The following is a 57319-nucleotide window of genomic DNA, read 5'->3' on the forward strand; positions in this document are numbered from 1 at the left end:
TCCCACAGATCCAACGCGTTCTGAAGATCAACGAGCTCGACGTCATCACCAACGACGTCGTCGAAGCCGCCCGCAGCACCCTCGTCATCGGCACCACCTGACCCGACACGGACCACAGCGAAAACGACGACACAAACCGAAGCTGCCCACATCCCTCTCGTGTCGCTCGCAGTCGTCGCCGTCGTGTCGTTGCTGACTGCGTTGCTCGGAGTCTGGACACGGGTCGGATCGATCATTTCCCGTGAATGCCGTCATCGGTTGCCGACCACAATGGACGATTTCGGGCAGTCGGCACGAGATCTTGGCACCGTACTTCGCGGACTGCACACCGAACCGATCGCTGGCCCGGAGCAGGCCACGACGCTCCGTTGAAGACTCTGCGGAAGCACGTGATGGATGGCAAGAGCGGTCCCATGCCCGCCGAGTAGGATGGCGCCATGTCCCTCCCGAACGATCCCTTCCCGCCCGCCGGCGACCCCTGGGCCGAGCCGTCCCGCCCCGCCGGGGGCACCGCGACCATCGAGCGCGAGGAGCAGCGCGAGGAACTCGAGCCGGGCGACCGCGAACGGTTCTCCCACTACGTCCGCAAGGAGAAGATCATGGAGTCCGCCCTCTCGGGCGAACCCGTGATCGCCCTCTGCGGCAAGGTCTGGACCCCCGGCCGGGACCCGCAGCGCTTCCCCGTGTGCCCGCAGTGCAAGGAGATCTACGAGGGCATGCGCCCCGGCGGCGACGACGAGGGCCCCGACAACTGATGCGCGGGCGTTCCTGATGCGCCCGTACCCCGCGTGACCACTCGCGCCGACGCCGGCGCGGTCCGCTCCGGCTCCCCGCTCGCGTCCCCCCACCGGGCCCTGACGCTCGGGCTGCTCGCCATCGTCGCCTGCTTCGCGTTCGAGGCGATGGCGGTGACGACGGCGATGCCGGTCGTCTCCGCCGATCTCGGTGGCACCGCCGCCTACGGGCTCGCCTTCTCCATCTATCTCACCGCCTCGCTGGCGGCGACGGTCCTGGCCGGATCCTGGTGCGACCGCGCCGGGCCCCGCCCGGCCATGCTCACCGGACTGGTCCTGATGACGGTGGGCCTGCTCGCCTGCACGTTCGCGGGGGCCTTCGCCGTCCTGATCGCGGGGCGTGCGGTCTCCGGCGCGGGCGGTGGACTGATGATCGTGGCCGTGTACGTGCTGATCGGGGTGTGCCTGCCCGAATCGCTGCAGCCCCAGCTCTTCGGCTGGATGTCGGCCGCCTGGGTGCTGCCGTCCCTCGTGGGTCCGCTGGCCGCGGGCCTGCTCGCCCAGTTCGCCTCGTGGCGGTGGGTGTTCGCCGGCGTCGTGCCCGTGGTCCTCGTCGCGGTGCTGATGATCCGGCGTCGGCTCGGCGGTGCCGCGCCGCCGGTGCAGCCCGAGCTGACCGGTGCGGCCGCCCGACGGCGATTGATCGCCGGTCTCGCCCTCGCCGGTGCCGTGCTGATCGCCCAGACGACCGTCCAGCAGGTGGGCGAGCGCCCCGGTGGGCCGGGCTCGGTCCTGTCGACGGTCGTCGTCGTGCTCGCCGTCGTCGCGGCGGCCCTCACACTGCGGCGGCTGATGCCCGCCGGGTTCTTCCGGTTCGGGGCGGGGCTGCCCGCGGTGCTCGGCGCCCGGCTCGGCCTGTCCGTCGCGTTCATCGGTGCCGAGTCGTTCCTGCCGCTGATGCTCACCACCGTGCACGGCGCGCCGCCGGCGGTCGCCGGGCTGTCCCTGACCACGGGGTCGATCGGCTGGACCCTGGGCGCCTTCTGGCAGGCCCGCACGCGGATGCCGTCACACCGCCTGGTGGCCCTCGCGGCGGCCCTGCTGACCGCGGCGTTGACGGTGCTGGCCGTGGTGTCGACCGGGCCCGGGGGTGCGTGGGCGGCTATGATCGTCTGGTCGGTCGCCGGCTTCGGCATGGGCGTGGGAACCTCCGTCGCGGGGGTCCTGACCCTGCGGTACTCGACCGACGCCGATCGCGGCGTCAACGCCTCCTCGATGCAGTTGGCCGACCAGCTCGGCGGCGTGCTCGGCACCGCGGGAGCGGGCACGATCTTCGGCATCGCCGTTGCACGGGCCACCGACGGCAACGTCGTCTACGTGCTGATGTGGGCCGCCCTCGCCGTGTTCGCGCTCCTCGCCGTCGCGGCGGGGCTGCGGACCGGCCACCAGCACTGAGAAAGGACCTAGCCGCGCGCGGATCGCACCGCGCGGCACGATGATGAACGAATCGCTCTTCGAAGCCCAGGCCGATGCGGGAGCCTCACTGCCGCCCGCGTACCCCGATCGCGCCGCGTGGGGAACCGCGCAGAAGCTGCGCGCGTGGCAGGCCGAGGCGCTCGAGCAGTACTTCGCGCTCAACCCCCGGGACTTCCTCGCCGTCGCCACCCCCGGTGCCGGCAAGACGACGTTCGCGCTCCGGTTGGCCGCGGAACTGCTGGCCCGGCGCACCGTCCGCCGCATCGCCGTCGTCGCCCCCACCGAGCACCTGAAACGGCAGTGGGCCGACGCCGCCGCCCGGATCGGCATCGCCCTGGACCCGAACTTCAAGAACGCCGACGGCCGGCACGGGGACCACTTCGTCGGCGTCGCCCTGACCTATGCGCAGGTCGCGAGCAAGCCGATGCTGCACCGGGCGCGCACCGAGGCCGCCAACACGCTCGTCATCCTCGACGAGGTCCACCACGGCGGTGACGCGCTGTCGTGGGGCGACGCCCTGCGCGAGGCGTTCGACCCGGCCACCCGGCGGCTGTCCCTGACCGGCACCCCGTTCCGCTCGGACACCGCCCAGATCCCCTTCGTCGATTACGTCGAGGACGCCGACGGGATCCGCCGCTCCCGGTCGGACTACGCCTACGGCTACGGCCCGGCGCTGAAGGACCACGTCGTCCGGCCGGTGATCTTCATGGCCTACGCGGGACAGATGCGCTGGCGCACCGCCGAGGGGGAGGAGATGGCCGCCAACCTCGGCGAGGGGGCCACCAAGGACATCACCGCCCACGCGTGGCGGACCGCACTGGACCCCGAGGGCGAGTGGATCCCGTCGGTGCTGGCCGCCGCGGACCGCCGGCTGACCGAGGTGCGGCACACCGTGCCCGACGCCGGTGCGCTCGTCATCGCCACCGACCACACGGACGCCAAGGCCTACGCCGCGATCCTCAAGCGAGTGACGGGCGAGCCGGCGACCGTCGTGCTCTCCGACGACAAGACCGCCTCGCGCAAGATCGAGGAGTTCACGACGTCGGACCGCCGCTGGATGGTGGCGGTGCGGATGGTGTCCGAGGGGGTGGACGTACCGCGGCTGGCGGTCGGCGTGTACGCGACGTCGACGTCGACGCCGCTGTTCTTCGCCCAGGCGGTGGGCCGCTTCGTGCGCGCCCGCAAGCGCGGCGAGACGGCGTCGGTGTTCCTGCCGTCGGTGCCGGCCCTGACGGACCTGGCGAACCAGATGGAACTCGAGCGGGACCACGCCCTCGACAAACCGGTCAGCAGCATCGAGGTCGAGTCCGAGGAGATGCTCGACGACGCGGAGCTCGCGGCCGCCAACCGGGAGGACCGCGCGTCGGACTCCCTGACGAAGGCGACGTTCGAGGCTCTCGAGTCCCAGGCGTCCTTCGACCGGGTGTTGTTCGACGGCAGCGAGTTCGGCACCGGCGGCGAGCTCGGGGGCGAGCACGAGCAGGACTTCCTCGGCATCCCGGGCCTGCTCGACGCCGACCAGATCGGCGAGCTGCTGCGCCAGCGCCAGGCCGACGAGGTGCGGCGGCAGAAATCGACGCGGCCGACCCCGACCGGCCCGTCCGTGCCCGACCACCGGATGCTCAAGGACCTGCGCAACCAACTGGCGAAGAACGTCTCGGCGTGGTCGGCCCGGTCCGGCACCCCGCACGGCGTCATCCACGCCGAGCTGCGGCGGCTGTGCGGAGGACCGCCCGTCGCGCAGGCGGACGAGGCCCAGCTCAAGACCCGGCTGGCGAAGCTGCAGAACTGGTTCATCGGCCGGACGTAGGCTCCCGGCCATCTGCGCCCCTGGCGTGCATGATGGTGCCTATGCATGCCGACGTCGTCATCATCGGAGCCGGGCTCGCCGGGCTGACCGCCTGTCACGAGCTGGTCACCGCCGGCCGTCGGGTCGTCGTGGTGGAGCAGGAGAACGCGAACAACCTCGGCGGCCAGGCCCACTGGTCCTTCGGCGGCCTGTTCCTCGTCGACAGCCCGATGCAGCGTCGGCTGGGCGTGCGGGATTCCGCCGAGCTGGCCTGGCAGGACTGGTCCGGCAGCGCCGGCTGGGACCGGCTCGACGGGGAGCATCCCGAAGACCACTGGGGCAGGCGCTGGGCGCGGGCCTACGTCGAGTTCGCCGCGGGGGAGAAACTGGACTGGCTGCGCTCGGTCGGCGTCTCCTTCACCCCGGTGGTCGGCTGGGCCGAGCGGGGCGACGGCCGGGCCGCCGGTCACGGCAACTCGGTGCCGCGATTCCATGTCCCGTGGGGAACCGGCACGGGCGTCAGCGGCCCGTTCGCGCAACGGGCGCGGCAGGCGGCCGACGACGGCGCCGTCCGGCTGCTGTTCCGGCACCGGCTGGACGAGTTGGTCGTCACCGGCGGCGTGGTGACCGGGGTGCGCGGCACGGTCCTGGCCGACGACGATGCCGCACGCGGCGTCTCCTCCAATCGTGACCCGGCCGGGGACTTCAGCATCACCGCGGACGCCGTCGTCGTCGCCTCCGGCGGGATCGGCGCGGACCACGAGGCGATCCGCCGCTGGTGGCCCCAACGGCTCGGCACGCCGCCCGCCCACCTGATCACGGGCGTGCCGGCCCACGTCGACGGCCGGATGCTGGAGGCCACCGCCCGGGCCGGCGGCCGGCTGGTGAACCGGGACCGGATGTGGCACTACACCGAGGGCATCGCCAACTGGAACCCGGTGTGGCCCGCGCACGGCATCCGGATCCTGCCCGGCCCGTCACCCCTGTGGTTCGACGCGCTCGGCCGTCGGCTGGCGTTCCCCGCACTGCCCGGCTACGACACCCTGGCCACGCTGCGGCACCTGCGCACGACGCCCGACCTGGTCGAGCACGACCACTCCTGGTTCGTCCTCACCCAGAAGATGATCGAGAAGGAGTTCGCCCTCTCCGGTTCCGAGCAGAACCCCGACCTGACGAACCGCGACCTGAAGCTGCTGGTGCGGACCCGGCTCGGCCGCGGCGCCCCGGGCCCGGTCGAGGCGTTCAAGCAGCACGGGGCGGACTTCGTCGTCGCCGACACCCTGGACGAGCTGGTGGCGGGGATGAACGGTCTGACCGGGCGGCCGCTGCTGGACGTCGCGGGGCTGCGCCGTCAGATCGTCGAGCGGGACATGCAGCTGGCGAATCCGTTCGCCAAGGACGCGCAGGTCGTCGGCATCCGTAACGCCCGCCGCTTCCGCGGGGACCGGCTGATGCGGGTGGCCTCCCCGCACCGGGTGCTGGATCCGGCGGCCGGGCCGCTGATCGCCGTCCGACTGCACGTGCTCACCCGCAAGACGCTCGGTGGGCTGCAGACCGACCTGGACGGGCGGGTGCTCGACGACGCCGCCGTCCCGATCCCGGGCCTGTACGCGGCGGGGGAGGCGGCCGGTTTCGGCGGTGGCGGGCTGCACGGCTACAACGCGCTGGAGGGCACGTTCCTCGGGGGCTGCCTGTTCACCGGGCGCACGGTCGGGCGGGCCCTGGCCCGTTAGCGTCGCGACCAGGGCGCCAGCTCTCCTCCCCCCTCGCCCCCTCCCCCCTCGACTGCCCCTCGGTCAGCGACTTTCCGTCGACTGGTCAGTAGATGGCGGTTCTGCGGCCGATCCGCGATCAGAACCGACATCAATTGACCACTCGGCGAAAGGGGTGCGCGAAAGGGGTGCGCGAAAGGGGTGCGGGAAAGGGGAAGGCGGAGAACGCTCAGCTGCTGGGGACCGGCGGGCCGACGACGAGCAGGGCAGTGAACACGGCGAGCACGACGACGACGCCGACGACGGCGGTCAGGGCCGGCCGGCGCAGGGTGAGGCCGAGCAGGCGCTCGAGCGCGGTTCGGGGCGCATCACCGCCCGGGCGCAGCCGCCAGGCGTCGGCCAGCAGCCCCCGGCGCTCCGCGGAGCGCTCGAACGGCAGGGTGGCGTACGGCACCACGGCCGAGACCAGGCCGAGCGCCGTCCGGCCCGCCGACCAACGGCCGTCAACGGCGACGTAGACGGTGGCCGCCACGTAGGACAGGAACGCCAGGCCGTGCAGGCCTCCGCCGATCCGCACCCCGAGGTCGGTGGTGCCGGTGACGTACTTGAGCACCATGCCGATCAGCAGCAGCGTCCACGTGACGGCTTCGATCAGGGCCAGGCGGCGGAAGAGGGTGCGGGGGCTCACGAGGGCACTCCTGAGGGTCGGGGGTGTGTCGCCTCGATTGTCTCAGGAACTGGACGGCTTTCCGGAATGCTGGCCGGCCAGCCAGGCCGCGAAGGTGCGCCGGTCGATCCGGGCACCGGGAGGCGGCAGCAGGCCACCGGTGCGCAGCGCCCGCATGGGCATCGGCACGGTCGCGACCGCCGGGGTGCCCCGGATCTCGGCCAGCCGGCGGGCCATGGTGCCGGTGTCGAGTACCTCGGGACCGGCGACGTCCACGGTGCGCGCCGCGTGCGTCGGGCCCTCGTCCACCACGTCGGCGATGGCCTCGGCGACGGCGTCGGCCGCGACCGGGCGCACCCGCATCACCGGCACCACTGCCAGGTGCCCGAAGCGGAGCCGGTGCAGCAACTGGTCGGCGAACTCGAACCACTGGGTCGAGCGCAGGCTGGTGAAACCCGCGGCCGCCGGTCGATCGAGCAGCCGACCGCGGTAGACGTCGTCCTGGGCGGCCTTGCCGGCGTAGTAGCCGAGCGCCGACCGCAGGGCCGGCTCGGTGACGTTGACGACGGACAGGCACACGACGTGTCCGACGCCCGCGGCCCGGGCCTCGTCCGCGACCCGGGCCGCGGTCCCGGAGAAGAACGCCGTCGCGGCGGCGCGTCGGCCCGTCTTCACGTCCAGGCAGTCGACGACGGTCCCGGCGCCGGCGAAGGCCGCGGCCAGTCCCACGCCGGTCGTCGCGTCCACCCCGGTGGACCGGCTCACCCGCAGCACGTCGTGGCCGCGACCGGCGAGCGTGTCCGCGGCGCGGGCGCCGAGCAGCCCCGACCCGCCGAGCACGACCACACGCCGGCCGCTCACCGGGTGCTCATGACGGGCTCATGACGGGGTGCCGCTGTCGGTGATCGTGACCCCGGCATCCGCCAGCTCGGCCAGGGCGCGCTCCGTCGCGTCGGGCGCCACCCCGGCGGTGAGGTCGGTCAGCACGGTGACGGCGAACCCGGCCCGGGCGCCGTCGAGCGCGGTGGCCCGCACGCAGTGATCGGTGGCGATGCCGACGACGTCGATCGCCTCGATCCCGTGGTCGGTCAGCCACCGGGCGAGGTCCCGCGGCCGGCCCGCTGCCGAGGACGCTGCCGAGGACGCTGCCCCGGCGTCGCCCGTCCCGCACGCGTGCGCCTCGAACCCGGAGTAGCCGTCGGCGTACTCGCCCTTGTGGAACAGCTCGTCGATGCCGGTGGTGTCCAGTCCGGGGTGCAGTTCCGCGCCCGGCGTGCCCGCGACGCAGTGCACCGGCCAGCTGGTGACGAAGTCGGGGTGATCCGAGAAGTGCGGGCCCGGGTCGATGTGCCAGTCCTGGGTGGCGGCGACGACGTCGTACGCGGCCCGGTGCTCGCGCAGGTAGCGGGTGATGCCCTCCGCGACGGCGGCGCCACCGGCGACCGCGAGCGCGCCGCCCTCGCAGAAGTCGTTCTGCACGTCCACGACGACCAGCGCTCGGCCGGTGCCCGGCCTCGTGACGCCGCTCGTGACGCCGCTCGTGACGCCGCTCGTGACCCCGCTCATGACCCCGCTCCCCCCGCTCCCGCCGACCCGGGTGCTCCGGCCGACCCGGGTGCTCCGGGGGACTCGACGACGGTCGGGATCACCGGTTCACCGCGGGACAGGGACTGCACGGCCCGGGGCAACTCGGCGCGGGCCGCGGCGTGGTGCCGGGCCGCTCGGGCCACGCCGTCGGGCCCGGTCCAACCCGGAGCCAGCTCGCCGTCGACGATGAAGTCGCGCGTCAGCGGGCGGTCGTCACCGTCGTTCTCCGGGCGGCCTCCGATCCGCACGACCTCCGCCGTGGCGATGCCGTCCGCGTCCCGGCGGCGCAGACCCCATTTGTCCCCGCCGACGGACGCCTTGTCCTTCGACGCCTTCGCCACGTTCACCCAGCGGCCGTCCTCGTCCTGCCGGGCCACCAGCTTGTACACCAGGGACGCGGTCGGCGCGCCGGAGCCGATCACCAGCTGGGTGCCCACCCCGTAGGAGTCGACCGGGGCGGCGGCCAGGCCGGCGATGGCGAACTCGTCCAGGTCGGACGTCACCGTGATCCGGGTGTCCCGGTTGCCGAGCGAGTCCAGCAGGTCCCGGACCTCGCGCGCCTGCACCGCCAGGTCCCCCGAGTCCAGGCGCACCGCACCCAGCCGGTCGCCGGCGATTCCGATCGCGGTGCGCACCGCGGCCTCGACGTCGTAGGTGTCGACCAGCAGGGTCGTGTCCAGACCCAACGACTCCAGCTGGGCGGCGAACGCCTGTTCCTCGTCGTCGTGCAGCAGGGTGAAGGAGTGCGCCGCCGTGCCGATGGTGGTCAGGCCCCACCGGCGGCCGGCCTCCAGGTTGGAGGTGCCGGCGAAACCGGCGATGACGGCGGCGCGGGCGGCGGCGACGGCGGCGTCCTCCTGGATCCGCCGGGCGCCCATCTCCAGGCACGGGCGGTCCCCGGCCGCCAGGGTCATCCGGGACGCCGCCGAGGCGATCGCGCTGTCGTAGTTCAGCACGGAGAGCACGTACGTCTCCAGCAGGCACGCCTCGGCGAACGTACCCTCCACGGTGAGGATCGGCGAGTTCGGGAAGTACATCTCCCCCTCGGCGTAACCACGCACCGAGCCGGTGAACCGGTAGTCGGCGAGATAGTCGAGGGTCTGCGCGTTGACCACCCGCGTGGACTCCAGGAAGGCCAGCTGGTCCGGATCGAACCGGAAATCCGCGATCCCCTCGAGCAGCCGGCCGGTGCCGGCCACCACGCCGTACCGCCGCCCGTTCGGCAGTCGGCGGGCGAACACCTCGAACACCGAACGACGGTGCGCGGCCCCCGAGTGCAGGGCCGCCTGCAGCATGGTCAGCTCGTAGTGATCGGTGAACAGCGCGGTACTCGGCCGGCGCGCGAATGTCGGATCGCTCACGGGGTCCAGCGTAGGTCACCCCACCGACGGAACGGCCGGGCCCGCGGGAGGAGGCCGGCGCCGCCGGGCCTACCATGGTGGAATGTCCATCGCCGCCCCGACCGAGCAGACCGCCCCGCTCTCGTCGCCGGCGGAACGGGCCGAAGGGGACGCCCGCACCGAAGCCGACGTGCCCTGGGTGCTGATCGTCTGGAACGACCCGGTCAACCTGATGAGCTACGTCAGCTGGGTGTTCCGCAGCTACTTCGGCTACTCCGAGGCCAGGGCGAACACCCTCATGCTCGAGGTGCACCAGCAGGGCCGCTCGGTGGTCGCGACCGGCAGCCGGGAGAAGATCGAGCAGGACACGACCGCCATGCACGGGTACGGCTTGTGGGCCACCTATCGACGGGCGGACCAGAGCTGATGGCGCACGGATTCCGGTCCACCCGCCGCGGCATCACCGGCTTCCTGGAGGACGCCGAGCGGGAACTGCTCGGCAAGCTGTTCCGTGACGTCGCCTCGATGCTCGAACCCCGAACCACGCCCGACGACGACCCGCTCGCCGCCCTGGTCGGCATCGACGCCGAGGCCACCGTGCCGGAGGACACCGCCGTGCGGCGGCTGCTGCCCGACGGCGTCGACGGCGACGACGAGGCGGCGCTGGAGTTCCGCCGGCTGACCGAGCGGGGCCTGCGCGAGCAGAAGACCGCCGGCCTGCGTGCCGCGGAACTGCTGATCGAGGCCGAACCGATCCAGCTGGACACCGACCAGGCGGCCATTCTCTCGAAGGCGATCAACGACGTCCGGCTCGTGCTGGCGGACCGGCTGAACCTCGTCACCGACGAGGACGCGAACCGTCTGCACGACATCACCGACTGGGCGGAGGCGACCGACCTGGAGAGCTACCTCGCGCTCGTCTACAACTTCCTGACCTGGCTGCAGGACACGCTGATGCAGGCGCTGCTGCGCTCGCTGGACCGGTGAGCGGCCGGTGCCGGCGGCGGAACCGGTGTGAGCAAGCAGACGGGTCGTGAAGTTCTGGCGGCGCACAGGGAACGGCTAGTCTTCGTTCAATGAAACGTGCCGTCCCCCGCTCGACGTCGAGCGATGACGTCGAGGCGGCGCGCGCCCGCAGCTTCGCCCCGATCGGGATCTTCGACTCCGGCGTCGGCGGCCTGACCGTCGCGCGCGCCGTGATCGACCAGCTGCCGCACGAGTCCATCCTCTACGTCGGGGACACCGCTCGCGCCCCGTACGGCCCCCTGCCGATCGCCGAGGTGCGTGCCAACGCGCTCGGGGTGATGGACGAACTGGTCGACGCCGGGGTGAAGCTGCTGGTCATTGCGTGCAACTCCGCCTCGGCCGCCGTCCTGCGCGACGCGCGCGAGCGCTACACCGCCGCGCGCGGCATCCCCGTGATCGAGGTCATCCAACCCGCGGTCCGCCGTGCGGTGGCCTCCACCCGCAACGGGCGGATCGGCGTCATCGGCACCGCGGCGACCGTCGGCTCCCGCGCCTACGAGGACACGTTTGCCGCCGCGCCGCACCTGCAGATCACCTCGGCCTCGTGCCCCGCGTTGGTCGACTACGTCGAGGCGGGCGTCACCAGCGGTCCCGAGCTGCTCGCGACGGCGGGGGAGTACCTGGCCCCGCTCAAGGACGCCGGCGTGGACACGCTGGTGCTCGGCTGCACCCACTACCCGCTGTTGACCGGCGTCATCTCCTACCAGATGGGCGACGGCGTCACCCTCGTCTCCAGCGCGGAGGAGACCGCCAAGGACGTCTACCGGGCCCTCATCGACCACGACCTGGCCCGCCCGGCCGGTGGTCCGGTGCCGCAGCACCAGTTCCTGGCCACCGGGGATCCCGCCCAGTTCGAGGCACTCGCCCGCCGCTTCCTCGGTCCCGAGGTGCGCGACGTCGAGCACGCGGAGCACGTCGCCGCCCGGTACCCGACCGGCACCCTGGCCCGGATCACCCCGGAGATGATCGCCGCCGCGCGGGAATCCCTGGCGAGCCGGGCGGCCGAGATGACGGTTCCCACCCGGGTGGCCGCGCGGTCGACGGATCAGCTCATCCACCGCACCCGGATCGGTGCCGGTGGCGGCGGGGGAGCCCGGTGAGCGTGCGCGTCACGGTGGTCGGCTGCGCCGGTTCGTTCCCGCGGCCCGACTCCCCGGCGTCGTGCTATCTGCTGTCCGCTCAGGACGTGGACGGCCGGACCTGGAACGTCGTGATGGACCTGGGCAGCGGCTCGCTCGGGGCGCTGCAGCGGTACATCGACCCGGATCAGCTGGACGCCGTGATCATCTCCCACGCCCACGCCGACCACTACCTCGACCTGGTGGGCCTGCACGTGGCCCTGCGCTGGAACCCGGCCGGGTGGAGCGGGCGCCCGGTCCCGGTCTACGCCGCCGGGCTGCTGGCGGACCGGCTCGCGTTGATCGCCGAGCTGCCCGCGGACCCGGGGATGCACCGCGAGTTCGCGTTCCACACGTGGGCGGCCCGCCGGCCGGAGCGCATCGGTCCGTTCACGGTCACCCCGTACTCCGTGGATCACCCGGTGGAGGAGGCGTACGCGCTGCGGATCAGCGGGCCGGGCGACGACGGGACCGAGGCGGTGGTGGCCTACTCCGGCGACACGGACGCTTGCCCGGAACTGGACGAGGCCGCTCGGGCTGCCTGCCTCTACCTGTGCGAGGCCGCCTACCACGAGGGTCGGGACGACGCCGTCCGCGGCGTGCACCTGACCGGGCTGCGGGCCGGTGAGTCGGCCCGCGCCGCCGGCGTCCACCGCCTGGCGCTGACGCACCTGCCGGTGTGGAACGATCCCGCCCGCAGCTGCGCCGAGGCCCGCGAGGCGTTCGCCGGCCCGGTGCAGACGGTGGCCGCCGGGGACGTCTTCGTCCTGCACGGCGACGGCCGCGTCGACGCCGGGTGAGGCGGGGTGGCGGCCACTACGCTGGAGACCATGACTGACGCCTCCGCCGTCCCCTCGTCCGCAGCCGCCCTGGGGGTGGTCCGGTCCGACGGCCGGGCGCCCGACGAACTGCGACCCATCAGCATCACCCGGGACTGGTCCAACCAGGCGGAAGGCTCGGCCCTGATCGAGTTCGGCAACACCCGGGTGCTGTGCACCGCCTCCCTGACCGGGGGCGTGCCCCGCTGGCTCAAGGGCGAGGGGCGCGGCTGGGTGACCGCCGAGTACGCGATGCTGCCCCGTGCCACCAACACCCGGTCCGACCGGGAGTCGGTCAAGGGCCGGATCGGCGGCCGCACCCATGAGATCTCCCGGCTGATCGGCCGCTCCCTGCGGTCCATCATCGACCTGGGGGAACTCGGCGAGAACACCATCGTCCTGGACTGCGACGTCCTGCAGGCCGACGGCGGCACCCGCACGGCCGCCGTCACCGGCGCCTACGTCGCCCTCGCCGACGCCGTGACGTGGGCCCGCAACCAGAAACTGATCAAGTCGACCGCCCGGCCCCTGCGGGACACCGTCTCCGCGGTCAGCGTCGGCATCATCGACGGGGTGCCCATGCTGGACCTGCCCTACGTGGAGGACGTCCGCGCCGAGACCGACATGAACGTCGTCGTCACCGGTTCGGGACAGTTCGTCGAGGTGCAGGGCACCGCCGAGGGCGCCCCCTTCAACCGCGCGGAGTTGGACGCCCTGCTCGACCTGGCCCTCGCCGGCACCGCCGAACTGGCCGCCGTCCAGCGCGCCACCCTGGGCCAGGGATGACCGGCACCGCCGCCCGGCTCGTCCTCGCCACCCACAACCGGGGCAAGCTGGTCGAGCTGCGGGAGCTGCTGCGGGGTGTGGTGCCGGGGCTCGACGTGGACACGCAGGTGATCGACGCCGGAGCGGCGGGAGCCCCGGACGTGCGGGAGACGGGCGTGACGTTCGCCGAGAACGCCCTGCTCAAGGCCCGCGCCGTCGCCGCGGCCACGGGTCTGCCGGCCGTCGCCGACGACTCCGGCCTCGCGGTCGACGTGCTGGGGGGAGCCCCCGGCATCTTCTCCGCCCGGTGGGCCGGACGGCACGGCGACGACGAGGCGAACCTGCGGCTGCTGCTCGCCCAGCTGGCCGACATCGACGAACCGCACCGTGCGGCGGGATTCATCTGCGCGGCCGCCCTGGTGCTGCCGGGAGCGGACGCCGAGCCCGTCGTCGTGCACGGCGAACTGCGGGGCACCCTGCTGCGCGAGCCGCGCGGCGGTCACGGGTTCGGCTACGACCCGGTGCTGCAGCCGGACGGGTACCCCGACAGCTGCGCCGAACTCGAACCGGCCCGCAAGAACGCGATCAGTCACCGGGGGCAGGCGATGCGGGCCCTGGTTCCGCACGTCACCCGCGTCCTGGCCGGGTGAGAGGCGGGCGTCAGTCGGTGCGATTGGCCTCGCGGGCGCCGTCGGCTCCGGGGGCGCGATCGGCCGTGCGGGGCTTCTTCCGGGCCTTGAGCAGCTCGACGGCGATCGGGATCACCGAGATCGCGACGATGACGACGAAGATGACGTCGATGTTCTGGCCCACCCAGCTGAACTGGCCAAGCCAGAAGCCCAGCAGCGTCACGCCGACGCCCCAGAGCAGCGCCCCGATCACGTTGAACGCGATGAAGACGTGGTAGGGCATCTTCGCAACCCCGGCAATGACGGGCGTGAAGGTCCGCACGATCGGCACGAAGCGGGCGAGGATCACCGCGCGCCCGCCGAACCGCTCGAAGAACTCGTGGGCACGGTCGACGTACTCCTGCCGGAAGATCCGAGAGTCGGGTCGGCGGAACACGGCCGGTCCCGTGCGGTGCCCGATGTAGTAACCGAGTTGGTCGCCGGCGAACGCGGCCACGAACACGGACAGGCCGAGCACCCACACCGGGACCCCGATGGTGCCGGTCGCGGTCAGCAGACCGGCCGTGAACAACAAGGAGTCGCCCGGCAGGAAGAACCCGATCAGCAACCCGGTCTCGGCGAACACGAAGGCGCAGACGAGCAGGACGATCCACGGGGCGAGCGCCGGGTCGCGCAGGAAGACGTTGGGGTCCAGCCAGGCCGGGAGGATGCCGGCCACGGGGCGGACGGCGGAGGCGGAGAGCGCGGTCAGGTCCAGCGCGGGCAGCGAGATCACCGGTCAAGACTACGGGGTGGTTCCTGAGGGGATCCTGAGCCGCGGGAAGCGTGCCGTCGGGCTTGCCGACGGCGTTGCGTCGGCCCCCGCGGGTACCGGGCGGTAGCGTGGCGGCGTGGGAATCGCGTTCACGGCCATCGACTTCGAGACAGCCAACGGCCATCGCGGCTCCCCGTGCGCCGTCGGCCTGGTCAAGGTCCGTGACGGCCAGGTGGTCGACCAGACCGCCTGGCTGATGCGGCCCCCGCCCGCCGCCGACCACTTCGAACCCGCCAACATCGCGATCCACGGCATCACCGCCGCCGACGTCGCCGGGGAACAGACCACCGCGGAGGCACTCGGGCGGATCGAACGGTTCGTCGACGGCGACCTGATGGTGGCCCACAACGCGGCCTTCGACCTCGGCGTCTACACCGAGGCCGCCCGGTCCTGTCGGGTCACCGTGGCTCCCGCCCGGTCGGCCTGCACGGTCCGGCTCGCGCGGCGCACCTACCGGCTCCCGTCCTACTCGTTGCCCTTCGTCGCGGCCGAGGCAGGCGTTCCGCTGCTCCGGCACCACGACCCCCTCGAGGACGCCCGGGCGTGCGCCGGCATCATGATCGATGTGGCTCGCCGGCACGCCGTCGACGACCTGACCACGCTCTTCTCCCGCCTGGCCCTGCCGGCGACCGCCTGGGGGAACCAGGGCGTCGGTTCCGAGCGCGGTACCGGTCCGCAGCAGCTCGCCCTGTTCACCGTCGTGGACGGGCGGTTCCGCCGGCACGACGCCGACGAATGGCCGGCCCGCGGGCGGGACGCCGTCGCCGTGGGGGAGGGCCTGCGCCTGACCGGCTGAGCGGCGGCTCGGCGGTCAGCGGCGCCGCCGCTCAGCGGCCGCCGGCCAGCGCGTGGAGGAACTCGTCGACCGCCCGGTCGACGACGTCGCGCTCCACCAGCGCGCCGATCCAGGCCGGGTCGAGGGCCGCCGTGCCGCGCAGGGTACCGATGAGGTTGCCGGTGATGGCGGCGGTCGAGTCGCTGTCGCCGTCGTGGTTGGTGGCGCGCACGAGCGCCCGCCGCAGGTGGACCTGTGGGTCGTCGTCGGCGTCGACCAGCGCGCAGTACACCGCGATCGCCAGGGCCTCCTCTGCGACCCAGCCGCCGCCGAACCGGTCGGACAGCCGCGGCGGGTCCAGGGGCACGTCGACGTCGCGGTCCGCTGCGGCGGCGTCGACCGCTGCCGTCAACGCCCGATGGGTCTCCACCGCGTTCTCTGCGCCCTCGGCGAGGGCCGTCATCGTCTCGCGGACCGCCACGGCCAGGTCCGCCCCGCGTACGACCCGACCGATGATCCCGGTCAGGGCGCCGGCGGCGACGCCCGCCGTGGGGTGGCCGTGCGTCAACGCGGAGCCGCGGGCCGCCAGGCGCACCAAGTCGGGGACCGCCACGTGCGGGACGAGGCCGAACGGCGCGGACCGCATCACCGTCCCGCATCCCTTCGCGTCCGGGTTCACCGGCCGTTCCGCGGTGCCCATCGCCCCGGAGCCCAGTCCGCTCAGGCAGGCGTTGCCGGGCGCGCGCCGGTGCCGCATCAGCGGCTCGGACTCCAGCCACGTCGCCGGCGGCTGCGGGGCCGCGGCGGGCAGCGGCTCTCCCTGCGTGCGGAACCAGCGCAGGTAGGCCAACCACAGGCACGCCGACTCGTCGGCGGCCGAACCCTCGTTGGCCCAGCGCAGCGCCTCGCTCAGCCCCTCCAGGGTGAACAGTGTCATCTGCGTGTCGTCCGAGATCACGGGCTCGGCGACGTCCGTGAGCGTCGTCAGACCGGCCGGCCCGTAGCGGCGGACGATCTGCGGCCAGTGGTCGAACTCGACGGCGTAACCGAGGGCGTCACCGACGGCGCCGGCGAGGAGGCAGCCGCGTACCCGGTCGGCGTGCTCGGGTGCACGCCGCGCGGTGTTTTCTCCGCCGTCTTCTCCGCCGTCGGGGGCGGGCTGTGGGGTGGTCGGGGACGCGGTGTGAAGATCCCCACGCGGGGACGACATCGATGCAGGCACACTCGAACGATAGTCTCGACGGGTAATCGCGTGGTTCCCGGCGCGACGACGCCGGGCCGCGACCGACGACGAAATCGAGGACCGCATGGCCGCCGATCCTGGCCGCACCCCCCAGCCCGCCGACCCCCGGAGCGAGGCAGACCCGAACGCGGGGGCCACGAGCACCACCGTCCCCCACGCCGCCACGACGGGCGGTCGCCGCGCGTCGGGCGCCGCTGCGGGCGTCGGCGACCTCGCCGCACCCGTGCCCGTGGCCGCGACCAAGGAGGGCATGGCCACCGAGATCCTCGGCCCGGGTGCCGGGCCGTGGGCGCGTGCCGGTGCGGAGGCCATCGGAACCTTCCTGCTGGTCTTCGGCGGCCTCGGCGCCGTGCTGTCCGGCCTGCTGGTCCAGACGGGCGGTGTCCCCGCGCCCGTCGCGCTGGGCCTGGCCATGACCGTGGGCGTCCTCGCCTTCGGGCACATCAGCGGCGGCCACTTCAACCCGGCGCTCACCCTCGGTGCGGCGATCGCCGGCCGCACCCGCTGGGCCCACACGCCGTCCTACCTGCTGGGCCAGCTGGTCGGCGGTCTCGCCGCGTCCGGGCTGCTGTACCTGGTGCTGCGGGTGCACCCGCAGCTCGGCGGCACCCTGCCTCAGGTGTTCACGGCCCTGTCCAACGGCTACGACAGCCGATCACCGGCTCAGTTCCCGCTCACGAGCGTGCTGCTCGCCGAGATCGTCGCCTCCGCCCTGTTCGTGGCGGTCGTCCTCGGGGCCACCGCCCGCCGGGCCAACAACCTGCTGGCCGCCCTCGCCGCCGGCTTCGGGCTGACGGTCGTCCTGGCTGCGATCGCCCCGATCTCCAACGGCGGCATCAATCCGATCCGGGCCACCGGGTCGGCGATCTTCGCCGAGGGGTGGGCGGTGCAGCAGCTCTGGGCCTTCTGGGTGGCGCCGCTGCTCGGCGGTCTGCTCGCCGGTCTCGTGTTCCGCAGCTTCCTCTCCGTCACCCCGCGAGACGGGGAAGGCGAGGACGCGGAGGACACGAACGCGGAGGACACGGACGCTCCCGTCACTGCGGCCTCCGCCGAGCGCCCGCGCAACGCGCCCGCACCGCCGAAGCCCGGAACCGGTCGGACGGATCCCGGTGCCGAGTCGGCGCACGACCGTGAGGTCCGGAACTTCTTCGACCACCGCGACGGAGGCTCCTGACCCGTCGTCGAGCGGTCACCGGCGGGGCCCGTCGCAGTGCTCGTCCGGGGGTCGCGGCGGGGCACCCCGGTTCTGTCGGTGTGCCGTTCTAGCGTGAAGGTATGAAGATTCTGCACACCTCCGACTGGCACCTGGGCCGCTCCTTCCACGGTGTCGGGATGCTGGCCGAGCAACGGCGTTTCGTCGATCAGCTCGTCGGGATCGTGCGGTCCGAGGGAGTCCGTGCGGTCCTGATCAGTGGGGACGTCTACGATCGTGCGCTGCCGTCGGTGGAGGTGGTCCAGCTCTTCTCGGACGCGCTCGACCGGCTCACCGCGGCCGGGGCGGAGGTGATTCTCTCCTCCGGCAATCACGATTCACCGATCCGGCTGGGCTTCGCCGACCGGGTGCTCTCCCGCGGTGGCGTGCACGTGCGCACCGGTCTGGATGCTTTGACCGATCCGGTGCGATTGACCGAGCCCGGCGGGGCGGACATCGCCGTCTACGCCGTGCCCTACCTCGAGCCTCGACTGGTCGCGGACCGGCTCGGCGTCGACCGGCCCGGCCACCCCGCCGTCATGACGGCGGCCCTGCGCCTGGTCCGGGACCACCTGGCCGCCCTGTCCGCAGCGGCCGGAAGCACCCCACCCGTGCGGTCGGTCCTGATGTGCCACGCGTTCGTCGCCGGGGCCGAGGAGTCCGACAGTGAACGAGAACTCGCCAGCGGCGGCCTCGGCCAGATCCCGGTGCCCGTGTTCGAGGGTTTCGACTACGTCGCTCTCGGTCACCTGCACGGCCGGCAGCGGCTGCGCGAGAACGTCCGGTACAGCGGCTCGCCGTTGCCGTACTCCTTCTCGGAGGCGCGGCAGGCCAAAGGCGGATGGCTCCTCGACGTCGGACCGGACGGGCTGCGCGCGGTCGACCCGGTGACCGTACCGACCGCCCGCGCGCTCGCGACCCTGCGCGGCCCGCTGGACGAGCTGCTCGCCGACCCGGCCCACGCCGGCGCCGAGGACGCCTGGTGCCAGGTCACGCTGACCGATCCGCAGCGGCCCATGATGGCGATGGATCGGCTCCGCGAGCGCTTCCCTCACACGCTGGTGCTGCAGTTCGACCCGCAGGGCGCCGCACCGCGGGAGCGAACCACCTACAGTTCGCGGGTGGCCACCGCCGTCGACGACCTCGAGGTCAGCGCCGGATTCCTCGACCACGTGCGTTCCCGGCCGCCGTCGGCACAGGAACGTGCCGCGCTCGCCGCCGCGCTGGACGCCGTCTCGATCGCGGAGGCGGCCCGATGAGGATCCACCGGCTCGACGTCGAGGCCTTCGGGCCGTTCGCGACCGCCCAGCACATCGACATGGACGCCCTGTCCGAGCAGGGGCTGTTCCTGCTCAACGGGCCGACCGGCGCGGGCAAGACCAGTGTGCTCGACGCCATCTGCTTCGCCCTGTACGGGTCGGTCCCGGGCGAACGGCAGAACGCCCGGAACCTGCGCAGTGACCACGCCGCACCCGACGCCGCGCCATCGGTCAGCCTCGACTTCACCGCTCGCGGCCGACGCCTGCGGGTGACGCGGGCGCCCGCCTGGGAGCGACCCGCGCGCCGCGGTGCGGCCCGGATGGTGCCCGAGAACGCGAAGGTCAGCCTGGAGGTGTTCGAGGACGGCACCTGGGCGCCGCGGAGCACCCGGGCGGACGAGGTCGGAGCCGAGATCCTGGACACCCTGGGCATGTCGAAGGACCAGTTCACACGGGTGGTGATGCTGCCGCAGGGCGAATTCGCGCGGTTCCTCCAGGCCCGTCCGTCGGAGCGGGAGGACCTGCTGGAGAAGCTGTTCGGCACGGACCGGTACGGGAATCTCGAGCAGCGGCTGGCGCAGGACGCCGCGGACGCCGAGGCCCGCGTGGGGGAGGACGAGACCCGGCTCGAACTGCTGGTCCGGCAGGGCTGGGACCTGTGGGCAGACCTGCCGCTCCCGCTACCGGTCGATCACGGCGCCTCCCGTGGTGATCCGCAGGCGGATCTGGACGACGAGGCGGATCTGGACGACGAGGCGGAGCAGGCCGGCATCGAGGATCCTGACGAGGACGGCGTCGAGGGCTCGGACGGCACTGCCGGCGAGGGGGTCTGCGGCGGTGCCGAGGAGAGTCGCTCGTTGACCGATCTGCGCGACGCGGTCCGCACCTACCGGGCCACCGCCGTCGACGCGCTGGAGCTCCGGCGGCAGGAACTCGCCGATGTCGAACACACGGGCGCCGAAGCAGCCGAACGATTCGACCGGCACCGCCGACTCGCCGACGCGCGCCGGGACCGGGCCGCGGTGGAGGCCCAGCACCAGGACGCCGCCGCGCGCCGGGCCCGGCTCGACGACCACCACCGTGCCACCGCTGTCAGCGGCCAGTTGGATGCGCTGGACCGGGCCGACCGGCAGTTGGCCACCACCGGCGCCGCCGAGGCCGACGCGGCCCGGACCGCCCGAGCCGCCGAGGATCTGGTCGAGGATCTGGGTGCTCCCGGCGCGGGCGCGAGCGAGAAGGTGGCCGGGTCGTCGACCACGGCGGCGCTGCTGTCCCGGGTCGAGGCCGCCCTGACGTCCGGGCGGTCCGACGCCGCCGTGCTCGAGGCGCGTCTGCCGCTGGAGCAGGATCTCGCCGCCGTCCAGGCCACCGGGCACGCCCTCGGGGTCGACGCGGACCGGCTGCGTGCGGAGGCCGCCGACCAGGAACGCGCCGCGACGACCGCCGAGGCCCGGCTGACCGAGCTGGCCGCGCAGCAGGAATCGACGCGGGCGGTGGCCGTGCAGCATGCCGCCCGCACCGCCGCCGTCGAGCGAGCCGCCGCCGTCCTGGAGGCCGCGACCCGTCTGGTCGCCGAGCGCCGCGCGGCCGAATCCGCCGAGCGGGACGCCCTGTCCGCTCGGTCGACCGCGCAGGACGCGCGCCAGGCGTGGCTGGACATCGTCGAACGACGCCTCGACCACGCCGCCGCCGAGTTGGCCGGCCGGCTCGCCGCCGGCGAGCAGTGCCCGGTCTGCGGGTCGCTGGAGCATCCCGCACCCGCCGGCGCGGGCCAGACCGACGTGCCCACCGAAGCGGACCAGCAGGCCGCTCGGGACCGGCTGGACTCCGTGGAGGCGGCCGCCGGCCGGGCCCAGTCCGTCGCCGCGGACGTCGCCCGCCGGATCGCCGCTCTCGACGCGGTGGCCGGCGGCACGGACGTGCCCGGCGCGACCGACGCGTACGAGACCGCCCGGCTCGCCGCGGCGGAGTCCACCACGGCGCGCGACGACGCGAACCGGGTGGACGGCGAGCTGGCCCGGCTGCGGATCGGCGCGGAGTCCGCCCGCCAGGCGGCCGAGCGCGCCCGCGCCGAGCTGGGCGCGGTGACCGCCCGGATCGAGGAGTGCTGGGCCCGCACCGAGCAGCTGGACGCCCAGCTGGTGGCCGCGCGTGCCGGCTACCCGACGCTGGCCGACCGGCTCACCGATCTGACCGCCCGATGCGATCGGCTGGCCCGGTGGCGGGAGGCCCTGGCCGCGCGGGCGACCGCCGAACGGACCCGCACGGACGCGGCCACCGCCCTGGCGGAGGCACTGCACGAGCACGGCCTCGCGAGCGAGGCCACGGCCCGCGTGGCGCTGCTGGGCGACGACGAGGCAGCGGCGCTGCGCACGGCGATCGCCGCCCACCAGCGCCGGAAGGACCGCACCGACGAGGCATTCGCCAGCGCCTCGGTCACTGCGGCACTGGCTGACGAGGCCGCCGGCGTCGCCACCCCGTCGCCGCGGGACCTGGCGCGCGTCGAGGAGAGGATCGGAGCCGCCCGTGCTGGCGTGGCCGACGCCGAGGTGCGGCAGCGGCTGCTGGACCGCGGGCTGAGCCGGTTATCCACGCTCGTCGATCAGGAGCGGGAGTTGCTCGCCGCCGTCGGTCCCGAGCGGGAGCGGGCACGGATGCTGCGCTCCCTCGCAGACACCGCTCGCGGCCTGGGGGAGAACGCTCTGCGGATGACGTTGACCTCCTACGTCCTCGCGGCCCGGCTCGAACAGGTGGCCGCCGCCGCGAGCGAACGGCTGCTGACGATGAGCAGCGGCCGGTACACCCTGAACCACAGCGACGCACGGGTCAAGGGCAACGCCAAGTCGGGGTTGTCCCTGGTGGTACAGGACGGGTGGACGGGCATCAGCCGGGAGACGAGCACCCTCTCGGGCGGAGAGGCGTTCATGGCCTCCCTCGCCCTCGCCCTCGGGCTGGCCGACGTCGTCCAGCAGGAGGCGGGCGGCCTGGACATCGACACCCTGTTCGTCGACGAGGGGTTCGGTTCGCTCGACGAGGCATCGCTCGACGACGTGATGGAGGCGCTGGAGGGGTTGCGGGACCGGGGCCGGGTGGTCGGCGTCGTGAGTCACGTGGCCGATCTCAAGCACCGGATCCCCGTCCAGCTGGACGTGGTCAAGCAGCGCACCGGGTCCCGGGTCGCCGTCCGCGTCGCCGCACCCGCCGCCTGACGGGCCGGATCGGAACCGTCAGGTCAGGTGGCGCTGGATGTGCGCGGCCGCCCGGGTGAGGCGGGCGCCGATGGCCGCCGTGTCGTCCCGGCGGCCGAGATGGACGACGGCGACGGCGGCGGGGGTCAGCCCCGGACGGAGGATCGGCGCCGCCACGGATCCGACCCCGGGGATCACCTCGTCGAAACTGACGGCGTAGCCGCGCTCGCGGGCCAGCCGCGCCTCCGGCCGGTAGGGCGAGGAGGGGTCGATGGTGCGCCACTGTTCCTCGCTGATGGCCGACTGGATCGCGATGCTCGGGGCGCCGGCCGCGAACGACTGCCGCGTGCCCGGGCGCTGCGCCAGCGTGGCCCCGTGCGTGTTGGGCTCCACGGTCACCAGCGTGACGCAGTCCACCTGGTCCCACACCGCGATGAACGCGGTCAGCCCCAGGTCACCGGACAGCTCGGTCAGCACCGGCAGCGCGGCCGACTGCAAGGAACGCGCGACCGACCGGGCCAGTACCGCCAGACCGGGGCCCGAGAGGACCTTCCCGGCGTCGTCGCGCACCACCAGCGCATGCTCCTCCAGGGTGCGCAGGATCCGGTACGCGATGGAACGGTGCACCCCCAGCGCGGCGGCGATCTCGCCGATCGACAACGGCGCCTCGGCGTCGGCGAGCACCTCGAGCATCCGTACCCCGCGCGACAGGGTCTGAGCGTGCGAACTCCCCGCCCTGGTGCTGGAGCGCGTCGTCGTGACCGGTCCGTCCGCCTCGGTGGCCGCCTCGTCCCCGTGCCCGGCTGGGCTCATCCGCTCCGTCTCCTCCGCTGGCGACCGGCCCGGCGAGCCCGGACCGGAACGTTCGATCATAACGACGTGATCGAACCCCGCGATCAACGCCCGGATTCGCGGCCGGACCCGAGGCAGGCCAACACCTCCGCGTCCGTGCACTGTGGGAATTCCCGGTAGTACGCGCCGACGGCGTGAAAGTCCGCCGGGGCGTGCAGGACGACGACGGCGTCGGCGGCGGCACGAAGCCGATCCAGGGCGTCCGGCGAGGCGACCGGGGCCGTGATCACCACGCGGTCGGCACCGGCGGCCCGGACCGCGTCGATCGCGGCCAGCATCGTCGCGCCCGTGGCGATGCCGTCGTCGCACAGCACGACCGGCCGACCCGCCACCGGACCGGAGGTCCTAAGGAACAGGGACTCCTGCCGGTTCAGCGCCGTGGTCTCGGCGGCGACGACCTGATCCAGCCGGCTCCCCGGGATCCCGGAACCGAGCAACCGGTCGACCAGGACGGGGTCGGTGGTGCGAGCACGACGGCCCGCGCAGGCGGCCAGCGCCCCGAAGGCGACCTCGGGGTGGCCGGGAACCCCGAGTTTCCGGGTCGCCACCGCGCCGACGGGCAGGTCCAGGTCGGCGGCCGCCACCGCCGCCACCGGAACACCGCCGCGACACAGACCCAGGACCACGGTGGTGGGCGTGACCGTCGCCGGCCCCCTCGAGTCCGCCAGCGCAGCGGCCACCCGGTGGCCGGCGTCGGCTCGATCGGCCAACTCGAACCCGGCCGGCCGGTGGAACGCCTCCATGCCTCCAGTATCCGCCGGGACGGCCACGATGTGGTTTCGATCACGTTCCATGCGCTACGCTGAGCCCACTGACTGACCGTTCAGTCACTATCTCGCATCTCAGGAGACGCCGCGCACCACCGTTCGGTGCCGCGGCCGGGCACAACGGAGTAGCCATGACCACAGTCAACAGCAGCAGCGCCCCGGCGCACCGCACGGGGGGCACCGCGGAGGAGCGCCGCGTGCTCGGAGCCACCCTCGTGGGCACCACGATCGAGTGGTACGACTTCTTCATCTACGCCCAGGCGACCGCGGTGGTGCTCACCCCGCTGTTCCTGGCCCCGCTGAACAGCACCAACCCGGCGCTCGCGCAGATCGTCGCCTTCGCGACCATCGGCATCTCCTTCCTGTTCCGGCCGCTCGGCGCCATCGTCGCCGGGCACCTGGGCGACAAGCTCGGTCGCAAGCAGATGCTCGTCTTCACCCTCGTCATGATGGGCGCGGCGACGGCGTTGATCGGCGTGCTGCCGACCTACGGCCAGATCGGTGTCGCGGCGCCGATCCTGCTCATCCTGCTGCGCATCCTGCAGGGCTTCTCGGCCGGTGGCGAGTGGGGTGGTGCGGCGCTGATGAGCGTCGAACACGCACCGGTGCACAAGCGCGGCCTGTTCGGGGCCTACCCGCAGATCGGGGTGCCGATCGGCATGATCCTCGCCACCGGGGTGCTGTGGGTGCTCACCACGACCATGGGCCCGGCGTTCGGTCAATGGGGTTGGCGGTTGCCGTTCCTGTTCTCCCTCGTCCTGATCGCCGTCGGCTACTTCGTGCGCCGCTCGGTGGAGGAGAGCCCGGTGTTCAAGGAGATGGCCTTGCGCCGCAAGGAGTCCTCGGCGCCCCTCGGCCAGCTGTTCCGGCACCACACCAAGGAGGTCGTCCTCACCGCGTTGATCTTCCTGGCCAACAACGCGGCCGGCTACCTGCTGATCGCGTTCTTCATCTCCTACGGCGGATCGGTGCTGAAACTGCCCCGACCCGACCTGCTGCTGGTGACGACGCTCGGCGCCTTCGGCTGGCTGATCTTCACCTTCGTCGGCGGCGCCCTCTCGGACCGGCTCGGCCGGATCCGCACGTTCCAGATCGGCTACGCCGGCCTGATCATCTGGGCCGTGCCGATGTGGTACCTGATCGACAGCAAAAACCTCTTCCTGTTCTTCGTCGCGGTGTTCGTCCTCACCATCACCCTGGGCCTCTCGTACGGGCCGCAGGCCGCCCTCTACGCCGAGATGTTCCCGGCCAAGGTGCGTTACTCCGGCGTGTCCATCGGGTACGCGCTCGGCTCCATCCTCGGTGGTGCGTTCGCCCCGACCATCGCCCAGGCCCTGCTGGCGTCGTACAAGTCGTCGATCCCGATCGGCATCTACATCGTCGTCGCGGCCGTCATCTCGCTCGTCGCCGTCTCCTTGGTCAAGGATCCGCGCGGGGTGGACCTGCACGTCAGGGAGGTGCACGAGGAGTACCTCGCCGAACACCCGGAGATCCGGCGGGATCTCGGCGTCGCCGGGGAGGCCGACACCGCGCGGTGACGTCCCATTCCCGGCCGGTCGCTGCACTAGCGTGGTCAGCAGGCTGACGACTGGAGCACGGGACGGGAGAGCGACACCGATGGACACCGACCCCGCGACCACCTCGACGGAGTCGACGGGGGCTGATCCGGGCCGTTGGCGCATCCTCGCCGTGTTGCTGGTGGCCATCTTCATGTCACTGGTCAGCGTCAGCAGCGTCAACGTCGCCCTGCCCTCGATCCAGTCCGGCCTCGGTGCTACCGCCTCCCAGTTGCAGTGGGTGCTCTCCGGCTATGCGCTCACGTTCGGGGTGGTGCTGGTGGCGGCCGGCCGCGCGGGGGACATCCTCGGTCGGGGACCGCTGTTCATCACCGGTGTCGTCGTCTTCACGCTGGCGTCGATCTGGTCCGGTCTCGCCGCCGACCCGACGATGCTCGTCATCGCCCGGTTCATCCAGGGCATCGGTTCCGGCCTGCTCAACCCGCAGGGCGTGGGCATGATCCAGCAGTACTTCCGGGGAGCCGAGCGTGGGCGAGCGTTCGGCGCGTTCGGCAGCGCGGTGGGGGTGTCCGTCGGCGTCGGCCCGTTGCTCGGAGGTCTGCTGATCCAGTTCGGCGGACCGCAGGAGGGCTGGCGGTGGATCTTCTTCATCAACGTGCCGGTCGGCATCCTCGCCATCGTCCTCGCGCTCCTCTGGTTCCCACGGCCGCTCGTCGTCCGTTCCCCGGGCCGAACGCTCGGTGGTCTCATCCGGGCCCTCGACCCGGTCGGCGCCCTGCTGCTCGGGGTGGCGATCTTCGCCGTCCTGTTGCCCTTCATGGAGGCCCGCGCCGAGGTGTCGGGGTGGCTGTGGGCACTGGTGCCGGTCGGCGTCATCCTCGCGGCCGCCTGGATCGCGTGGGAACGGAACTACCGGCGGCGAGGCAACAGCTCGATGGTGGACCTGGGCATCTTCCGCACGAGCAGCTTCTCTCGGGGCGCGGGTCTGATCGCGTTGTACTTCCTGGGAGTGACGAGCGTGTGGGTGCTGGTCGCCCTGTTCTTCCAGGAGGGCCTCGGGCACACGCCGCTGGAGAGCGGGTTGATCGGCCTACCGAACGCCGCGGCCTCCGCGCTGTCCGCCACCTGGGCCGGTCGCCGGGTGATGCGGCTGGGCCGCCGCCTCGTCCTGGGTGGAATGGCCAGCGTGCTGCTCGGCCTGGGGCTGAGCGTCGCGGTGATCGAACTGCACGGGCGTGGCCTGGTCAGCGAGTGGTGGCTGCTGCTGACGTTGATGTTCGTCGGTCTGGGGCAGGGGGCCGTGGTCAGCCCGAATCAGACGCTCACGCTCGCCGAGGTTCCCCTGGAGTATGCCGGCAGTGCGGGCGGCGTCATGCAGACCGGCCAGCGGGTGGGGACCTCCGTCGGGATCGCGGTGATCACGGCGGTGGCGTTCACCGTGCTCGATGCCGGCGGCTGGGCGAACGCGATCTCGATCGGCTTCGGCCTGGTCGCGCTGGTCCTGCTCCTCGCCCTGACGGTCGGCCTGGTGGATGAGCGCGCCCGTCGGCGGTCCGACCGGGGCGGCGGTCGGACCGAGGCGACGGCGGGCGGGTGACGTGCATTGAGGGCGGCTGCTGCGTGCGGCTCACCGTTTCGCCAGGAGGGCCTCCAGCCGGGCGAGTTGGCGCCGCAGGTCGTCGATGTCCGCCTTCGTGGCCGACTGCTCCTCCGGCTTCAGGCTCAGCACGAGGTGACCGCCGGCATCCAGTTCGCCCGCGGCGATCTCGCTGACGTCATCACCGTTCTGGGTCCGCACCGCGTGGTCGAGTTCGCTGCGCCGGATGCCCAGCCGGCGCATCGCCGCGTCGATGATCCGGCCGTCCCGGATCACCGTGGTGGACGAACCCTCGAGCAACCGGGTCAGCCGCGGATGCCGTCCGGCGGTATCAGCGATCAGGCGGTTGATCAGCGTGTTGAGCGCCACCAGTGTGATCGCGCCGACGACGCCGCCCACCAGACTGGTGTCCGGCCCGATGATGGCGTTCTGCACGACGTTGGAGAGCAGGAACAACACCACGAAATCGAACGTGTTCAGCGCCGCCATGCCGCGTTTGCCGGTCGCCCGGAACAACACGATGATGACCACGTACACCAGCACCGTGCGCAGGATCTTCTCCAGCAAGGGGATCTGCTCCACCAGCATCGACTGCCACACGGGGTCCTCCTCGGCTCGGACGGTCGGAGCAACCCTAACGCGGTCGGCTCAGCACGCCGGCCAGCCCCTCGCTGCCCCGGGCCAGCAGGGTCACGTCCGAGCCGACCGAGACGAACGCCATCCCGCCCTGCGCGTAGCCTCGCGCCCGCGCGGGATCGAACGCGTTCACGCCCACCGGTTTGCCGGCTTCCGTCCCGGCCCGACGACACCGCTCGACGGCGGCGAGGACGTCCGGGTGCTCCTGCTGGCCGAGCACCCCCAAGGAACCGGACAGGTCGGCCGGCCCGAGGAAGATCGCGTCCACGCCGTCCACGGCGAGGATCTCCTCGACGTTCGCCACCGCCGTGCCGGTCTCGATCTGCACGGTCAGGCTCACGGTGCCGGAGGCCCGAGTCAGGTAGTCGGGGATCCGGCCCCACCGGGAGGAGCGGCCGAGCGCCGCGCCGACGCCCCGGACACCGTCGACCTCGGAACCGGGATACCGCACGGCGGCCACGGCCGCGGCGGCCGACGCGGCGTCGTCGACCATCGGCACGAGCAGGTTCTGCGCCCCGGCGTCGAGGTACTGCTTGATCTGCACCGGGTCGTTCCAGGGCACCCGCACGACCGTGACCACGTCGTACCCGGCGGCGGCCTGCAGCTGGGCGAGGGTCGAGGTCAGCGTGTTCGGACCGTGCTCGACGTCGATGAGTAGCCAGTCCACGCCCGACCCGGCGCAGATCTCGGCGACCAGGGCGCTGCCCGAGCACACCCACATCCCCACCAACGGCCGCTCGGCCGCGGCCAGTGCGGCGGCCAGCGTCGGCTTCGGTTCCTCTACACGAATCGGCATGTCACGGTCCCCAGCTCTCGGTAATCGGCGAACACGGTATCCCCCTGGTACACCCACAGCGGTCGGGTGAACGAGCCGGCCAGGATCAGCTGCCCGGCTCGCAGCCGCTGCCCGTGGGCGGCCAGCTTGGTCGCGAGCCAGGCGACGCCCGACGCCGGGTGGCCCAGCACGCCGGCGGCGACGCCCGTTTCCTCGATGCCGGCGTTGCGGTACAGCAGGGCCGAGACCCAGCGCAGATCGACGTCGTCGACCTTGACCGGCCGGCCGCCGATCACCATGGCGCCCATGGCGGCGTTGTCGGCGATGGTGTCCACGATGGTGCGCCCGGACATCTCGACCCGGGAGTCGAGGATCTCCAGCGCGGGCACCACGTACTCGGTGGCGGCAAGTACGTCGAAGATCGTCACGGGCGGCGCCGCGGGGTCCTCGCTGCCGAGGTCGGAACTGCCCAGGTCGCGGCCCAGCCGGAACGCCAGCTCCACCTCGACCCGGGGGTGCGTGTAGCGGTCCCACGGGATCTCGACGCCGCCCTCCAGCACCATGTCGTCGTGGATGACGCCGTAGTCGGGTTCGGTGATGCCCGTGGCCTCCTGCATCGCCTTCGAGGTCAGCCCGATCTTCCGGCCCACCACCGTCCGGCCGGCAGCCTGCAGGCGGGAGGACCACAGCTGCTGGACGGCGTAGGAGTCCTCGACCGTCATGCCGGGGTAGCGGGGGTGCAGGAGTGGCACGGGCGTGCGGGTCCGGCCGGCTTCGACCAGTTCGTCGGCGATCGCGCCGATCGTCGCCTCGTCGAGCATCAGAGCTGGTTCCCCAGCTTGAACCCCTGGGGGGCCTCCCCGCGCCGGGCACCGCCCGCGTCGTCGGCCCGGGTCCAGGAGAAACCGTCGGCGCCGATGGTCACGGCCATCTCGGAGGGTTCCTCGCGGTCGACCACGGGCTTCGGGTTCCCGTCGAGGTCCAGGACGAGGGAGGCCTCGGTGTACCAGGAGGGCACGACGGGGTTGCCCCACCAGTCGCGGCGCTGGTTGTCGTGCACGTCCCAGCGCACCACCGGGTTGTCCGGGTCGCCCGTGTAGTAGTCCTGCGTGTAGATCTCCACGCGGTGCCCGTCGGGGTCGAGGATGTAGAGGTAGAACGCGTTCGAGACGCCGTGCCGGCCGGGTCCCCGCTCGATCCGGTCCGACATCCGCAGCGCACCCATCGTGTCGCAGATGGAGATGATGTTGTGCTTCTCGTGGGTGGCGAACGCGATGTGGTGCATCCGGGGGCCGTTGCCGCCGGTCATCGCGGTGTCGTGGACGGTGGGCTTGCGCCGCATCCACGCGGCGTACTCCACGCCGTCGGAGTCCGAGATGTCCTCGGTGATCCGGAAACCGAGGTCCTCCAGGTACCGGCAGGCCCGCGGCACGTCCGGGGTCACCTGGTTGAAGTGGTCCAGCCGGACGAGGGCTCCGGGGCCGTACAGGTCGTAGCGCCAGGCGAGGCGCTCCACGTGCTCGACCTCGAAGAAGAACTCGTAGGGGAAGCCCAGCGGGTCCTCGACGCGCACGCTGTCCCCGACGCCCCGGACGAACCCGTCCTTGCGGCGTTCGGTGCGGCAACCGAGCTCGGCGTACCAGGCCTCGGCCCGGTCGACGTCCTCGGGGGTGCGGACCCGGTAGGAGAAGGCGGCGACGGCCGCGACCGGGCCCTGCCGCAGCACCAGGTTGTGGTGGATGAACTCCTCCATGGTGCGCAGGTAGATCGCGTTCTCGTCCTCCTCGGTCACGATCAGGCCGAGCAGGTCCACGTAGAAGGCGCGGGAGGCGGCCAGGTCGGTGACGACGAGCTCCATGGACGCGCAGCGCAGGATGTCGGGGGCGGGCGCCGATGGCGTCGGGACGGGGTTGGCGACGGCGGGCCGGACGACGTCGGCCGGGTCGAGGACTCGGGGGCCGGTGCCCGCGGGATCGGTACTCTTCGGGTTCGGGGTGGAGGGCGACATCGGGGGGTTCTCCTCGTCGAGAGCTGTCGGGTGCGGGAGTGTGCCGGTCAGGCGTCCGGCGCGGCGGCGGCGTCCTCGGCCTTGCCGAAGACCGGGTTGTGCACCTCGCCCAGGTTGATGTGGACGGCCTGCTGTTCGGTGTAGAAGTCGATCGAGCGGTAGCCGCCCTCGTGGCCCAGGCCGGAGGCCTTGACGCCGCCGAACGGGGTGCGCAGGTCGCGGACGTTGTTGGAGTTCAGCCACACCATGCCGGCCTCGACGTCCTGCGCGACATTGTGGGCACGCTTGAGGTCGTTGGTCCAGATGTAGGCGGCCAGGCCGTACGTCGTGTTGTTGGCCAGGGCGAGCGCCTGCTCGTCCGTGTCGAACGGGGTGATGGCGACGACCGGGCCGAAGATCTCCTCCTGGAAGATCCGGGCGTCCGGGGGGACGTCGGCGAACACCGTGGGGGCGACGAAGTTGCCGTCCGGGAAGCCCTCCGGCCGACCACCGCCGGCGGTCAGTCGCGCCTCCGTCTTCCCGATCTCGATGTAGGAGAGGACCTTCTCGACGTGCTCGGGGTGCACCAGCGCGCCGACCTCGGTGGACTTCTCGTGCGGGTAGCCGACCTTGACGCGTTTCGCCTGGGCCGAGTAGCGCTCGACGAACTCGTCGTAGATGCTCCGCTGGACCAGGATGCGGGACCCGGCGGTGCAGCGCTCGCCGTTGAGGGAGAAGACGCCGAAGATGGTCGCGTCGATGGCGGCGTCCAGGTCGGCGTCGGCGAACACGACGGCGGGGGACTTGCCGCCGAGTTCCATGGACAGGCCCTTCAGCCAGGGAGCGGCGTTAGCGAAGATGATCTGGCCGGTGCGGGACTCGCCGGTGAACGAGATCAGCGGCACGTCCGGGTGCTTGACCAGGGAGTCTCCCGCGTAGCCCTCCTCGCCGAAGCCGTGCACGATGTTGAACACGCCCGTCGGCAGGCCGGCCTCCTCGAAGATGCCGGGCCACAGAGACGCCGAGAGCGGGGTGAACTCGGCCGGCTTGAGCACCACGGTGTTGCCGGTCGCCAGGGCCGGGCCGAGCTTCCAGGACTCCAGCATGAACGGGGTGTTCCACGGCGTGATCAGGCCGGCGACGCCGATCGGCTTGCGGTTGACGTAGTTGGCCTGCCGGCCCGGGACCTTGAAGGCGTCGTCGTGCTGGGCCACGATCAGGTCGGCGAAGAAGCGGAAGTTCTCCGCGGCGCGGCGGGCCTGGCCGAGGGCCTGGGTGATGGGCAGTCCCGTGTCGAAGCACTCCATCTCGGCCAGTTCCTGACCGCGGGACTCGACGATGTCGGCGATGCGGTTGAGCACGCGGGAACGCTCGCGGGGGAGCATGCCCGGCCACGGCCCGTGCAGGAACGCCTCCCTGGCGGCGGCGACGGCCGCGTCGACGTCGGCGACCTTGCCGGACGCGGCCGTCAGGTACGGCTGGTTGGTGACCGGGTCGAGGACGTCGAAGGTGTCGCCGTCGATCGAGTCGACGTGCGCACCGCCGATGTAGTGCTGCAGGCGGTCGGGCAGGTTGTCGGGCACGACATGGGGACTCACGGTGTGCTCCTTCGCGAGGGTTCGGATCGGACGTCGGTGCTGGTTAGGTAGAGGTCAGGTGCTGGTCAGGTGCCCGCGTGGGCGAGATAGGCCTCCAGGGTCGCCAACCGGTGGCGGCGGGCCAGGCGTTCGATCTCGACGACGTCGTCGCCGGCCGCCAGGGCGTCCAGCAGCGCATCGTGCTCGGCCACGGACCGGGCGGCGCGGCCGGGCACGTAGGCGAACGTGGAGGAGCGCAGGGCGCCGAGCCGGTTCCAGCCGCGCTGCACGAGGTCGAGCACGTGGGGGTTGGGGCAGTTCTCGAACAGGATGGCGTGGAAGGCCAGGTTCAGCTCGGTGAACGTGCGGGGGTCGAAGTCGGCGAGCCGGACCCGCATCTGTCCGTTCACGTCCCGGGCCCGCGCCAGGTCGGCCGGCGCCAGCAGGGGCGCGCACAAGGCGGTCGCATACCCCTCGACCAGGGCGAGCGTCTGCATCGTGTACAGGTATTCGGTCGGGTCGATGCCGGTGACGGTCGCCCCGACGTTGCGCTCGAACGTGATCAGCCGCTCCGACTCGAGCCGGCGGATCGCCTCCCGGACGGGCACGACGCTCATGTTCAGCTCGTCGGCCAGCCGGGAGAGCACGAGCCGGTAGCCGGGCCCGTAACTGCCCGAGCGGATCCGCTCCAGCACGTACCGGTAGGCGGTCTCGGACTTGCTCGACGTCTCCGCGCCGGTCGCCACGCTGCTCTTCTCCGTGGTGGCCACGACGATCACAGCTTCCGTGGATTCTCGGCGGCCCACACGTCGTACTGCGTCCGCCACGCGGCGTTGAGCGGGAAGAGCCCGTCGACGGGGTGCCCGGCCTCGACCTGCGCGTAGATGAACGTCTCCTCGTGCTCCTGCTGCAGGCACGCCTCGACCAGGTCCTCGGCCAGCGCCGGCGGGATGACGAGGATGCCGTCGGCGTCGGCGACGATGATGTCGCCGGGCACCACGGTGGTGCCGCCGCAGGCGACGGCGACGTCCGTGTCCCAGGGCACGTGGCGGCGGCCGAGTACCGCGGGGTGGGCAGTGGCGTAGAAGGTCGGCATGTCCAGTTCGGCGACGACGGCGGCGTCCCGGACCCCGCCGTCGGTGATGATGGCCGCGGCCCCGGCCACCTGGGCGCGCAGGGCGAGGATGTCGCCGAGGGTGCCGGCGCCCTTCTCGCCGCGTGCCTCCATGACGAGGACGTCGCCGTCGTGCAGGTCGTCGACGATCCGTTTCTGCGCGTTGTACCCGTCGCCGTGCTGCGTGAAGAGGTCCTCGCGGCCCGGCACGTAGCGCAGGGTGCGGGCGGTGCCGACGACCTTGGCGCCGTCCCGGGTGCAGCGCAGGCCGTCGATGGAGACGTTGTTCAGGCCCCGCTTGCGCAGCTGGGAGCTCAGGGTCGCGGTGGCGACGGCCTCGAGTCTGCGCCGCAGGTCGGGGGAGAGGGCGGGTGCGTTCGCCTCCGGCTGCTGCTGCTGCCTCGGTGCCAGGCCGGCGGCTTCCGCACTTCCCCAAGCCTCGATCCGCTGCTCGTCGGTGACTGTCGGCGTCGAGCCGTAGGCGGGGTTCGCCGCGACGGTGCCGGCGGTCACGACGCTGAGCAGCCGGCCGGTGGCGTGGGCGCCGTCCAGGGTGGACACCTCGACCTCGACGCGGTCACCGGGCTGGGCGACGGACGAGCCGGCGGGTGTGCCGGTGAGGATGACGTCACCGGCCTCGAGGGTGAGCCACTGGGAGAGGTCGGCGATCAACCGGCCGAAGCCGAAGAGCAGCGTCTCGGTGGTGTCGTCCTGGGCGATCTGCCCGTTGACCCAGGTCCGCACGCGCAGGCCGGCCGGGTCGATGCCGGCGGCGGGGATCAGCGCGGGACCCAGCGGCGTGAAGCCGGCACCCCCCTTGTTGCGCACGTTGGAGCCCTTGTCCGGGGTGCGCATGTCGTACAGGCCCCAGTCGTTCGCGGCGGTGACGGCCGCGACGGCGGCCCAGCCCTGCTCGGGGGTGACCCGGTGGACGGGCTCGCCGAGGACGAGAGCCACCTCGCCCTCGAACGCGAGCAACTCCGTGCCGGCGGGACGCTCGACGGTGGCACCGCTGAGCGCCAGCGAGGAGGCGGGCTTGAGGAAGTACGAGGGCTGGTCGGGAGTCCGACCCCGCTGGGCGCAGCGGCTCGGATAGTTCAGATGGACGGCGATGACGGTCCCGACGCGTTCGAGCGTGTGGCGGTCGAGAGGCTGCGAGTCGAGGGTCTCGGGGGTGCCGCGCATCCGCTGCTCCTGGTTCGGGTGAGAGACGGGCGCTGATCCGTTCCGGGAACACAGCCGAACCGGATCAGCGACGAAATCGTATACGATCAGTCTCGCCGTGTCCGGGTCACTCTGTCAACCCCCTTCGGAGATTCGCATCAGCGGGACGAGGGCGTCAGCCGAGGAAAGCGAGGGCGGCGTCCTTGAACTGGCGGCTGGTCACGGTGCTCAGGTGGTCGCGACCGGGGATCCGGAGCAGCTCGGGGGCGCCGCCGCGGTCCTGGAGCAGCCGGACCAACTCGTCCATGCCCGCGGCCACCTCGTCGTTCTCCCCGGCGGCGAGCAGCACGGGCTGGTGCGGCACCATGGTCTCCGGGTGGTACGGCTCCTGCTGGGCGGCGTGGATGAAGGTGAGCACCGCGTCCATGGGGTTGCCGGCCGCCTGGGCCATGGCCAGGAACATCCGGGTCTCGTCGTGGGCGATGCCCGCGCCCGACTCGAGGTGGGCCCGCGCGCTCGCCAGGTCGACGGCGACGAACCGGTCGTTGCCCGCGGCCCCGCCGAGCACGACGCGGCGCACGAGCTCCGGCTGCGCTGCCGCCAGTTCCCAGGCCAGGCGGGCGCCGAACGAATAGCCGACCAGGTCGACGCCACCGCCGTCGGGCCCGATCGGGCGGATATCCTCCTGGGCCAGCAACTGCAGCAGATCCGCCCGGATCCGGGACGGCAGGCAGGCCTCGACCGGGGCGGGGCCGGACCGGCCGTGGCCGGGCAGGTCGACGGTGAGCACCGTGTGTCCCGCGCGGGTGAGGTCGCGCACCCAGCCCGGGCGCTCCCAGTTCAGCTCGGACGAGGAGGCGAACCCGTGGACGAGCAGCACCGGTGGAGCGTCGATCGTGTCCTCGGGTTCCGGCTCGAACCGTTGAGCGTGCAGACCGGCGTCGACGCCCTCGACGAGCTGATGATCGGTCGTCCGGAACCGGTGCTCCTGCGCCTGAGTCATGGCTCCATCATGCCGTCTGCGGCGGCGCTCAGACGTCCTGACGACGGGTGCCGTACTGGTGGCTGCCGGGCTGAGTCTTCAGCACCGCCTCGGGGACCACCCGGGCACCCCGGGAACGGTCGTCGTCATCGGACCCCTGCGACCCCTTCGCGTCCTTCGACCCGGAATCCTTCGCGTCGGAGTCCTTGCCTCCGCTGTCCTTCGAGCTGCTCTCCTTCGACCTGTCGTGCCCGTCGGAGCCGCCGTTGTCCTCGCTCTCCTCGCGCAGTTCGCGGCCCTGCTCGATCAGGCTTTCGACCTTGGCCTGCACCTTCTCCGACTGGGTGGTGTCGCGCGGCGGCAGCTGGATCGTCTCCTCGGCCTTGATCCCGGCCTGCAGCTGCCGGCCGCGCTCGAGTTCGGCGTCGAACTCGGCGCCGAAGAGCAGGGAGATGTTCGCGATCCAGATCCACAGCAAGAAGATGATGACGCCGGCGATCGACCCGTAGGTCTTGTTGTAGTTGCTGAACCCGGAGACGTACCAGATGAAGCCCAGGGTGGCGAGGATCAGGACGACGATGGAGATCAGAGCGCCACCGGAGACCCACCGGAACTTCGGCTGCCGGATGTTCGGGGTAGCCCAGTAGAGCACGGCGATGACCGCGATGATGAAGATCAGCATCACCGGCCATTTGGCGATGTTCCAGATCGTGACCGCCGTGCCGCCCAGACCGACGACCTCGCCGATCCGCTGCGCGATCGGTCCCGACACCACGAGCATCAGACCCGTGGCCGCGACCAGCAGCACCAGCACGAGCGTGACCAGCAGTTGGATCGGGCGCAGCTTCCAGATCGGCCGGCCCTCGTCGATCTCGTAGATCCGGTTCATGGCTCGGCCGAACCCGCCGACGTAACCGGATGCCGACCAGAGGGCGCCGAGGATACCGATGATCAATGTGAATCCCGCGGCAGTGGATCCGGTGAGTTCGTTGATGATGTTCTGCGCGGGTTGGATCGCATCCTGGCTCAGGAAGGGGCGGGCAAGGTCGATCACGGCGTTGGTGGTGGCCTCCGCCTGCCCGACGACGCCGAGGATCGAGACGATCGCCAGGATGGCCGGGAACAGGGACAGCACGGCGTAGTAGGTCAGGCTTGCCGCCAGGTCGGTGCACTGATCCTTGCCGAACTCGCTGATCGTCCGCTTGAACACGTAACCCCACGACGGCTTGGACACCTCGGTGGGCGAGTCCGGTTTGCGCGTGTCCTCGGGGTCCGGCGCGTCGGCCTTGTCGCGCGCGGTGGCCGAGGCGTCGTCGGTCGGGGTGGTGGTCGCCATGCTCGCTCCTGAACCGTCGGGGGGAGACCAGGTGGCCACCCGGGCAGTGGGGTCGTGGTCTTCAGGCTAGTACACATTCATCACCCTGCTGAGGAACGGCCCGGGGAGCGGGGACGTCGGCCGGCTCAGACGTGCCCGGCTCAGTCCAGCCGGGGCAGACCCGCACGGAGCCGGTCGGTCAGGGCGGTGAGCTCGTCCATCTCCTGGCGGGTCAGCGCGGCGGAGAACACTCGTTCGATGGTGCGCACGTGGATCCGGCCGGCCTGCCGCTGGACCCGGGCGCCGGCGGGGGTGAGCCGGATCTGCACCCCGCGCGCGTCGTCCGCGGCGCGCCTCCGCTCCACCCAGCCGCGTTCGTCCAGCCGGTCCAGCATCCGGCTCAGGCTGGGCTGGCTCATCAACAGCCAGGCGTTCAGCTCCCGCTGCCGGATCCAGCCGTCGGTGCGGGAGAGGTTGAACAGGACGTCGTACTCCCGCACGGTCAGGGCGGCGAAGGCATCGTCGGCCAGCAGGTGCCGCATCACCTCCACCTGGGCCCGGAACAGGGACTCCCAGGTCCGGTCGGCGGCTCGCAGATCGGAACGACCCGGCGTGGCGTCGTCCTCAGTCGGCGGCATGTCGCCCCCGGTGTCCGTCCGCGCCCGCCGCGCCGGCCATCCCGTCGGCACGGGCACCGGCACCGACCGGGACAGCGTCGCCGACTCCGTCGGTTCCGTCGGCCTCGGTGGCCCCGGTGGCGACGGTCGGGTCGCCGGACCGTCCGCGCCGGTCGGCTCGGCGCTCCCGCCAGCCCTCCAGCAGCCGGTACAGCACCGGGACCAGGACCAGGGTCAGGGCGGTGGAGGAGACCAGACCGCCGATGACGACGACGGCGAGCGGCTGAGAGATGAACCCGCCACCCCCGGTCAGGCCCAGGGCCATCGGGATCAGCGCGAAGATGGTGGCCAGCGCCGTCATCAGGATCGGCCGGAGCCGACGCCAGGCGCCGGTGGTGATGGCGTCCGCCAGGCTCATCGCGGGCCGGCCGGGCGCGGGACGGCGGTACTGGTTGATCAGGTCGATCAGCACGATCGCGTTGGTCACCACGATGCCGACGAGCATCAGCAGCCCGACGAGGGAGGCCAGGCCGAGCGGGATCTGCGTGGCCACCAACAGCCCGATCGCGCCGGTCGCGGCGAAGGGCACCGAGACCAGCAGGATCAGCGGCTGGGCGAGCGACTTGAACGTGGCGACCATGATGACGTACACGATGGCGACGGCCGCCAGCAGGGCCAGACCGAGCTGGCGGAACGAGTTCGCCTGTTGCACCGCGGCGCCGCCGATGGTCGCCTCGGCGCCGGTGGGCAGGTTCAGGGTCGCCAGTCGGTCGGTCACGCTGCGGCTGACCGCACCGAGATCGGTGCCGGCCGGGGTGACGGAGACGACCGCGGTGCGCTGCCCGGAGGAGACGGTGATGCTGGTGGCCACCCGCTGCTCGCTGACGTCGGCGAGGCGGCTGAGCGGGACGGTGCTGCCGCCGGCCGGGATCGGCAGGTTCCGCAGGGTGGCCACGCTGGTCAACGCCGGCGGGTCGCCGATCTTGACCTGGTAGTCCGTGTCGTTCAGCCGGACCGTGCCGCCCGGGATGGGCGCGAGGCGGGCGGCGAGGATCCCGGCCAGGGCGTTCTCGTTGACCCCGAGTCGTGCGGCGGCGGCCCGGTCCACCCGTACCTGCACGACCGGTTGGTCGGTGGCGAGGTTGCTGGAGACGTCCCGCGCGTCGGGCACGCCGGTCAGGCCCTGCACGACGACGTCGTTGGCCCGGGCCAGCAGCTCCGACGTCGGTGCGCTGACGGTGACGTTGACGGTGCTGCTGGTGCCGAACCCGCCGCCCTGCGTCGAGAGGGTGACGGTGCCGACGTCACGCAGACCGGTGACGGCCTGCCGGACGGTCTCCCGCAGGGCGGTCTGGTCCCGGTTCTCGTCGGTGATGACGGTGTACTGGGCGGTGGACGCGCCGGCGGTCAGGAACGCGGACAGCCCGCCGCTGGCGTTGCCGATGTTCACCTGCACGGTGCGCACGCCGTCGATGCCGCGCAGCGTCGACTCGACCTTCGTGGCCGCGTCGCTGGTGGCCTGCAGGCTGGTGCCGGCGGGCAGGGACTGCTTGATCGAGAAGCTGTTCTGGCCGCTGTCCCCGAGCAGGTTGGTCTTCATCAGCGGCAGCATCAGGACGGTCACGACCAGGATCAGGGCCGCGCCCACGACCGTGATGACGGGATGACGCTGGGTGCCGCCGAGGATCGGCAGGTATCCGCGCTGCAGCCACGGCAGCCGGCCCCCGCGCCCACGGTCCTCCCGCGCGGCCTCCGGGGCGTTCCGGATCTCGGCGGACGGAGGGGTGTCCGTCGTCGTCGTCGCCGCCGCCGCCGTCGCCGTCGTCCGCCGTCGTCCGGTGCGGACGGGCCGATCGCCGAGGAACCAGTACGCCAGCACCGGCACGATGGTCAGGGCCACCAGCAGGGAGGCGAGCAGGGCCATGGTCACGGTCAAGGCGAAGGGCCGGAACAGCTCGCCGGCGAGGTCTCCGACGAAGGCGATGGGCGCGAACACGGCGACCGTGGTCAGAGTCGACGCGGTGACCGCGCCGGCGACCTCGCGGATCGCCTCGAGGATGGCCTGCCGCTTGGGCTGCCCGTACTCGAGGTGGCGCTTGATGTTCTCGATCACCACGATCGAGTCGTCCACGACACGGCCGATGGCGATGGTCAGCGCTCCGAGCGTGAGGATGTTCAGCGAGTACCGCAGGCCGGACATGCCGATGAACGTGATCAGCAGGGACAGGGGGATGGAGATCGCGGTGACCAGCGTCGAGCGCACGGAGAGCAGGAAGACGAGGATCACCAGCACCGCGAAGCCGAGACCGAGCAGGCCCTCCGTGGTGAGGTCGCTGATCGACTTCTCGATGAACGGTGCCTGGTCGAACACCGTGGTGAACCGGGCGTTGCCGCCCACCTCGGCCTGCAGCTGGGGGAGCAGGTCGAGCACCTGGCGGGAGATGCCGACGGCATCGCCCTCGGGCTTCTTCGTCACCGCCACGGAGAGCGTCGGCACGCCGTCGGTGCGGGTGATCGACGTGGCCGCGTCGTCGGTCAGGGACACGACGGCGACGTCGCCGATGGTGACCACGGGCTGCGTGCCCCGCCCGGACACGGGCAGGGCACGGACGGCGTCCAGCGAGGTGATGGGCGAGCCGATCTGCACGTCCAGGGCGTCCGCGCCCTGTCGGACGGTGCCGGCCGGGACGAGGTCGCCGTTGTTCTGCAGGGCGTCACGGATCGCGGTGACCGGCACCCCGGCCCGGGCCAGCTTCGCGTTGTCGGGCAGGATCCGCACGGACTGGGTGGCGCCGCCCGCGACGTCGGCGGAGCGCACGCCGGTGACCTTCTCCAGTTTCGGCACCGCGATGGTGGTCAGCCGCTGCCGCAGGGCACTGAGCGACGGGTCGTCGGAGGAGACGGCGAGGTAGACGATCGGCAGGTCCGAGATGCTGCCGGTGAGGGACTGCGGATCGGCGTCGCTGGGCAGCTGGCGCCGGGCGTTGGAGATGGCCCGGTCGACCTGGCTGCGGGCCCGATCGAGGTTGGTGCCGTAGACGAACTGAAGGTTGATCGTCGAGACGCCGGACCGGGAGGTCGCCGTCGAGGAGTCCAGGCCCTCGACGGCGTTGAGCGCGGCCTCCAGGGGCGCGCTGACCTGCTTGTCGATCACCTCCGGGCTGGAACCGGGCATCGACGTGATCACCGACACCTGCGGGAACTCGATCGACGGGATGAGCTCCTGCTTCAGCGAGGTCATCGTGATCACCCCGAACACGGAGGCGAGCACGGTCACCAGCGCGATCAGTGCCCGGTTGCCGAGCGAGAGGTGGGCGAGGCGGAACACGGTGGTCCCCTTCGGTCCGGGGCGGGCCCACGGACGCGCGGGCGTCCGGGGGCGGGCGGGTCAGATGAGCGCCAGGGCGCGGTTGGTGGCCTCGAGCACCTCGTCGGCGAGCTGCGGGTTGTCGTTCAGCTTCTGGCCGTAGGAGGGCATCATCTCCGTCAGCTTCGGCGTCCAGCGATCCGCGTAGGCCGGGAAGCAGCGCTTGAGCAGGTCGACCATGATGGCGGTGGCCGTGGAGGCACCCGGGGAGGCACCGAGCAGCGCGGCGATCGAACCGTCGGAACTGGTGACCAGCTCCGTGCCGAACTGGAGCACACCGCCCCGCTTGGCGTCCTTCTTGATCACCTGGACGCGCTGGCCGGCCGTGATCAGCTCCCACGAGGCGGGATCCGCGTCGGGGTAGAACTGGCGCAGACTCTCGTCCTTGGCGGAACGGGACTTGAGCACCTCGGTGACCAGGTACTTCGTCAGATCCAGGTTGTCCTTGGCGACGGCCAGCATCGGGATGATGTTGTTCGTCCGGATCGACAGCGGCAGGTCCAGGTAGGTGCCGGACTTGAGGAACTTGGTGGAGAACCCGGCGTACGGTCCGAACAGCAAAGAGCGCTGCCCGTCCGCGAAGCGGGTGTCCAGGTGCGGCACGGACATCGGCGGGGCGCCGACGGACGCCTGGCCGTACACCTTGGCGTTCTGCTGGTTCGCGATCGCGGGGTCGGTGCAGCGCAGGAACTCACCCGAGACCGGGAACCCGGCCAGGCCCCTGCCCTCCGGGATGCCGGAGCGCTGCAGCAGGTGCAGAGCGCCGCCGCCCGCGCCGACGAACACGAACCGCGCGTCGACCGTCGTCCGCTCACCGGTGAGCCGGTTCTTGACGGAGACCTGCCAGCGTCCGTTCGTCCCACGCGTGATGTCGGTGACCTCGTGGCCGTACGCCACCTCGGCGCCGTTGTCGGCCAGCTTCGCGGTCAACTGCCGGGAGAGTTCACCGAAGTTGACGTCGGTGCCGCCGACCACCCGGGACGCGGCGACCCGTTCGGCCGGGTCGCGGCCGGCCATGGTCAGCGGCGCCCACTGGGCGATCACGGCCGGATCCTCGCTGTGCTCGATGGTCTCGAACAGCTTGTTCGGCTTCAGCGCCTCGTACCGGGTCCTCAGGTACCGGGCGTGATCGTCGCCGAACACCAGGCTCATGTGCGCCACGGGGTTGATGAAGCTCTTCGGGTCGTGCAGCACGCCCTGATCGAGCAGGTGGGACCAGAACTGGCGCGAGAGCTGGAACTGCTCGTTGATGACCAGCGCCTTGTCCGGGCTGACCGAGCCGTCCTTGGCCAGCGGCGTGTAGTTCAATTCGCACAACGCGGAGTGGCCGGTGCCGGCGTTGTTCCACGGGTCGGAGCTCTCGCTGCCCGCGCGGTCCAGCCGTTCGAACATTCGCACGGTCCAGGTCGGCTCGAGCTGCTGCACCATGGTGCCCATCGTCGCGCTCATCACGCCCGCCCCGATGAGGACGACGTCGGCCTTCTCGGTCCCTGGTCCACCGGTCATTGACAACCCTCCATCAACTGCTCCACTCGCCCCTAGAGACTACCGGCTGGGGGGCACTGCTCCGCACCGGGGCCTCAGCCGAGACGGACGGCGTTGAACACCTCGTCGTAGGTGGAGGAGACCGGATACGAACTCACCCGCGGGGACAGCGCGAGGGCCGAGACGGGGAACGCGAGGGGCACCGCCGGCAGGTCGGAGGAGATCTGGTCGGCGATGTTCCGGTACGCGGCGGTCCGGTCCGCGCCGTCGGGCAGGGTCCGAGCCCGGTCGATCTTGCTGAACACCTGAGCGTTGCGATAGCCGAACTCGGGTGACGGAGCCCCGAAGAGGGGCCCGAGGAAGTTGTCCGGGTCGCGGTAGGTGCCCGTCAGGCCCAGCAGGTGCAGCCCGTAGCCGGACCCGGTGACCACGCTGTCGGCGTAACCGTCCGCCCAGGCGATGGGGACCGGCTTGATGTTCAGGCCGACCGCGGTCAGCTGCCGGGCCACCTCGGCGTACACCTTCTCCGGGGCCTGCAGATAGGGCAGCGCGACCGTGCGCGGGTAGGCGAACGGGATGGCCTGCCCCCGGTAGCTCGACGCGGAGAGCAACTGCTTGGCCCGGGCGACGTCGGTGTCGTAACGCTGCACGGTGTCGCTGGTGACGGCCAGGCGCGGCGGGACGAACTGGTTGGCGATCTCGGTGCCGTCCACGAAGTAGTTCTTCACCAGGGTCGGCTTGTCGATCGCGTAGGCGATCGCCTGGCGCACCTTCGGATCCGACAGGGGGCCGAAGTCCTGGTTGATGCCCAGGTAGGCGACGGAGTAGGGGTCCCGTTGCACGATCTGGTCACCGGCCTGGGCCAGGGGGGCGAAGGCCTCGCGGGTGACCCCGTCGAACCCGTCCACGGTGCCGGCCCGGAGTGCGGCCAACCGCTGCAGCGGCTCGCGGATGGTGCGGAAGGTGAGGGAGGCGATCTGACCGCGCTCGCCCCAGTAGCGGTCGAAGGAGGCGAGGACGACGTCGTTCCCCCGCCACGAGACGAACCGGTAGGGACCGGTGCCGACCGGGTGCTGGCCGAACCCGGAGACGAACCGGTCGCCACGCCGCTCGGTCAGCTGGTCGGCGCGCTTGGACGTCAGCGATGCGGGCGAGGCGATCGCGAAAGCCGGGGCGCTGAGAGCCTTGAGCAGGGTGGGGAACTGGTCGTTCAGGGTCAGGGTCACCCGCGTCGTGCCCTGCGTGCTGCAGCCGCGGTACAGGGACTGGTCCGGCTGGTCGGAGTACGCGCCGAAGACGTTCTGGAACCCGAGGCTCGCCCGGTCCGAGCGCAGCGAGACCGGCATCGTGTACCACCGCTGGAAGTTGGCGCACACGGCCGCGGCGGTGAAGGCGGTGCCGTCGTGGAAGAGCACGCCCGGCCGCAGCGCGAACGTCCAGGTGCGGCCGTCCGCGGACGTGGTCCAGGACTGGGCCAGGGAGGGCCTCGGCTCCCCGGTGTTCGGGTCGGCGGTGACCAGGCCCTCCATCACCTGCCGGGTGACCCGGGTGGACTCGACGTCGCGGGTCAGGGCCGGGTCCAGGTTCGCGGGGGCGGCGGGAGTCGCGAACACGAACGACGCCGAGGGCGTCGCGGGCGACGACGACGTCGTCGTCGGGGACGGCTCGGGCCGGGCCCCCGTACAGCCGGCGAGCAGCAGAACCGCGACGGCGGCAGAGGCGACACCCAGACGTCCTCGCACACGGCGTCGTCCTCCGAGGCGCGGCACCGGCCGTCTCCTCTCGCGTCGGGGGTTGCCCAGCCGACAGGGAGCCGGGTCTCCGGCGTGCGGCGGGCGGGGAACAGGCGCCAGTGTATCCGAGCGCCACCCCGGCCGGTCGGTCGGTGGGGGCCGGTCGGTGTGGCTCGGTGCGGCTGGCTGGTCGGCGCGGCTGCGCCGGGGCGCCGGTTGCCGCCGTAGGCCGCGGACGTGAGGCAGCATGGTGACATGGACAACACGGTGCCGCCGATGGCGGATGCGGCGGACGACCCGACGGACCCGGCCTCCCGGCCACTGCTGAGCGTCACGGACCTGTCCGTGAGTTTCGGGACGGCGCACGGTTCCGTGGCGGCGGTGCAGGGCGCGTCGCTCACCCTGCACCGGGGCCGGACCCTGGCCATCGTGGGCGAATCCGGGTCGGGCAAGTCGACGACGGCGATGAGCGTGATCGGGTTGCTGCCCGGCAACGGCCGGGTCACGGGCGGCTCGATCGTCTTCGACGGGCAGGAACTGGTGGGACTGCCGGAGTCGCGGATGCGCACCATCCGCGGCCGGCAGATCGGTCTGGTGCCGCAGGATCCGATGTCGAACCTCAACCCGGTGACGAAGATCGGCACGCAGGTTGCGGAGACCCTGCTGGTGCACGGGTTGGCCACCCGCAAGGACGTGGACGCGAAGGTCGTCGCCGTGCTCGAGGCGGCCGGGCTGCCCAACGCCGCGGAACGGGCCGGGCAGTACCCGCACGAGTTCTCCGGTGGCATGCGCCAGCGGGCGCTGATCGCCATCGGACTGGCCTGCCGACCCCGTCTGCTGATCGCCGACGAGCCGACCAGCGCCCTGGACGTCACGGTGCAGCGCACGATCCTGGACCAGATCCAGGCGATGACCGACGAGCTGGGCACCTCGGTGCTGCTGATCACCCACGACCTGGGCCTGGCCGCCGAGCGAGCCTCCGACGTCGTCGTCATGCACCGCGGGCGGATGGTGGAGCAGGGCCCGGCCGAGCAGATCCTCCGCGACCCGCAGCATCCCTACACGCGGCAACTGGTCGCGGCGGCGCCGTCGGTGGCGGTCGCCCGGCTGGGACCGGCCACGCGGGCCCACGGGTCGACGGCGGTGCCGGCGGCCGGCGGCGCGGTCCCGGCGGGTGCGGCGGCAGCGGGCACCGCTGCGCCGGGCACCGCTGCATCCGACGCGACCGGGAACATCGTCGAGATCACGGGCCTGTCCAAGGTGTTCAAGGGCCGGGCCGGAGCGGACGACTTCCGGGCCGTGCACGATGTCAGCCTGCAGATCCCGCGCGGGTCGACGGTCGCCATCGTGGGTGAATCCGGGTCCGGGAAGACGACGACGGCGCGGATGCTGCTCAAGCTGATCGAACCGACCAGCGGGACCATCACGTTCGACGGCGCGGACATCACCCGTTTCGACCGGGCCGGCGAGAAGGACTTCCGCCAGCGCGTGCAGCCGATCTTCCAGGATCCGTACTCGTCGCTGAACCCGATGTTCACCATCGGGCGGATCATCGAGGAGCCGCTCGCCACGTATCACCGGGGATCGAAGTCGGAGCGGTCCGCCCGGGTGCGCGAGCTGCTCGAGGCGGTGGCGCTGCCGACGGCGATGGCGTCCCGGTACCCGGCGGAACTCTCCGGCGGCCAGCGGCAGCGCGTGGCCATCGCCCGGGCGCTCGCGCTCCAGCCGGAGCTGATCGTCTGCGACGAACCGGTGTCCGCCCTCGATGTGTTGGTCCAGGACCAGATCCTCCGCCTGCTCGGTGACCTGCAGCGCGAGTTCGGGCTGAGTTACCTGTTCATCTCCCACGACCTGGCGGTGGTGCGGCTGATCTCCGACCACGTGTGCGTGATGAAGGACGGCGAACTGGTCGAGGCGGCCACGTCCGAGGAGATCTTCGTCAACCCGCGCCACCCGTACACCCGGAAGCTGCTGGCCTCGATCCCGGGCAACGAGCTGGGCATCGAGGAAGCGTCGTAAGGGGTACGCGCCGCTTCCCCGGGTCCATCCTGCCGAGTTAGCGGGTGCCGCCCGACCCTCCCGCCGAGTTAGCGGGTGCCGCCCGACCCTCCCGCCGAGTTAGCGGGTGCCGCCCGACCCTCCCGCCGAGTTAGCGGGTGCCGCCCGAGATGAGTGCTCTTTGAGCACCGTGTTCGGGCGAGAACCGCTGACTCACCACGCGGGGACGCCCGGTGCGGTGGTCCGCGTTGTCCACAGGCTTGAGGTGACGGATTCCGCTGGCGGTTCCTTACCGGAACAGTATGCACATGCGCACCATCCGCACGCTGACTCCGATCCCGACCGGGCATGAACTCGGGGTCCGGACGACGACGCAATTGGCGCAAGCCGGGTACACGTCGAACCGACTCGAGCGCCTCGTGGCCGGTGGGTCCTTGGTGCGCATCTGGCGGGGACACTATGTCAGCGCGTCGGCGTGGAACGCTCTGACCACCGACGAACGGCATGCAGCGTTGCTGACCTGCGCCCAGGGGTCCGCCGCTGACGGGGTTCGTGTCCTGTGTCGAGGCAGCGCGGCACTGGCCCACGGCGTCAGCCTTCTGAGAGCCGATCCGACGGTCCACCTCCTCTGCCCGACGCCCCGGTCCACCCAGGTTCGCCACGCTGGAGTGCGTCTCCACGCCTGCGACGAGGAGCCGGACGTCGTCGTGCTCGCCAATGGTCTCCGGACGACGGGGGCGTTGCGGACGCTCACTGACTGCAGCCGCTTCCTGCCTCACCGAGACGCGCTGGTGATCGCTGACCAGTTCGCCGCCACCGGAGTGGACCTGGCCGCCGTCCGGGCCTGGGCTGCGTCGCACTCGGGCTGGCGTGGTGTCGCCCGGTTGCGGCTGGTCCTTGACCGCGTCGATCCGCTGGCGGAGTCGGCGGGCGAGACGTTGACCCGGATCCGCCTGCACGAATGGGCGGTTCCGTTGCCCGTCAGCCAGTACGAGATCATGACGCCGATGGGCCTCTTCCGCGCCGACTTCGCCTGGCGGGAGCTGATGCTCATCCTCGAGTTCGACGGCCGCACCAAGTACTTCGGTGAGACCCCGACGGCCGAGGTGCTCTTCAAGGAGCGGCAGCGCGAGAAGGCGCTGGCCGCACTCGGCTGGACGATCCTGCGCACCGACTGGGATGAGGTGAACCGCCGGCCGGAGGCCCTCCGTGGCCGGTTGGCGTCGACGCTGCGGACGACGGCCCGCTTCGCCTGACGGTGGACGGCGCACGGTTGCCGTGCCGCTGAGTCAGCGGTACCCGCCCGAAGCACGTGCTCTTCGAGCACCCATGTCGGGTGGAGAACCGCTAACTCAGCGGACGCCGAGGCTGGACGAGGCTAGACGCTGCGCGTCTTGGGGTCCAGGGACTCCCGCAGCGACTCACCGAGCAGCGTGAACCCCAGCGCGGTGATGGCGATGCAGATACCCGGCAGGAACGCCAGCTGGGGGGCGACGGCCAGCTCGTTCTGCGCGTAGGTGAGCATGCGGCCCCACTCGGCGGTCTCGGGCCGGCCGCCGCCCAGACCCAGAAACGACAGGGCCGCCGCGTCGATGACCGCCGTCGCGAGCGTCAGCGTGGCCTGCACGATCACCGGCCCGATGCTGTTGGGCAGCAGGTGACTGATCGTGATCCGACCCGGTGACAGGCCCAGGGTGCGTGCCGCCAGCACGTAGTCGGCGCCGCGCTGGGAGAGCATCGACGCGCGCAGCAGCCGGGCGAAGATCGGCACCTGGGAGGCGCCGATGGCGATCATGACGGCGGCGGATCCCTGGCCGAGGACGGCGGCGATGCTGACCGCCAGGAGCAGGTTCGGCACCGAGAGCAGGACGTCGACGACCCGCATGATGATGCTGTCGACCCAGCCGCCGAAGCCGCCGGCGAGCAGGCCGAGCAGCATGCCGCCCGCCAGGCCGAGGGCGGTGGAGACGATCCCGATCAGCAGGGACGCTCGCGCACCCCAGATCAGCTTCGACAGCACGTCGCCGCCGAACCGGTCCAGGCCCAGCGGGAAGCCGTCGATCTCCCCGAAGCCGGGGATGCGGGTCGGCGTGATGTACTGCCGGCCGGGCAGGTCGTCGCCGCCGTAGGGAGCGAGGACCGGTGCGAGCAGGGCGATCAGGACGAAGATCACGACGATGACGGCGCCGGCGATGGCAGCGGGATTGCGGCGCAGCCGGAGATAGGCCTCGTGCCAGAGGCTGCCGCCGCCGCGCGCGTCGCCCGCGGTGCCCGGTGTCGTCTCCGGGCCCGAGCCGGAACTCGGCGCGGAGGTCGGGGGAAGAGTCGTACTCATTGCACACGCACCCTGGGATCGATGAGGCCGTAGCTGATGTCCACGATCAGGTTGATCAGTGAGTACATGATCGCGATCAGGATGATGAACCCCTGCAGCACCGGGTAGTCGAGGCCGAAGATCGCATCCCGGAGGAACCGGCCGATGCCGCTGAAGGCGAAGACGGTCTCGGTCAGCACCGCCCCGGAGATCAGCAGTCCGAGCTGCAGGCCGATCGTCGTCACCACCGGCAGCAGCGCGTTGCGCAGCACGAACCGGTCCCGGATGGTGGCCTGCCGCAGACCCTTGGCCCGGGCCGTGCGCACGTAGTCGGCGTTCTGCACCTCGAGCACGGAGGCGCGGGTGATCCGCACGATGATCGCCAGCGGGATGGTGCCGAGCGCGATGCCGGGCAGCAGCAGGTGGGTGAAGGCGTCCCACGCGGCGTCGTACTCCCCGGTCAGGAGTCCGTCGAGCACGAAGAAGCCGGTGGCGTGGGTGGCGTCGATCCGGGGATCCTGCCGTCCGTCGGTGGGCAGCCAGCCCAACTGGATGGCGAAGATCCACTTCAGGATGAACGCCAGGAAGAAGACGGGCACGGTGATGCCGAGCAGGCTGAGCACGACGGACCCGTGGTCGACGAAGCGGCCCCGGTAGCGGGCGGCGACATAGCCGAGCGGCACGCCGATCCCGATGGCGAAGATCAGGGCGACGACGGTCAGCTCGACCGTGGCCGGGAACCGGGTGGCGAATTCCTCCAGGACCGGCCGGCTGGTGGTGATCGACGTGCCGAAGTCGCCGGAGAGCAGCTTGCCGACGTAGGTGACGTACTGCTCGAGGATCGGCCGGTCGAAACCGTATGCGGCGTTGATCTGGGCGACCGCCTCGGGCGTGGCCCGGTCGCCGAGCAGCGCGGTGGCAGGCCCGCCCGGCAGCGAACGCACCCAGGCGAACAGCAGGACGGACAACCCGATCAGGGTGGGGATCAGCAGCGCGATGCGTTTGCCGATGACTCGAAGCACGGTGCTCCTCGCGGCTCGGTCGGGAACGGATGAGGACGAGGCCGGACGCCGGGGACAGGGGACGACCCCGGGTACTCCGGCCGTGGGCCGCCGGGACGTCCCGGCGGCCCACGGAGCGGATCAGCTGGTCAGCTTGATCTCGTTGAACACCTCGTCGTTGACGGGACTGACGGGGTAGGACTCGACGCGGGACGCGAAGCCGAGCGACGGCGCGGGGTTCGCCAACGGGATCCCCGGCAGGTACTTCATGATGTCGTCGTTGATCTTCTCGTACAGCGGGGTCTGCTCCTCCAGCTTGCTCACGCCGCGTGCCTTGGTCAGGGCGTCGAACAGACTGGGATTGTTGAACCCGAACTCGGGCTTCTGCCGGCCGAAGAACACGCCGACGAAGTTGTCCGTGTCGTTGTAGTCACCCGTCCAACCGAGCAGATGCAGGCCGTGGTCCGCGGTGCCCTGGATCTTGTCCAGGTAGTCCGGCGACCACTTCAGCGGCTTGGGGTTGACCTTGATGCCGACCTCGGCGAGCTGGGCGCTGAGGTTGGTGAAGGTCTGCTCCGGGGTTGGCATGTAGGGCCGGGACACGTTCGTCGGGTAGTTGAAGTCGATCGTGAACCCGTTGGGGTAGCCGGCCTCCTTGAGCAACTGCTTCGCCTTGGCCTTGTCCGTCGGGTAGGAGGTGACGTTCGGGTTGTAGCCGTTCACCGACTCCGGCACGAACTGGGTGGCGACCTTGGTGCCCTCGGGCAGCGTCTGCTTGACCAGGGCCTCCTTGTCGATGGCGTAGGCGATGGCCTGCCGCACCCGCAGGTCCTTGAGTTGCTTCTTCGCCTGGTTGAAACCGAGGTAGAGGATGTCGAACGGGTCGCGCTGGAGGACCTTCATGCCCTTGTCCTTCAGTGACTGGGTGTCCGCCGGGGCGACCAGGTCGTACCCGTCGATGCTGCCGGACTCGAGCGCCTGACGGCGGGCGTTGGGGTCGTCGATCACCCGGAAGATGATCTTCTTGACCTGGCCCTTGTCTCCCCAGTAGTTCTCGTTGGACGAGAGCTGGACCTGCTGGCCGACGTCCCACTTGTCGAACTTGTAGGGACCGGTGCCCACCGGGTTGCCCTTGGCGTACTCGCTCAACTGCGGCGAGTCCGCGGTGCCGGCGACGGCATCGGCGTTGTACTTCTGCATGGCGGTCGGACTCTGCATCGCGAATGCGGGCAGGGACAGGGAGGCGATGAACCCGGCGAACGGCTTGGCCAGCGTCACGGTGGCCTCGGTGTCACCGGAGGCGGTGCACGACTTGTAGACCGCGTTCTCCGGCTTGTCCTTGTACCCCTTGAAGAGCGAGGTGTAGTAGTACGCCAGGTTCTCGGACTGCTGGATGCCCTTGAAGTTGTACCAGCGGTCGAAGTTGGCGCACACGGCCGCGGCGTTGAACGGGGTGCCGTCCTGGAACGTCACGTCCTTCTTCAGGGTGAAGGTGTGGCTCAGACCGTCGGCCGAAGTCTTCCAGGACTCGGCCAGCAACGGCGCGGGGTCGGCCGTGCCGGGCTTGGTGCCGACGAGGCCCTCGAACACCTGCCGGCTCACTCGGAAGGACTCTCCGTCGCTGGCGAACGCGGGATCGAGGGTCTTGGGGTCCGACGACGCCGCGAAGACGAACGTCGAGTTGACGGACCCGCCGCTGCTGCTGCCGGACCCCGTCCGCTGGCTCTGCACGCAGCCCGAGAGCGCGAGGGCGCTGGCGACCAGGACCGCCGTCGCTCCGACCGCACGAGTGCGCGGGCGCCGTCGGCGGCCGGGCCGTGGTGTTGCTGACATGGCATCTCCTTCGATGCGAGTGGAAGGCGGGGTCCGCTCCTGCGACCCGCCCCGCGGGCTGCTGTGGCGCGCCTCACGTTGGTCAGGAGCCTAACCCGAGGGGCGCTCGGTGCGCCGCCGCCACGGCGTGAGCGGGGGAATACGCGCGTTCAGCGCGTCGAAGGGGTGCGCGAGGCGGGACTCGAACCCGCACGCCAAGGGGCACAGGAACCTAAATCCTGCGTGTCTGCCAGTTCCACCACTCGCGCGCGCCCGGAGGCGCCGTCAGTCTACCGGCGGTGCGGTACCGGCGGTGCGGCTGCGGCGGTACCGGCGGTGCAGCCACGTGCGGACGGGGTTCGGTCGACGGTCAGTCGATCCCGAGGTCGCTGCGCAGGCGCGCGACGTGCCCGGTGGCCCGCACGTTGTACTGGGCGCGCGTGACGGCGCCGTGCTCGTCCAGCACCACCGTCGAACGCAGCAGACCCTCGTAGGTGCGCCCGTAGTTCTTCTTCTCGCCCCACGCACCCCAGGCGGCGGCCACCGCGTGATCGGCGTCGGAAAGCAGGGGGAAGGTGAGCCCCTGGTCCTCGGCGAAGGCCGCGAGCTTCTCCGGCGGATCCGGGCTGATCCCGACGACGGCGTAACCGGCCGACTGCAACGAGGCGAGACTGTCGCGGAAGTCGCAGGCCTGTTTCGTGCAACCGGGCGTGCCCGCGGCCGGGTAGAAGTAGACGACGACCTTCCGGCCCCGCAGGTCGGCCAGGCGCACGTCAGCGCCGGTGGCGTCGGGAAGGGTGAAGTCGGGAGCGGGATCGCCACTGCTCAGTCGGTGCATGGCGCCCATCGTCGCACGCCGGTCGCCGGTGAACAGCGGGCCCCAGCGGTCGGGCCCCGTCCGCGCGTCGTGGACGGTCAGTCCGCTGACGACCGCTACACTGGTACGCATGCCTGAGCCGTCACTCTGGCCGACCAGCCGTCTGTTGTCGACGGCGGCGCGACTGGTTGAGCACTCCTGGAACGAAAATCTCGCGTCCATCGGCGTCACCCACGCCGGTGTGATCGCGCTCGACGTGTTGTCGGCCCATGGGCCCATGACGCAGGCCCGTCTCGCCTCCCTGGTGAAGGTGCAGGCTCAGACGATGGGCAAGACGCTGCACCGGCTGCAGATCCACGGCCACGTCGGCCGGCAACGGGATCAGCAGGACCGGCGCAGTCACGTCGTGTCGATCACCGACGCCGGCCGGGCCGCGCTGGAGAGCTCGCAGCGGATCGAGCGGGACCTCCTGCCCGGCGGTGACCGCAGCAGTGACGAACTGCGCGATCAGCTCGTCGACATCATCACCAGCCTGGGCGACGCCCGCTGGCAGACCTCCGGAGTGCTGCCCGACGACGGAGACCTGTCGCCGGCCGCCAGTTCCTGAGTCGGCCCGCTGAAACCGATCCCGGGTGCGTGGATGCGGAATCGGTTCGATTTCGTCATCGGACCGTGTGACTGCTAGGCTCTCATGCTGTTGCCGACGATGTCGGAACGGGCGCCTCTAGCTCAATTGGCAGAGCAATTGACTCTTAATCAATGGGTTCTGGGTTCGAGTCCCAGGGGGCGCACCCCACCACGAACACCCTCCGGTCCAGCGGGCCGGGGGGTGTTCGTCCATTCCGGATGAGAGGATCCGGAGATGGCGTTCTCCACCCGACCGAAGCAGAGGAACCTGCACCCCAGCGACCTGCTCGGCACCGACCTGCCGGTCGTTGCGGCACCCATGGCCGGGGGGCCGGGCACGCCTGCACTCGCGCGGGCGGTGGCCGACGCCGGCGGTTTCCCGTTCCTGGCCGCCGGTTACCTGAGCGCGGAGTCGTTCGCCGACCAGATGGACGCCTTCCGGGCCCTGGGATGCCCGTTCGGGGTCAACCTGTTCGTCCCCGGCCCGGACGACATCGATCGGGAATCCTTCACGGCCTACGCCGAGCGGCTGCGGTCCGACGCCGACCGGTACGGACTGACCCTCGACCCGGTTCCGGTCACCGGGGACCTCGACGCGTGGCCGGAGAAACTCGACCACCTCGTCGCCGACCCGGTGCCGGTCGTCTCCCTCACCTTCGGCCTGCCCGACGCCACGGACATCGCGGCGCTGCGGCGGGCCGGGACCCGCGTCCTGGCCACCGTGACGACGCCGGCGGAAGCGCGGGCCGCACGGGAGGCGGGCGTGGACGGTCTGGTCGTGCAGGGAGCGGCCGCCGGCGGCCACAGCGCCACCTGGGAGGCGTCGCGCACCCCGCGGGACATCCCGACGGCGGACCTCGTCCGGGACGTGGTGGCAGCCACGGGCCTGCCCGTCGTCGCCGCCGGCGGCGTCGACGGCGTCACCTCGGTGCGGCGGCTGCGGGAGGCCGGGGCCGATGCCGTGGCGGTCGGCACCCTGTTGCTGCGCACGGACGAGGCCGGCACCTCGCGGACCCACCGGGACGCCCTGACCGACCCGGACCTCGGACCGCCGGTGATCACCCGGGCGTTCACCGGGCGGCCCGCCCGTGGGCTGCGCAACGCGTTCATCGACCGGCACGACGCGGCAGCACCGGTCGGCTATCCCGCGATCCACCACCTGACCCGGCCCCTGCGGCGTGCCGCGGCCGACGCCGGCGACGCCGACCGGGTGCACCTGTGGGCCGGTACCGGTTACCGCAACGCCAGGACGGGCCCGGCCGGCGCCGTGATCCGCGGCCTCGTCCGCGCCCTCTGAGCCGGACGGCGACCATCGGGCCGCGCTCCGACGCCGTGCTCCACCGGCACCGTGCGGCGTCGGCCGTCAGCGCACCGTCACCCGCAGGATGGAGGAATTCGTACCCTGGTCGGTGAGCACCCACAGGGATCCGTCGGGGGCGGCTGCGACGTCCCGCAGTCGGCCGTACCGGCCCTGCAACTGAGCCACCGGCTCCCCGGCGCGTTCTCCGTCGAGAGGCACCTGCCACAACCGCTCGCCGCGCAGCGCGGCCACCCACAGCGAGTCACCGAGGATCGCCGCGCCGGACGGTGAGCTCTCCGCCGTGGAGGGCCAGACCACGACCGCGTCGATGTACTCCGACCGGTGCGGGGCACCGGTGACCTCCGGCCAGCCGTAGTTGCCGCCGGCCCGGATCAGGTTCACCTCGTCGTCGACCGCGGGGCCGAGCTCCGTCGCCCAGAGCCGGCCGGCGGCGTCCCAGGCCAGGCCCTGCACGTTGCGGTGCCCGTAGCTGTAGACCGGGTTGTCCCCGAACGGGTTGCCCGGTGCCGGCCGTCCCTCGACCGTGACGCGCAGGATCTTCCCGCCGAGCGCGGACCGGTCCTGCGGAGCGCTGCGGTCCTGCGCGTCACCCGTACCGACGTAGAGGTAGCCGTCCGGGCCGAAGGCGATCCGGCCGCCGTTGTGCGTGGTGTTCTTCGGGATGCCGGTCAGCACCACGCGGCCGTCGGTGAGCCCACCGTCGGCGTACCGGAAGGACTCGACCCGGTTGTCCGACTCGGCCGTGTAGTAGAGGAACACGCGCTGGTCGGTGCGGAAGCGGGGAGAGAGGGCGATGCCGAGCAGGCCGCCCTCGCCGGCGGGGCGGGCCCGCGCGATCCGGCCCACTTCGGTGGCCGTCCCGTCCTGGACCAGGCGGACGGTGGCGGTGTCGCGTTCGGTGACCAGCGCCCCGCCGTCGGGCAGGAACGCGACCGCCCACGGCGAGTCGAGCCGGTCGACGACGGTCTGCACGGTCGGTTCGGGGACGGCGCTCGCGGTCGGTAGCGACCCCGGGGCGGATCCCGACGGCGATCGACCCGAGGCCGTGCTGGACCCGGCGGGGGAGGCGCCCGACGGCGGGTCACCGGCCGTGCAGCCGGTGACCACCAGCGTGATCCCCGCCAGGACGCCCAGCAGGACGGTGCCGGAGCCGGCGCGTGGTCGGCGGGAGGAGCGGGAAGGGGGCGAGTCGGGTCTCATGGGAGTCCTCAGTCTCGGGAACACCATGATGACACGGCGTGGCTAGGGTGGACGGCATGAGCCAACCGCGCCCGCACGTCGCCACCGTCCCCGAACCCTGGCTGCTGGAGGACATCGGCGAGGTGCCCGGCGTCGAGACCGTCCTGTGGGACGTCACGGGCCCGGCCCCCGAGCATCTGGCCGACCGGATCGACACGGTGGTGCTGCCGTACGCGCGCGGGTACGACGGCGACGCCGTGCGCGCCCTGCCGAACCTGGCCACCGTCCTGACCCAGACCACCGGCTACGACGGGGTGGCCGAGACGGTCGGGTACGGGCCGGCCATCGTCACCGCCGCCGGGGTGCACGCCGCTGCGACGGCCGAGCTCGCCGTCGGGCTGATCCTGGCCTCCCTGCGCGGCATCGACGTCGCCGCCCGGGACCAGGTGCACCAACGCTGGCGACCGGAACGACGCCGCTCCCTGGCGGACCGCCGGGTGCTGCTGGTCGGCGTCGGCGGCATCGGCGAGCAGATCGCCCGCCGGCTCGAGCCGTTCGAGGTGACGCTGACCCGGGTCGCCGCCCACGCCCGGACGGACGAACGGGGGGCCGTGCACGGCACCGACGAGCTGGTGGCGCTCGCCGGTGATCACGACGTCCTCGTCGTGATCACCCCGCTGACCTCCGACACGCACCACCTGGTGGATGCGACGGTGCTGGCCGCCCTGCCGGACGGCGCGCTGGTCGTCAACGTGGCCCGGGGAGCGGTCGTGGACACGGACGCGCTGACCGCCGAGGTCACCGCGGGCCGGCTGCACGCCGCCCTCGACGTCGTCGACCCCGAACCGCTGCCGGCCGGCCACCCGCTCTGGTCCGCGCCGAACGCGCTGATCACCCCGCACGTGGGCGGCAACGCCTCGGCGTTCGAGCCGCGCATCGTGGCCCACCTGCGGCACACCTTCGAGCAGCTGGTCCGCGGCGAGGAACCGGCCAACCTGGTGCGGCGCACCGACGGCTGACCGCCGCGCTCAGAGGTTGGCGAACCGCTCGGCCATGAACCGGGTGAAGTCCTCGGCGTCCTCCTCCTGCTCCAGCCACCGCGGCCGGCCGCCGACCGTGAGGCGCACCCGACCCGGGACGGTGACGCCGACGCGGACCCCGACGTTGGTCTCCACCTCGTAGCGACTGCCCCCGCCGCACCCGGCGTGGACCAGGTTCGTGGCGTTGACCGCGATCGCCGGCTCGACCGGGGTCAGGTCCGGCAACAGGAACGGGGCGAAGACCACCTCGACGGGCTTCATGCAGTAGCCGACGATGAAATCCCGGCGCGACCCCGGCGCGGTGCCCGGATAGTCGACCGAACCGTGACCGTAGATCAGGTTGTACGACCCGAACGTGGCGATCTGGCTGTCGAAGATCCGGTGCAGATCCGCCTTGAGCCGGTCACCGTCGTCGGGAGTCATCGCGCCTTTCGCCGGTCGAGATCCGGCCGGGTTCTCGTCGTGGTCCGGTCCGCCCCGGTCGCGCTGTGAGGCGGGGGAGTGCCCCCAGTCTACGGACGGAGCGCGGCCGGGGTCGCGAGTCAGAACGCCAGCACCAGCCGTCCCCGCACACCGCCGGCCTCCAGGCGCCGATGCGCGTCGGCGGCCTGCTCGGCGGGCAGGGTGTCGGCCACCCGCAGGGTGAGCGTGCCGTCCTCGACGGCCCGCCGCAGGGCGTCCAGCTTCGCGCCCGAGTGGTATTCGGTGAACACCCAGATCTGGTGCACGGTGACGTCGCTGCCCTCGACGCCCTCCCAGTTGCGGACGGTCGCGAATCCGCCCCCGGAGCGGACCGCCGGCAGGGCCAGCTCGTTCTGTACCGCGCCGTCGAGCAGCCCGTCGACGCCGTCGGGCACGATGGCGCGGATCTTCTGCGCGACGTCGTCCCCGCGTTCGACGATGTGGTCGGCGCCCAGGGAGGCGACCAGGTCGCGGTCCTTCGGGGCCGCGTCGGCGATCACCGTCAGGCCGCGCTGCTTGGCCAGCTGCACCGCGTAGTTGCCGAGCGTGCCGGCGGCGCCCGTGACGGCGAAGGTGCCGCCGGCGGGAATGGCCAGCTCGTCGAGGGCCTGCACCGCGGTCAGCCCGTTCATCGGCAGGGTCGAGGCCTCCTCGAGGGAGGACCCGGCCGGAATCCGGGCGAGGGAGTCGGCATCGGCGACGAGGTACTGCACGTAGGCGCCGCCGTGACCCTTCCGCGGCAGGGCGATCGCCATCACCTCCTCACCGACGGACCAGCCGGAGGTGTCCAGCCCCCGGTCGGGGTCCGGGTCGCCGACCTCGTCGATCACCCCCGCGGCGTCCATGCCGGGCACGACCGGGAACGGCAGCTCGCTCGTCCCGTAGTTCCCTTCCCGCACCCCCGTGTCGGTCGGGCTCACGGCCGCGGCGCGCACCGCGATGCGGACCTCGCCGGGACCGGCGTGCGGGGCCGGGACCTCGTGCAGCGTCAGGTTCTCGGGACCGCCGTACGTGTCGACGCCGACGGCCTTCATGGTGCTGTTCCTGGTGGTGGTGTCCATACCGGGGCGAACAACGGTGCGCCCGGATCATTCCCGCCGCCGGATCCGGGCACCGGCTCTGGGCACCGGC

49 protein-coding genes, 2 tRNA genes and 1 pseudogene are annotated in these 57319 nt (G+C 71.9%); 23 read left to right on the forward strand and 29 right to left on the reverse strand.

Translation table 11 applies throughout. The features are described 5' to 3' along the window. The 5 genes and pseudogenes from BKD30_RS16590 to BKD30_RS01585 all read left to right on the forward strand — a co-directional run. Positions 1–101 (forward strand): annotated as a pseudogene (locus BKD30_RS16590) (AAA family ATPase); the annotation flags it as partial. A 336-nt stretch (positions 102–437) separates the two neighbouring features. Further along, positions 438–755, forward strand: coding sequence for a DUF3039 domain-containing protein (locus BKD30_RS01570; RefSeq protein WP_076701068.1), 318 nt, complete (start codon positions 438–440; stop codon positions 753–755). 33 nt (positions 756–788) lie between these two features. Next, positions 789–2189 (forward strand): MFS transporter, encoded by a 1401-nt coding sequence (locus BKD30_RS01575; RefSeq protein ID WP_076701070.1) that lies wholly within the window; start codon positions 789–791, stop codon positions 2187–2189. Positions 2190–2232: 43 nt separating this feature from the next. Next, the gene (locus tag BKD30_RS01580) at positions 2233–4020 is read left to right on the forward strand and encodes a DEAD/DEAH box helicase (protein ID WP_076701317.1); all 1788 of its coding nucleotides are present in this window, start codon (positions 2233–2235) and stop codon (positions 4018–4020) included. A 41-nt stretch (positions 4021–4061) separates the two neighbouring features. Beyond that, a complete protein-coding gene (locus BKD30_RS01585) occupies positions 4062–5732 on the forward strand; it encodes an FAD-binding dehydrogenase (RefSeq protein WP_076701073.1) in 1671 nt (556 codons plus the stop codon). 208 nt (positions 5733–5940) lie between these two features. Here BKD30_RS01585 and BKD30_RS01590 read toward each other — a convergent pair whose 3' ends face one another. The 4 genes from BKD30_RS01590 to BKD30_RS01605 are packed head-to-tail and all read right to left on the reverse strand — an operon-like array spanning position 5941 to position 9326. Beyond that, positions 5941–6399, reverse strand: a complete 459-nt coding sequence (locus BKD30_RS01590) for a DUF3817 domain-containing protein (RefSeq protein ID WP_076701075.1) — start codon at positions 6397–6399, stop codon at positions 5941–5943. A 42-nt stretch (positions 6400–6441) separates the two neighbouring features. Further along, positions 6442–7239, reverse strand: coding sequence for an SDR family oxidoreductase (locus tag BKD30_RS01595; protein ID WP_076701078.1), 798 nt, complete (start codon positions 7237–7239; stop codon positions 6442–6444). Between the two features lie 18 nt (positions 7240–7257). Then, a complete protein-coding gene (locus BKD30_RS01600; RefSeq protein WP_083955910.1) occupies positions 7258–7944 on the reverse strand; it encodes an isochorismatase family protein in 687 nt (228 codons plus the stop codon). Next, positions 7941–9326, reverse strand: coding sequence for a nicotinate phosphoribosyltransferase (locus tag BKD30_RS01605; RefSeq protein ID WP_076701081.1), 1386 nt, complete (start codon positions 9324–9326; stop codon positions 7941–7943). The genes BKD30_RS01600 and BKD30_RS01605 overlap by 4 nt, the downstream gene beginning before the upstream one ends. Before the next feature lie 82 nt (positions 9327–9408). On the opposite strand from BKD30_RS01605, the gene clpS reads away from it, so the two are divergent. The 6 genes from clpS (at position 9409) to rdgB (ending at position 13682) form a co-directional block, all read left to right on the forward strand. Beyond that, a complete protein-coding gene (gene clpS / locus BKD30_RS01610) occupies positions 9409–9732 on the forward strand; it encodes an ATP-dependent Clp protease adapter ClpS (RefSeq protein ID WP_076701083.1) in 324 nt (107 codons plus the stop codon). Next, positions 9732–10292 carry a DUF2017 domain-containing protein gene (locus tag BKD30_RS01615; RefSeq protein ID WP_076701085.1) on the forward strand — a complete coding sequence of 187 codons (561 nt, stop codon included), beginning with the start codon at positions 9732–9734 and terminating at the stop codon, positions 10290–10292. Before clpS ends, BKD30_RS01615 begins: the two co-directional genes overlap by 1 nt. 89 nt (positions 10293–10381) lie before the next feature. Further along, positions 10382–11431 carry a glutamate racemase gene (murI, locus tag BKD30_RS01620; protein ID WP_083955911.1) on the forward strand — a complete coding sequence of 350 codons (1050 nt, stop codon included), beginning with the start codon at positions 10382–10384 and terminating at the stop codon, positions 11429–11431. Beyond that, a complete protein-coding gene (locus BKD30_RS01625; protein WP_328586884.1) occupies positions 11428–12249 on the forward strand; it encodes an MBL fold metallo-hydrolase in 822 nt (273 codons plus the stop codon). The genes murI and BKD30_RS01625 overlap by 4 nt, the downstream gene beginning before the upstream one ends. 30 nt (positions 12250–12279) lie before the next feature. Beyond that, positions 12280–13053: a ribonuclease PH gene (rph, locus tag BKD30_RS01630; protein WP_076701091.1), complete on the forward strand. Its 774-nt coding sequence runs from the start codon at positions 12280–12282 to the stop codon at positions 13051–13053. Next, complete coding sequence (gene rdgB, locus BKD30_RS01635; protein WP_076701093.1) at positions 13050–13682, forward strand: RdgB/HAM1 family non-canonical purine NTP pyrophosphatase; 633 nt, start codon at positions 13050–13052, stop codon at positions 13680–13682. The genes rph and rdgB overlap by 4 nt, the downstream gene beginning before the upstream one ends. A 10-nt stretch (positions 13683–13692) precedes the next feature. Here rdgB and BKD30_RS01640 read toward each other — a convergent pair whose 3' ends face one another. Further along, positions 13693–14436, reverse strand: coding sequence for a DedA family protein (locus BKD30_RS01640; protein WP_076701096.1), 744 nt, complete (start codon positions 14434–14436; stop codon positions 13693–13695). A 115-nt stretch (positions 14437–14551) separates the two neighbouring features. Here BKD30_RS01640 and BKD30_RS01645 point away from each other — a divergent pair, with 115 nt between their 5' ends. Next, positions 14552–15271, forward strand: a complete 720-nt coding sequence (locus BKD30_RS01645) for a 3'-5' exonuclease (protein WP_076701100.1) — start codon at positions 14552–14554, stop codon at positions 15269–15271. A 31-nt stretch (positions 15272–15302) separates the two neighbouring features. Here the strand turns inward: BKD30_RS01645 and BKD30_RS01650 are convergent, their stop codons facing one another. After that, positions 15303–16460: an ADP-ribosylglycohydrolase family protein gene (locus tag BKD30_RS01650; protein ID WP_076701102.1), complete on the reverse strand. Its 1158-nt coding sequence runs from the start codon at positions 16458–16460 to the stop codon at positions 15303–15305. Between the two features lie 97 nt (positions 16461–16557). Between BKD30_RS01650 and BKD30_RS01655 the strand changes: the two genes are divergently transcribed. The 3 genes from BKD30_RS01655 (at position 16558) to BKD30_RS01665 (ending at position 22153) form a co-directional block, all read left to right on the forward strand. Next, entirely contained in the window at positions 16558–17667 is a 1110-nt protein-coding gene (locus tag BKD30_RS01655; RefSeq protein WP_076701105.1) for an aquaporin, read from the forward strand. A gap of 101 nt (positions 17668–17768) precedes the next feature. Then, positions 17769–18944, forward strand: a complete 1176-nt coding sequence (locus BKD30_RS01660) for an exonuclease SbcCD subunit D (protein WP_076701108.1) — start codon at positions 17769–17771, stop codon at positions 18942–18944. Next, complete coding sequence (locus BKD30_RS01665) at positions 18941–22153, forward strand: AAA family ATPase (protein WP_076701110.1); 3213 nt, start codon at positions 18941–18943, stop codon at positions 22151–22153. Before BKD30_RS01660 ends, BKD30_RS01665 begins: the two co-directional genes overlap by 4 nt. Positions 22154–22171: 18 nt before the next feature. Here BKD30_RS01665 and BKD30_RS01670 read toward each other — a convergent pair whose 3' ends face one another. Together BKD30_RS01670 and BKD30_RS01675 are read right to left on the reverse strand one after the other, a co-directional pair. Beyond that, the gene (locus BKD30_RS01670) at positions 22172–22945 is read right to left on the reverse strand and encodes an IclR family transcriptional regulator (protein ID WP_083955912.1); all 774 of its coding nucleotides are present in this window, start codon (positions 22943–22945) and stop codon (positions 22172–22174) included. Between the two features lie 83 nt (positions 22946–23028). Next, complete coding sequence (locus BKD30_RS01675; protein WP_235861270.1) at positions 23029–23778, reverse strand: phosphoribosyltransferase; 750 nt, start codon at positions 23776–23778, stop codon at positions 23029–23031. 104 nt (positions 23779–23882) lie between these two features. On the opposite strand from BKD30_RS01675, the gene BKD30_RS01680 reads away from it, so the two are divergent. Both BKD30_RS01680 and BKD30_RS01685 read left to right on the forward strand, forming a co-directional pair. Next, the gene (locus tag BKD30_RS01680) at positions 23883–25289 is read left to right on the forward strand and encodes an MFS transporter (RefSeq protein WP_076701116.1); all 1407 of its coding nucleotides are present in this window, start codon (positions 23883–23885) and stop codon (positions 25287–25289) included. A gap of 79 nt (positions 25290–25368) precedes the next feature. Beyond that, a complete protein-coding gene (locus BKD30_RS01685; RefSeq protein ID WP_076701118.1) occupies positions 25369–26865 on the forward strand; it encodes an MFS transporter in 1497 nt (498 codons plus the stop codon). A gap of 30 nt (positions 26866–26895) precedes the next feature. Here BKD30_RS01685 and BKD30_RS01690 read toward each other — a convergent pair whose 3' ends face one another. From BKD30_RS01690 to BKD30_RS01750, 13 genes are all read right to left on the reverse strand, one after another. Further along, entirely contained in the window at positions 26896–27465 is a 570-nt protein-coding gene (locus BKD30_RS01690; RefSeq protein WP_076701121.1) for a DUF421 domain-containing protein, read from the reverse strand. A gap of 34 nt (positions 27466–27499) precedes the next feature. Continuing rightward, complete coding sequence (locus BKD30_RS01695) at positions 27500–28297, reverse strand: HpcH/HpaI aldolase family protein (RefSeq protein WP_076701122.1); 798 nt, start codon at positions 28295–28297, stop codon at positions 27500–27502. Then, complete coding sequence (locus BKD30_RS01700; protein WP_076701125.1) at positions 28282–29097, reverse strand: fumarylacetoacetate hydrolase family protein; 816 nt, start codon at positions 29095–29097, stop codon at positions 28282–28284. The genes BKD30_RS01695 and BKD30_RS01700 overlap by 16 nt, the downstream gene beginning before the upstream one ends. Continuing rightward, a complete protein-coding gene (hpaD, locus tag BKD30_RS01705; protein WP_235861314.1) occupies positions 29097–30134 on the reverse strand; it encodes a 3,4-dihydroxyphenylacetate 2,3-dioxygenase in 1038 nt (345 codons plus the stop codon). Before hpaD ends, BKD30_RS01700 begins: the two co-directional genes overlap by 1 nt. A gap of 197 nt (positions 30135–30331) precedes the next feature. Beyond that, positions 30332–31861: an aldehyde dehydrogenase gene (locus BKD30_RS01710; protein WP_076701127.1), complete on the reverse strand. Its 1530-nt coding sequence runs from the start codon at positions 31859–31861 to the stop codon at positions 30332–30334. 65 nt (positions 31862–31926) lie between these two features. Beyond that, entirely contained in the window at positions 31927–32610 is a 684-nt protein-coding gene (locus BKD30_RS01715; protein WP_076701327.1) for a GntR family transcriptional regulator, read from the reverse strand. Positions 32611–32615: 5 nt separating this feature from the next. Continuing rightward, positions 32616–34139, reverse strand: a complete 1524-nt coding sequence (locus tag BKD30_RS01720; protein ID WP_076701129.1) for a fumarylacetoacetate hydrolase family protein — start codon at positions 34137–34139, stop codon at positions 32616–32618. A gap of 154 nt (positions 34140–34293) precedes the next feature. Then, positions 34294–35121, reverse strand: a complete 828-nt coding sequence (locus BKD30_RS01725; RefSeq protein ID WP_076701131.1) for an alpha/beta fold hydrolase — start codon at positions 35119–35121, stop codon at positions 34294–34296. Positions 35122–35149: 28 nt separating this feature from the next. After that, entirely contained in the window at positions 35150–36436 is a 1287-nt protein-coding gene (locus BKD30_RS01730) for a YihY/virulence factor BrkB family protein (RefSeq protein ID WP_076701134.1), read from the reverse strand. A gap of 140 nt (positions 36437–36576) precedes the next feature. Continuing rightward, positions 36577–37053, reverse strand: a complete 477-nt coding sequence (locus BKD30_RS01735; protein ID WP_076701330.1) for a MarR family winged helix-turn-helix transcriptional regulator — start codon at positions 37051–37053, stop codon at positions 36577–36579. Beyond that, positions 37040–40360 carry an efflux RND transporter permease subunit gene (locus BKD30_RS01740; RefSeq protein ID WP_076701137.1) on the reverse strand — a complete coding sequence of 1107 codons (3321 nt, stop codon included), beginning with the start codon at positions 40358–40360 and terminating at the stop codon, positions 37040–37042. Before BKD30_RS01740 ends, BKD30_RS01735 begins: the two co-directional genes overlap by 14 nt. A 60-nt stretch (positions 40361–40420) precedes the next feature. Continuing rightward, entirely contained in the window at positions 40421–41905 is a 1485-nt protein-coding gene (locus BKD30_RS01745) for a malate:quinone oxidoreductase (RefSeq protein ID WP_076701139.1), read from the reverse strand. Between the two features lie 74 nt (positions 41906–41979). Beyond that, on the reverse strand, positions 41980–43626 hold the full coding sequence (locus BKD30_RS01750) for an ABC transporter substrate-binding protein (protein ID WP_235861271.1): 1647 nt from the start codon (positions 43624–43626) through the stop codon (positions 41980–41982). A 246-nt stretch (positions 43627–43872) separates the two neighbouring features. On the opposite strand from BKD30_RS01750, the gene BKD30_RS01755 reads away from it, so the two are divergent. Continuing rightward, the gene (locus tag BKD30_RS01755; protein ID WP_408033345.1) at positions 43873–45636 is read left to right on the forward strand and encodes an ABC transporter ATP-binding protein; all 1764 of its coding nucleotides are present in this window, start codon (positions 43873–43875) and stop codon (positions 45634–45636) included. A gap of 770 nt (positions 45637–46406) precedes the next feature. Beyond that, complete coding sequence (locus BKD30_RS16040) at positions 46407–46871, forward strand: DUF559 domain-containing protein (RefSeq protein WP_218189235.1); 465 nt, start codon at positions 46407–46409, stop codon at positions 46869–46871. Positions 46872–46993: 122 nt separating this feature from the next. Here BKD30_RS16040 and BKD30_RS01765 read toward each other — a convergent pair whose 3' ends face one another. From BKD30_RS01765 to bcp, 5 genes are all read right to left on the reverse strand, one after another. Next, positions 46994–47950: an ABC transporter permease gene (locus BKD30_RS01765; RefSeq protein ID WP_076701142.1), complete on the reverse strand. Its 957-nt coding sequence runs from the start codon at positions 47948–47950 to the stop codon at positions 46994–46996. Then, positions 47947–48951 (reverse strand): ABC transporter permease, encoded by a 1005-nt coding sequence (locus tag BKD30_RS01770; RefSeq protein WP_076701145.1) that lies wholly within the window; start codon positions 48949–48951, stop codon positions 47947–47949. The genes BKD30_RS01765 and BKD30_RS01770 overlap by 4 nt, the downstream gene beginning before the upstream one ends. 120 nt (positions 48952–49071) lie before the next feature. Beyond that, complete coding sequence (locus BKD30_RS01775; RefSeq protein ID WP_083955916.1) at positions 49072–50763, reverse strand: ABC transporter substrate-binding protein; 1692 nt, start codon at positions 50761–50763, stop codon at positions 49072–49074. A gap of 166 nt (positions 50764–50929) precedes the next feature. Then, positions 50930–51011: transfer RNA gene (locus tag BKD30_RS01780), tRNA-Leu, on the reverse strand. Between the two features lie 101 nt (positions 51012–51112). Further along, complete coding sequence (gene bcp, locus BKD30_RS01785; RefSeq protein ID WP_076701343.1) at positions 51113–51589, reverse strand: thioredoxin-dependent thiol peroxidase; 477 nt, start codon at positions 51587–51589, stop codon at positions 51113–51115. A 100-nt stretch (positions 51590–51689) separates the two neighbouring features. On the opposite strand from bcp, the gene BKD30_RS01790 reads away from it, so the two are divergent. The 3 genes from BKD30_RS01790 (at position 51690) to BKD30_RS01800 (ending at position 53483) form a co-directional block, all read left to right on the forward strand. After that, positions 51690–52166 carry a MarR family winged helix-turn-helix transcriptional regulator gene (locus tag BKD30_RS01790; RefSeq protein WP_076701147.1) on the forward strand — a complete coding sequence of 159 codons (477 nt, stop codon included), beginning with the start codon at positions 51690–51692 and terminating at the stop codon, positions 52164–52166. 111 nt (positions 52167–52277) lie between these two features. Then, positions 52278–52350 (forward strand) — tRNA-Lys (locus BKD30_RS01795). Between the two features lie 71 nt (positions 52351–52421). After that, on the forward strand, positions 52422–53483 hold the full coding sequence (locus BKD30_RS01800) for an NAD(P)H-dependent flavin oxidoreductase (RefSeq protein WP_076701150.1): 1062 nt from the start codon (positions 52422–52424) through the stop codon (positions 53481–53483). 66 nt (positions 53484–53549) lie between these two features. On the opposite strand, the gene BKD30_RS01805 is transcribed toward BKD30_RS01800, so the two are convergent. Next, positions 53550–54707: a PQQ-dependent sugar dehydrogenase gene (locus BKD30_RS01805; protein ID WP_076701152.1), complete on the reverse strand. Its 1158-nt coding sequence runs from the start codon at positions 54705–54707 to the stop codon at positions 53550–53552. Between the two features lie 56 nt (positions 54708–54763). Here BKD30_RS01805 and BKD30_RS01810 point away from each other — a divergent pair, with 56 nt between their 5' ends. After that, entirely contained in the window at positions 54764–55705 is a 942-nt protein-coding gene (locus BKD30_RS01810; RefSeq protein WP_076701155.1) for a 2-hydroxyacid dehydrogenase, read from the forward strand. A 9-nt stretch (positions 55706–55714) separates the two neighbouring features. Here the strand turns inward: BKD30_RS01810 and BKD30_RS01815 are convergent, their stop codons facing one another. Continuing rightward, positions 55715–56149, reverse strand: a complete 435-nt coding sequence (locus BKD30_RS01815; protein WP_076701157.1) for a hypothetical protein — start codon at positions 56147–56149, stop codon at positions 55715–55717. 119 nt (positions 56150–56268) lie between these two features. Next, positions 56269–57249, reverse strand: a complete 981-nt coding sequence (locus BKD30_RS01820) for an NADP-dependent oxidoreductase (RefSeq protein ID WP_235861273.1) — start codon at positions 57247–57249, stop codon at positions 56269–56271. Positions 57250–57319: the final 70 nt, after the last annotated feature.

It is taken from the genome of Tersicoccus phoenicis (assembly GCF_001968835.1).
GTDB lineage: Bacteria > Actinomycetota > Actinomycetes > Actinomycetales > Micrococcaceae > Tersicoccus > Tersicoccus phoenicis.

Bases quoted from the DNA above. Each gene is read 5' to 3' on its own strand.
- BKD30_RS01570 (WP_076701068.1), top strand. From the start codon at position 438: ATGTCCCTCCCGAACGATCCCTTCCCGCCCGCCGGCGACCCCTGGGCC.
- BKD30_RS01580 (WP_076701317.1), top strand. From the start codon at position 2,233: ATGAACGAATCGCTCTTCGAAGCCCAGGCCGATGCGGGAGCCTCACTG.
- BKD30_RS01585 (WP_076701073.1), top strand. From the start codon at position 4,062: ATGCATGCCGACGTCGTCATCATCGGAGCCGGGCTCGCCGGGCTGACC.
- BKD30_RS01600 (WP_083955910.1), bottom strand. From the start codon at position 7,944: ATGAGCGGGGTCACGAGCGGCGTCACGAGCGGCGTCACGAGCGGCGTC.
- clpS (WP_076701083.1), top strand. From the start codon at position 9,409: ATGTCCATCGCCGCCCCGACCGAGCAGACCGCCCCGCTCTCGTCGCCG.
- BKD30_RS01615 (WP_076701085.1), top strand. From the start codon at position 9,732: ATGGCGCACGGATTCCGGTCCACCCGCCGCGGCATCACCGGCTTCCTG.
- murI (WP_083955911.1), top strand. From the start codon at position 10,382: ATGAAACGTGCCGTCCCCCGCTCGACGTCGAGCGATGACGTCGAGGCG.
- rph (WP_076701091.1), top strand. From the start codon at position 12,280: ATGACTGACGCCTCCGCCGTCCCCTCGTCCGCAGCCGCCCTGGGGGTG.
- rdgB (WP_076701093.1), top strand. From the start codon at position 13,050: ATGACCGGCACCGCCGCCCGGCTCGTCCTCGCCACCCACAACCGGGGC.
- BKD30_RS01650 (WP_076701102.1), bottom strand. From the start codon at position 16,460: ATGTCGTCCCCGCGTGGGGATCTTCACACCGCGTCCCCGACCACCCCA.
- BKD30_RS01655 (WP_076701105.1), top strand. From the start codon at position 16,558: ATGGCCGCCGATCCTGGCCGCACCCCCCAGCCCGCCGACCCCCGGAGC.
- BKD30_RS01660 (WP_076701108.1), top strand. From the start codon at position 17,769: ATGAAGATTCTGCACACCTCCGACTGGCACCTGGGCCGCTCCTTCCAC.
- BKD30_RS01665 (WP_076701110.1), top strand. From the start codon at position 18,941: ATGAGGATCCACCGGCTCGACGTCGAGGCCTTCGGGCCGTTCGCGACC.
- BKD30_RS01670 (WP_083955912.1), bottom strand. From the start codon at position 22,945: ATGAGCCCAGCCGGGCACGGGGACGAGGCGGCCACCGAGGCGGACGGA.
- BKD30_RS01675 (WP_235861270.1), bottom strand. From the start codon at position 23,778: ATGGAACGTGATCGAAACCACATCGTGGCCGTCCCGGCGGATACTGGA.
- BKD30_RS01680 (WP_076701116.1), top strand. From the start codon at position 23,883: ATGACCACAGTCAACAGCAGCAGCGCCCCGGCGCACCGCACGGGGGGC.
- BKD30_RS01685 (WP_076701118.1), top strand. From the start codon at position 25,369: ATGGACACCGACCCCGCGACCACCTCGACGGAGTCGACGGGGGCTGAT.
- BKD30_RS01695 (WP_076701122.1), bottom strand. From the start codon at position 28,297: ATGCCGATTCGTGTAGAGGAACCGAAGCCGACGCTGGCCGCCGCACTG.
- BKD30_RS01700 (WP_076701125.1), bottom strand. From the start codon at position 29,097: ATGCTCGACGAGGCGACGATCGGCGCGATCGCCGACGAACTGGTCGAA.
- hpaD (WP_235861314.1), bottom strand. From the start codon at position 30,134: ATGGAGCTCGTCGTCACCGACCTGGCCGCCTCCCGCGCCTTCTACGTG.
- BKD30_RS01720 (WP_076701129.1), bottom strand. From the start codon at position 34,139: ATGCGCGGCACCCCCGAGACCCTCGACTCGCAGCCTCTCGACCGCCAC.
- BKD30_RS01725 (WP_076701131.1), bottom strand. From the start codon at position 35,121: ATGACTCAGGCGCAGGAGCACCGGTTCCGGACGACCGATCATCAGCTC.
- BKD30_RS01730 (WP_076701134.1), bottom strand. From the start codon at position 36,436: ATGGCGACCACCACCCCGACCGACGACGCCTCGGCCACCGCGCGCGAC.
- BKD30_RS01735 (WP_076701330.1), bottom strand. From the start codon at position 37,053: ATGCCGCCGACTGAGGACGACGCCACGCCGGGTCGTTCCGATCTGCGA.
- BKD30_RS01745 (WP_076701139.1), bottom strand. From the start codon at position 41,905: ATGACCGGTGGACCAGGGACCGAGAAGGCCGACGTCGTCCTCATCGGG.
- BKD30_RS01755 (WP_408033345.1), top strand. From the start codon at position 43,873: ATGGACAACACGGTGCCGCCGATGGCGGATGCGGCGGACGACCCGACG.
- BKD30_RS01765 (WP_076701142.1), bottom strand. From the start codon at position 47,950: ATGAGTACGACTCTTCCCCCGACCTCCGCGCCGAGTTCCGGCTCGGGC.
- BKD30_RS01775 (WP_083955916.1), bottom strand. From the start codon at position 50,763: ATGTCAGCAACACCACGGCCCGGCCGCCGACGGCGCCCGCGCACTCGT.
- bcp (WP_076701343.1), bottom strand. From the start codon at position 51,589: ATGGGCGCCATGCACCGACTGAGCAGTGGCGATCCCGCTCCCGACTTC.
- BKD30_RS01790 (WP_076701147.1), top strand. From the start codon at position 51,690: ATGCCTGAGCCGTCACTCTGGCCGACCAGCCGTCTGTTGTCGACGGCG.
- BKD30_RS01800 (WP_076701150.1), top strand. From the start codon at position 52,422: ATGGCGTTCTCCACCCGACCGAAGCAGAGGAACCTGCACCCCAGCGAC.
- BKD30_RS01805 (WP_076701152.1), bottom strand. From the start codon at position 54,707: ATGAGACCCGACTCGCCCCCTTCCCGCTCCTCCCGCCGACCACGCGCC.
- BKD30_RS01810 (WP_076701155.1), top strand. From the start codon at position 54,764: ATGAGCCAACCGCGCCCGCACGTCGCCACCGTCCCCGAACCCTGGCTG.
- BKD30_RS01815 (WP_076701157.1), bottom strand. From the start codon at position 56,149: ATGACTCCCGACGACGGTGACCGGCTCAAGGCGGATCTGCACCGGATC.
- BKD30_RS01820 (WP_235861273.1), bottom strand. From the start codon at position 57,249: ATGGACACCACCACCAGGAACAGCACCATGAAGGCCGTCGGCGTCGAC.